Source organism: Youngiibacter multivorans (assembly GCF_017873395.1).
Lineage (GTDB): Bacteria > Bacillota > Clostridia > Clostridiales > Clostridiaceae > Youngiibacter > Youngiibacter multivorans.
Window position 1 is genome coordinate 1 of sequence record NZ_JAGGKC010000015.1, and the last position, 57,671, is coordinate 57,671.

General features: G+C 39.8%; 50 protein-coding genes and 2 pseudogenes (1 of these 52 running past the window's edge). 37 read left to right on the forward strand and 15 right to left on the reverse strand.

The window, feature by feature from the left end; genetic code table 11:
* Window positions 1-158: 158 nt before the first annotated feature.
* From J2Z34_RS09465 to J2Z34_RS09515, 11 genes and pseudogenes are all read left to right on the forward strand, one after another.
* Window positions 159-1,409 carry an L-lactate MFS transporter gene (locus J2Z34_RS09465; RefSeq protein WP_209459625.1) on the forward strand — a complete coding sequence of 417 codons (1,251 nt, stop codon included), beginning with the start codon at window positions 159-161 and terminating at the stop codon, window positions 1,407-1,409.
* 397 nt (window positions 1,410-1,806) lie between these two features.
* A complete protein-coding gene (locus J2Z34_RS09470) occupies window positions 1,807-3,030 on the forward strand; it encodes a thiolase family protein (RefSeq protein WP_245250602.1) in 1,224 nt (407 codons plus the stop codon).
* Between the two features lie 48 nt (window positions 3,031-3,078).
* Window positions 3,079-3,822 carry a 3-oxoacyl-ACP reductase FabG gene (gene fabG / locus J2Z34_RS09475; RefSeq protein WP_209459627.1) on the forward strand — a complete coding sequence of 248 codons (744 nt, stop codon included), beginning with the start codon at window positions 3,079-3,081 and terminating at the stop codon, window positions 3,820-3,822.
* A 346-nt stretch (window positions 3,823-4,168) separates the two neighbouring features.
* Window positions 4,169-4,312, forward strand: a pseudogene (locus J2Z34_RS18035) (DUF6198 family protein); the annotation flags it as partial.
* 107 nt (window positions 4,313-4,419) lie between these two features.
* Window positions 4,420-4,713 carry a DUF6198 family protein gene (locus tag J2Z34_RS09480; RefSeq protein WP_483414661.1) on the forward strand — a complete coding sequence of 98 codons (294 nt, stop codon included), beginning with the start codon at window positions 4,420-4,422 and terminating at the stop codon, window positions 4,711-4,713.
* 183 nt (window positions 4,714-4,896) lie between these two features.
* Window positions 4,897-5,315, forward strand: a pseudogene (locus tag J2Z34_RS17595) (enoyl-CoA hydratase/isomerase family protein).
* Window positions 5,316-5,321: 6 nt separating this feature from the next.
* Entirely contained in the window at window positions 5,322-6,467 is a 1,146-nt protein-coding gene (locus tag J2Z34_RS09495; protein ID WP_209459697.1) for an acyl-CoA dehydrogenase family protein, read from the forward strand.
* Between the two features lie 11 nt (window positions 6,468-6,478).
* On the forward strand, window positions 6,479-7,267 hold the full coding sequence (locus J2Z34_RS09500; RefSeq protein ID WP_209459630.1) for an electron transfer flavoprotein subunit beta/FixA family protein: 789 nt from the start codon (window positions 6,479-6,481) through the stop codon (window positions 7,265-7,267).
* Window positions 7,268-7,288: 21 nt separating this feature from the next.
* Window positions 7,289-8,302, forward strand: a complete 1,014-nt coding sequence (locus J2Z34_RS09505) for an electron transfer flavoprotein subunit alpha/FixB family protein (protein ID WP_209459631.1) — start codon at window positions 7,289-7,291, stop codon at window positions 8,300-8,302.
* Between the two features lie 840 nt (window positions 8,303-9,142).
* The gene (locus J2Z34_RS09510) at window positions 9,143-10,516 is read left to right on the forward strand and encodes a sigma-54 interaction domain-containing protein (protein WP_209459632.1); all 1,374 of its coding nucleotides are present in this window, start codon (window positions 9,143-9,145) and stop codon (window positions 10,514-10,516) included.
* A gap of 600 nt (window positions 10,517-11,116) precedes the next feature.
* Window positions 11,117-11,560 (forward strand): hypothetical protein, encoded by a 444-nt coding sequence (locus J2Z34_RS09515; RefSeq protein WP_209459633.1) that lies wholly within the window; start codon window positions 11,117-11,119, stop codon window positions 11,558-11,560.
* On the opposite strand, the gene J2Z34_RS17950 is transcribed toward J2Z34_RS09515, so the two are convergent.
* From J2Z34_RS17950 to J2Z34_RS09535, 4 genes are all read right to left on the reverse strand, one after another.
* Window positions 11,500-11,991 (reverse strand): recombinase family protein, encoded by a 492-nt coding sequence (locus tag J2Z34_RS17950; RefSeq protein ID WP_209459634.1) that lies wholly within the window; start codon window positions 11,989-11,991, stop codon window positions 11,500-11,502. The genes J2Z34_RS09515 and J2Z34_RS17950 overlap by 61 nt on opposite strands.
* Before the next feature lie 75 nt (window positions 11,992-12,066).
* Window positions 12,067-12,507 (reverse strand): recombinase family protein, encoded by a 441-nt coding sequence (locus J2Z34_RS09525; protein ID WP_209459635.1) that lies wholly within the window; start codon window positions 12,505-12,507, stop codon window positions 12,067-12,069.
* A gap of 77 nt (window positions 12,508-12,584) precedes the next feature.
* Window positions 12,585-12,854, reverse strand: a complete 270-nt coding sequence (locus J2Z34_RS09530) for an MFS transporter (protein WP_209459636.1) — start codon at window positions 12,852-12,854, stop codon at window positions 12,585-12,587.
* A gap of 1 nt (window position 12,855) precedes the next feature.
* Complete coding sequence (locus tag J2Z34_RS09535; protein ID WP_209459637.1) at window positions 12,856-14,094, reverse strand: glycosyltransferase; 1,239 nt, start codon at window positions 14,092-14,094, stop codon at window positions 12,856-12,858.
* A 122-nt stretch (window positions 14,095-14,216) separates the two neighbouring features.
* Between J2Z34_RS09535 and J2Z34_RS09540 the strand changes: the two genes are divergently transcribed.
* The 15 genes from J2Z34_RS09540 to buk all read left to right on the forward strand — a co-directional run bounded on the left by J2Z34_RS09540 (window position 14,217) and on the right by buk (window position 30,554).
* Window positions 14,217-14,780 carry a TetR/AcrR family transcriptional regulator gene (locus J2Z34_RS09540; RefSeq protein ID WP_209459638.1) on the forward strand — a complete coding sequence of 188 codons (564 nt, stop codon included), beginning with the start codon at window positions 14,217-14,219 and terminating at the stop codon, window positions 14,778-14,780.
* Window positions 14,781-16,020: 1,240 nt separating this feature from the next.
* A complete protein-coding gene (locus tag J2Z34_RS17750; RefSeq protein ID WP_280922317.1) occupies window positions 16,021-16,143 on the forward strand; it encodes a hypothetical protein in 123 nt (40 codons plus the stop codon).
* Window positions 16,144-16,206: 63 nt separating this feature from the next.
* A complete protein-coding gene (locus tag J2Z34_RS09545) occupies window positions 16,207-17,166 on the forward strand; it encodes a radical SAM protein (protein WP_209459639.1) in 960 nt (319 codons plus the stop codon).
* A 16-nt stretch (window positions 17,167-17,182) separates the two neighbouring features.
* Entirely contained in the window at window positions 17,183-18,493 is a 1,311-nt protein-coding gene (locus tag J2Z34_RS09550) for a radical SAM/SPASM domain-containing protein (RefSeq protein WP_209459640.1), read from the forward strand.
* A gap of 920 nt (window positions 18,494-19,413) precedes the next feature.
* Window positions 19,414-19,995 carry a Type 1 glutamine amidotransferase-like domain-containing protein gene (locus tag J2Z34_RS09555; protein WP_209459641.1) on the forward strand — a complete coding sequence of 194 codons (582 nt, stop codon included), beginning with the start codon at window positions 19,414-19,416 and terminating at the stop codon, window positions 19,993-19,995.
* Between the two features lie 638 nt (window positions 19,996-20,633).
* Complete coding sequence (locus tag J2Z34_RS09560) at window positions 20,634-21,308, forward strand: MBL fold metallo-hydrolase (RefSeq protein ID WP_209459642.1); 675 nt, start codon at window positions 20,634-20,636, stop codon at window positions 21,306-21,308.
* Between the two features lie 540 nt (window positions 21,309-21,848).
* Window positions 21,849-22,637: an IclR family transcriptional regulator gene (locus J2Z34_RS09570; RefSeq protein ID WP_209459643.1), complete on the forward strand. Its 789-nt coding sequence runs from the start codon at window positions 21,849-21,851 to the stop codon at window positions 22,635-22,637.
* Between the two features lie 175 nt (window positions 22,638-22,812).
* On the forward strand, window positions 22,813-23,364 hold the full coding sequence (locus tag J2Z34_RS09575; protein ID WP_209459644.1) for a 2-oxoacid:acceptor oxidoreductase family protein: 552 nt from the start codon (window positions 22,813-22,815) through the stop codon (window positions 23,362-23,364).
* Window positions 23,318-23,623: a 4Fe-4S binding protein gene (locus tag J2Z34_RS09580; protein ID WP_209459645.1), complete on the forward strand. Its 306-nt coding sequence runs from the start codon at window positions 23,318-23,320 to the stop codon at window positions 23,621-23,623. The genes J2Z34_RS09575 and J2Z34_RS09580 overlap by 47 nt, the downstream gene beginning before the upstream one ends.
* Complete coding sequence (gene porA / locus J2Z34_RS09585) at window positions 23,623-24,828, forward strand: pyruvate ferredoxin oxidoreductase (protein WP_209459646.1); 1,206 nt, start codon at window positions 23,623-23,625, stop codon at window positions 24,826-24,828. The genes J2Z34_RS09580 and porA overlap by 1 nt, the downstream gene beginning before the upstream one ends.
* A gap of 61 nt (window positions 24,829-24,889) precedes the next feature.
* Window positions 24,890-25,702, forward strand: coding sequence for a thiamine pyrophosphate-dependent enzyme (locus J2Z34_RS09590; protein WP_245250604.1), 813 nt, complete (start codon window positions 24,890-24,892; stop codon window positions 25,700-25,702).
* Window positions 25,703-25,947: 245 nt separating this feature from the next.
* On the forward strand, window positions 25,948-26,859 hold the full coding sequence (locus J2Z34_RS09595) for a malate dehydrogenase (protein WP_209459648.1): 912 nt from the start codon (window positions 25,948-25,950) through the stop codon (window positions 26,857-26,859).
* A 19-nt stretch (window positions 26,860-26,878) separates the two neighbouring features.
* Window positions 26,879-28,390, forward strand: a complete 1,512-nt coding sequence (locus J2Z34_RS09600) for an L-lactate permease (protein WP_209459649.1) — start codon at window positions 26,879-26,881, stop codon at window positions 28,388-28,390.
* Window positions 28,391-28,555: 165 nt separating this feature from the next.
* Entirely contained in the window at window positions 28,556-29,452 is an 897-nt protein-coding gene (locus J2Z34_RS09605) for a bifunctional enoyl-CoA hydratase/phosphate acetyltransferase (protein WP_209459650.1), read from the forward strand.
* 25 nt (window positions 29,453-29,477) lie between these two features.
* The gene (gene buk, locus J2Z34_RS09610; protein WP_245250605.1) at window positions 29,478-30,554 is read left to right on the forward strand and encodes a butyrate kinase; all 1,077 of its coding nucleotides are present in this window, start codon (window positions 29,478-29,480) and stop codon (window positions 30,552-30,554) included.
* Window positions 30,555-31,351: 797 nt separating this feature from the next.
* Here buk and J2Z34_RS09615 read toward each other — a convergent pair.
* Complete coding sequence (locus J2Z34_RS09615) at window positions 31,352-31,996, reverse strand: 50S ribosomal protein L25 (RefSeq protein WP_209459652.1); 645 nt, start codon at window positions 31,994-31,996, stop codon at window positions 31,352-31,354.
* A 281-nt stretch (window positions 31,997-32,277) separates the two neighbouring features.
* On the reverse strand, window positions 32,278-32,541 hold the full coding sequence (locus J2Z34_RS09620) for a helix-turn-helix transcriptional regulator (protein ID WP_245250606.1): 264 nt from the start codon (window positions 32,539-32,541) through the stop codon (window positions 32,278-32,280).
* 514 nt (window positions 32,542-33,055) lie between these two features.
* Between J2Z34_RS09620 and J2Z34_RS09625 the strand changes: the two genes are divergently transcribed.
* From J2Z34_RS09625 to J2Z34_RS09635, 3 genes are all read left to right on the forward strand, one after another.
* Window positions 33,056-33,325 carry a hypothetical protein gene (locus J2Z34_RS09625; protein ID WP_209459653.1) on the forward strand — a complete coding sequence of 90 codons (270 nt, stop codon included), beginning with the start codon at window positions 33,056-33,058 and terminating at the stop codon, window positions 33,323-33,325.
* A gap of 532 nt (window positions 33,326-33,857) precedes the next feature.
* Window positions 33,858-34,964, forward strand: a complete 1,107-nt coding sequence (locus J2Z34_RS09630) for a DUF5050 domain-containing protein (RefSeq protein WP_209459654.1) — start codon at window positions 33,858-33,860, stop codon at window positions 34,962-34,964.
* Window positions 34,965-35,190: 226 nt separating this feature from the next.
* Window positions 35,191-35,472 (forward strand): TIGR04076 family protein, encoded by a 282-nt coding sequence (locus J2Z34_RS09635; protein WP_209459655.1) that lies wholly within the window; start codon window positions 35,191-35,193, stop codon window positions 35,470-35,472.
* 112 nt (window positions 35,473-35,584) lie between these two features.
* Here the strand turns inward: J2Z34_RS09635 and J2Z34_RS09640 are convergent, their stop codons facing one another.
* Both J2Z34_RS09640 and J2Z34_RS09645 read right to left on the reverse strand, forming a co-directional pair.
* A complete protein-coding gene (locus J2Z34_RS09640) occupies window positions 35,585-36,880 on the reverse strand; it encodes an Nramp family divalent metal transporter (RefSeq protein ID WP_342453144.1) in 1,296 nt (431 codons plus the stop codon).
* Between the two features lie 102 nt (window positions 36,881-36,982).
* Window positions 36,983-37,951 carry a dihydrodipicolinate synthase family protein gene (locus J2Z34_RS09645; RefSeq protein WP_209459656.1) on the reverse strand — a complete coding sequence of 323 codons (969 nt, stop codon included), beginning with the start codon at window positions 37,949-37,951 and terminating at the stop codon, window positions 36,983-36,985.
* 388 nt (window positions 37,952-38,339) lie between these two features.
* On the opposite strand from J2Z34_RS09645, the gene J2Z34_RS09650 reads away from it, so the two are divergent.
* Complete coding sequence (locus J2Z34_RS09650; protein ID WP_245250609.1) at window positions 38,340-39,326, forward strand: LacI family DNA-binding transcriptional regulator; 987 nt, start codon at window positions 38,340-38,342, stop codon at window positions 39,324-39,326.
* A gap of 318 nt (window positions 39,327-39,644) precedes the next feature.
* On the opposite strand, the gene carB is transcribed toward J2Z34_RS09650, so the two are convergent.
* Window positions 39,645-42,866, reverse strand: a complete 3,222-nt coding sequence (carB, locus tag J2Z34_RS09655) for a carbamoyl-phosphate synthase large subunit (RefSeq protein ID WP_209459658.1) — start codon at window positions 42,864-42,866, stop codon at window positions 39,645-39,647.
* 561 nt (window positions 42,867-43,427) lie between these two features.
* Here carB and J2Z34_RS09660 point away from each other — a divergent pair.
* Complete coding sequence (locus J2Z34_RS09660) at window positions 43,428-43,763, forward strand: nucleotide pyrophosphohydrolase (RefSeq protein WP_209459659.1); 336 nt, start codon at window positions 43,428-43,430, stop codon at window positions 43,761-43,763.
* A 4-nt stretch (window positions 43,764-43,767) separates the two neighbouring features.
* Window positions 43,768-45,660, forward strand: coding sequence for a DUF2075 domain-containing protein (locus J2Z34_RS09665; RefSeq protein WP_209459660.1), 1,893 nt, complete (start codon window positions 43,768-43,770; stop codon window positions 45,658-45,660).
* A 267-nt stretch (window positions 45,661-45,927) separates the two neighbouring features.
* On the opposite strand, the gene J2Z34_RS09670 is transcribed toward J2Z34_RS09665, so the two are convergent.
* Entirely contained in the window at window positions 45,928-46,779 is an 852-nt protein-coding gene (locus J2Z34_RS09670; RefSeq protein WP_209459661.1) for an EFR1 family ferrodoxin, read from the reverse strand.
* Window positions 46,780-47,429: 650 nt separating this feature from the next.
* Between J2Z34_RS09670 and J2Z34_RS09675 the strand changes: the two genes are divergently transcribed.
* The 5 genes from J2Z34_RS09675 (at window position 47,430) to J2Z34_RS09695 (ending at window position 52,546) form a co-directional block, all read left to right on the forward strand.
* Window positions 47,430-48,161, forward strand: a complete 732-nt coding sequence (locus J2Z34_RS09675; protein WP_209459662.1) for a lysoplasmalogenase family protein — start codon at window positions 47,430-47,432, stop codon at window positions 48,159-48,161.
* Between the two features lie 130 nt (window positions 48,162-48,291).
* The gene (locus J2Z34_RS09680) at window positions 48,292-49,386 is read left to right on the forward strand and encodes an Ldh family oxidoreductase (protein WP_209459663.1); all 1,095 of its coding nucleotides are present in this window, start codon (window positions 48,292-48,294) and stop codon (window positions 49,384-49,386) included.
* Window positions 49,387-49,461: 75 nt separating this feature from the next.
* Complete coding sequence (locus J2Z34_RS09685; RefSeq protein ID WP_209459664.1) at window positions 49,462-49,704, forward strand: hypothetical protein; 243 nt, start codon at window positions 49,462-49,464, stop codon at window positions 49,702-49,704.
* Window positions 49,705-49,907: 203 nt separating this feature from the next.
* Window positions 49,908-50,357, forward strand: coding sequence for a hypothetical protein (locus J2Z34_RS09690; RefSeq protein ID WP_209459665.1), 450 nt, complete (start codon window positions 49,908-49,910; stop codon window positions 50,355-50,357).
* 161 nt (window positions 50,358-50,518) lie between these two features.
* Window positions 50,519-52,546 (forward strand): penicillin-binding transpeptidase domain-containing protein, encoded by a 2,028-nt coding sequence (locus J2Z34_RS09695; protein ID WP_209459666.1) that lies wholly within the window; start codon window positions 50,519-50,521, stop codon window positions 52,544-52,546.
* A gap of 62 nt (window positions 52,547-52,608) precedes the next feature.
* Here J2Z34_RS09695 and J2Z34_RS09700 read toward each other — a convergent pair whose 3' ends face one another.
* From J2Z34_RS09700 to J2Z34_RS09720, 5 genes are all read right to left on the reverse strand, one after another.
* Entirely contained in the window at window positions 52,609-53,994 is a 1,386-nt protein-coding gene (locus J2Z34_RS09700) for an FAD-binding oxidoreductase (RefSeq protein ID WP_209459667.1), read from the reverse strand.
* A 24-nt stretch (window positions 53,995-54,018) separates the two neighbouring features.
* On the reverse strand, window positions 54,019-55,179 hold the full coding sequence (locus J2Z34_RS09705; RefSeq protein ID WP_209459668.1) for a YkvI family membrane protein: 1,161 nt from the start codon (window positions 55,177-55,179) through the stop codon (window positions 54,019-54,021).
* Window positions 55,176-56,213, reverse strand: a complete 1,038-nt coding sequence (locus J2Z34_RS09710; RefSeq protein ID WP_209459700.1) for an electron transfer flavoprotein subunit alpha/FixB family protein — start codon at window positions 56,211-56,213, stop codon at window positions 55,176-55,178. Before J2Z34_RS09710 ends, J2Z34_RS09705 begins: the two co-directional genes overlap by 4 nt.
* On the reverse strand, window positions 56,203-57,024 hold the full coding sequence (locus J2Z34_RS09715) for an electron transfer flavoprotein subunit beta/FixA family protein (protein ID WP_342453145.1): 822 nt from the start codon (window positions 57,022-57,024) through the stop codon (window positions 56,203-56,205). Before J2Z34_RS09715 ends, J2Z34_RS09710 begins: the two co-directional genes overlap by 11 nt.
* A gap of 261 nt (window positions 57,025-57,285) precedes the next feature.
* Window positions 57,286-57,671, reverse strand: partial view of a GyrI-like domain-containing protein gene (locus J2Z34_RS09720; protein ID WP_209459669.1) — the 3' portion only. It continues 70 nt past the right edge of the window; 386 of the gene's 456 nt are visible here — the last part of the coding sequence; its start codon lies off the right edge, out of view; the stop codon is at window positions 57,286-57,288.

The following is a 57,671-nucleotide window of genomic DNA, read 5'->3' on the forward strand; positions in this document are numbered from 1 at the left end:
GATGGTAATTCCAAATGCAAGCAAAGATTTGCTAGTTGGTTTGCAGGGAGCAAAACAAAAGTAGATAGTATACTGGGGCACTGCGGCGTCATAAATTGACACCGCAGCACAAACCAGACAGTCAATAATTTCCCCAAATAAAAAAGGAGCAACATAAAATGAGTAATAATAAAACTAATCGTTGGCTTATTCTTTTTACTGGGATATTTGCAAATTTATGTGTAGGAGCTGCTTTAGCCTGGAGTGTTTTTAGAAAACCACTTATGGTATTGTTCGGAGCTTCAGTAAGTCAGGTTACTATACCATACACACTTTCTTTAGCACTAATGCCGATATCGATGATAATCGCTGGTAGAATTCAGGATAAAAGAGGACCAAAATTAGCGATGTTTATTGGTGGACTTATACTTTCTGCTAGCTATTTTCTTTCTGGGTATGCAACGAACATTCAATTCCTATACATAACGTATGGCATTCTTGGAGGAGCATCATTGGGTGCTGTATATTCATGTACAGTGGTAAATACAGTTAAGTGGTTTCCCGATAAACGAGGTCTAGCTGGTGGGCTTATTGCAGCAGGTTTGGGTGCTGGTTCAATAATTTTCGCCCCATTAGGTGTGTCGTTAATGAAGATATATAGTCCGCTAATCACATTCCAAATTTTTGGAGTGATTTTCCTAATTGTAATCTCATTTGCATCAATATTTGCAGTATCTCCCCCAGCTGGGTATAAACCTGAAGGTTGGACTCCTCCAATATCTAACTTAGCTAGTATCAACAGCGCCTCTAGCATAGACAAATCTTGGAAGGATATGTTAAAAGATCCCCTATTCTATATCGCATGGGTTGCACTAGTTTTAGCATGTGTTTCAGGTTTAATGATAATTGGACATGCTGCGACTATTGGACAGGAAGTTGTCGGACTCAGTCCCGCTGTAGCAGCAATAGGTGTAAGTATCCTTGGGATTGCTAATGCGTCAGGAAGGGCAGTATGGGGTATAGTATCTGATAAACTTGGTCGATTCCCAACTGTAAGCTTAATATTCCTAGTTTCAGCATTATCAATGTTTTTATTAAGTTATATGGCAAGTACATTTTTAGTATTTGTAATTTCGATTGTTGGAATCGGCTCTTGTTATGGAGGTTTTTTTGGCATATATCCTGCTATCACCGGAGAGATGTTTGGTTTGAAAAACATGGGTATGAATTGGGGTGTAATGTTTACTGCATTTGCTCCTGCAGCAATATTTGGTCCATTGTTAGCAGCACAAGTTCGTGTTAACTATGGTGATTATAGTTGGGCATTCATTATTGCTGGCGGTCTTAGTATACTAGGCATTATTTTAACTCGATATGCCCAAAGTGTAGTAAAAAAGAATGAAAATAGTAAGAACAATAAGGTAGCCTAATAGAAATGTATAAAATTAAGTAAATAGAAAGAGATAAGAATTATGCATTATGATCCAGTACTCGACAACCATGGACTACCAATGGGACCCTTCAAATCCATATCGGTTCATTGAACCATTGCATAGGTATCCACTATGAGCAAAGATGGAAAATCTACTCTAATATCTCGAAATTACTTAGTCATTTACTCAACTCAATATCATCAATAATTAGCAAGCTATTATGTTTGGGTGGTCTTGATTGTTTGAATTACAAATGACAAACTAATTTTCTGGTGTTTGGATAGACAATATATATTAATATTTTTTTTAAATCTTAAACTATAGATAAAGGGGCAATATATTATAATGCTACCTTTATCTATATAAAATAATGATTTGATTTATGGAGGTAGAAATGGAGAAAAAAGTAGTAATTACAAGTGGAGCAAGAACTGCGGTAGGCGCATTCATGGGAGGACTCAAGACGGTTCCTGTGCAGCAGCTGGCGGCCAAGGCTATAACGGAGGCTCTCAAGAGATCGAATGACCTCAATCCCGAACTGGTGGATGAAGTTGTAATAGGTCATGTCGAGTCATCAGGTGAATCACCAAACATAGGAAGAGATGCAGCGATTTTGGCAGGGCTGATTTCAGCGCCAGGAAGCTCAGTAAACAGGATTTGCGGATCAGGCATGCAGTCGGTAGCCAATGGTCTGATGCTTATTCAGACGGGCAATGCTGACGTAGTTGTTGCAGGTGGTGCAGAAAGCCTTTCAAGGGCTCCATTCTATCTTCCGCTTGAGGCAAGATACGATGGCCTTAAGATGGGAAACTCTGTTCTAAATGACGCTAACAGCACGTACCACTACAATGCACAGCCTTCACCACAGTATCCAAAGATGCACATGGGAAACACCGCTGAGAATGTAGTGAGGCGCTACTCCATCCCAAGGGAGGATGCGGACAAGTTTGCATTCGACAGCCAGATGAAGGCAAAAGCGGCCATGGAAGCAGGCAGATTCGATAGGGAGATAGTACCTGTAGAGATTAAGGGCAGAAAGGGTGACTCGACATTCGTAAGCAAGGACGAGCATCCAAAGCCAGCCACAAACATGGAAGGTCTCGCAAAGCTCAAACCAGCATTTGAGAAGGAAGGGACAGTGACAGCCGGAAATGCATCAGGACTCAATGATGCAGGAGCTGCGGTAGTGATGATGAGCCAGGAGAAAGCTGATGAACTGGGACTTGAGGCGATGGCAGAGGTCGTGGACTTCGCTGTAGTAGCACTTGATCCGAACGTCATGGGACTTGGACCTGTCTATGCAATCAGGAAGCTCCTCGACAAGACAGGACTAGCCAAGGAAGACATCGATGTATATGAGATCAACGAGGCGTTTGCAGGACAGATGCTCGGTTGCATGAAGGAGCTCGACATGTACCTCGACAGCCCTCTTTACGAGAGGATAAACCCCAACGGCGGAGCGATCGCACTCGGACATCCCCTTGGAGCTACAGGCACAAGGCTTGTAATCACAGCAATGTACGAGCTCATCGAGAAGAACAAGAAGTATGCGATAACCAGCGCCTGCATAGGTGGCGGAATGGGCATAGCAGTACTTTTGAAGAACCCAAAGGCATAAAAGCAAGCAATAAAAAATAATAGAAAGCAAATAAGAGGAGGAAATGAAATGAGATTAGAAGGAAAAGTAGCAGTAGTCACTGGTTCAGCAAGAGGATTAGGAAAAGCGATAGTCGAGAGGCTTGCCAAAGAAGGAGCCAAGGTTGTAGTAACAGACGTAAATGAGGAGGGATGCATCAGTACAGCAAACGAAATAATAGCAAACGGAGGAGATGCACTGGCGGTAAAATGCGATGTGACAAGCAGGGAATCGGTTGAGGCACTTGCAGCGACAATAATTGCCAAGTACGGGAAGATCGACATACTTGTCAACAACGCAGGAATCACAAAGGACTCATCACTTAAGAAGCTCACTGACGCAGCATGGGATGCAGTAATCAACGTAAACCTCAAATCTGTTTTCCTTTGCACACAGATCATGAGCAGCTACATGGTAGAGCAGAAGTGGGGAAGGATCATCAGCCTGAGTTCACTTGCGGGAGTTGCTGGTAACTTCGGACAGACCAACTATTCTGCATCAAAGGCAGGAATAATCGGATTGACTAGGACCTGGGCGATAGAGCTTGGCAAAAAGAATGTAACTGCCAATGCAATAGCACCTGGATTCATGAACACTGAAATGACAAAGACCATACCAGAGGACATCAAGAAGACCCTTCTTGCAGCTATTCCGGTCGGAAGAATGGGAGAGCCTGAGGAGATAGCTGCAGCTGTAGTATATCTTGCTACAGAAGAGGCAGGATTCGTAAACGGAGTCACACTCAACATCAATGGCGGAGCATACGTTAACTAAATAAGTCATTAGAATGTAGCTGAAAAGTATTGTCTATTATTTTTAAAGAATTCCATTGTAAGTGAAGCCTAGGGAGATTTCTATTTGAGGTGGTTCTAAGTCAATGTTTTAGTAACCAAATAACATTTAAATCATATCATCTGAAATCTATGTCATAGAATAGACCCTTGATAGAGCTCCCAAAGCAGCACTGCTGTGTTTTTCATAATTCAATAACAAAAGAGTTGAATATAATGTAATTACTCTCGTGTAGTTTTCATATGTTTATAAATACACGGAGAGGATACCGAAACGATTTGATAGCTAAGTTTCGAATTTTCAAGATAAAGGATTACTATTTTTCGGGCTCACATTATCAATCAGGTCAGGATTGGTAGTATCACCTGTTAGCTCGGTTTCATTAGTGCTGAGTCAGATAATTGGCATTTCTGCAGGTAACACGACAAATGCCTTCTACTCATTCTGTGTTACTTCAGCTTGTTATACTTAAGAAGGATTTTAAGCTCGAACATTTACTTCAAGTTGTATTCTAATTCGCAATTAGGAAATTTACTAATTTGAGTCTCTAAATCACAAGTGCTTTGATGACAGAAGTTTATAGTTAGGCTTCTCATGCTTTTTGCAAGCTTAGTTATTATAGCCTTGGGAGTATATACTGTTGTGCTTACGGATATAGTAATGATCACTCCTGATGGTCTTGTAAAGACTATTGCCGACTATTGGAGTTTGGAATTCTCACGTGTTAAATCAACCTTTGATATTATCTGTGTTTCAATTTCGGCTATTCTATCGCTGGTTTTTCTTGGAAATATACGAGGATTTCGAGAAGGTACCTTAATATTAGCACTTTCTACAGGACGATTTATAGGAGTAATATCTAAAAATTATTAAGGTATGATTACTGCATTGTATATCTAATAAAAACAAGTTGATTTCAATATTCATACGAAATTAAGTTGATATAATACTAACACAATAAAACTTTTTAGAAGAATAGAGCTGATTTTGCAGCTATAAATAACAGCAACAAACGGGCTTTGCTTCAGTGGACTGGAATTTGCACTATGTGCTGACATCAGGCTCGCAAGCGACAAAGCCTCACTTGCCTTCCCGGAAGCTTCACTAGGAATAATACCTGGATTTTCAGGGACACAAAGATTCCCAAGGGTAATAGGCAAGTCAAAGGCCAAGGAGATGTTCTTCACGGAAAAAGGGTGAAGGCTCAGGAAGCACTGGAAATGGGACTGGTGAATCATGTATATCCTCTGGATGAGTTGATGGGTAAGGCCATGGAACTCGCTGAGGCTATGACAAGGAATTCACCTAATGCCATAGCAAAAATCAAGATGCTTGTTGAAACGGGTGCAGATATGGATATTGTAGCTGCAATAACCCTGGAAAGCGACTATTCAGCGCCTAATTTCGAACACAGGGACCAGCTCGAAGGTATACAGGCGTTTTATGAGAAAAGAATACCAAATTATAGAAGATAAGGAGAAATAGGTATGAAATTGACTAAAGAGCAAGAGATAATAGTGAAGCTTGCCAAGGATTTTAGCTTGCGAGAGGTAGAACCGCTTGCTGCAGAGATTGATGAGACAGGTGAATATCCTGATGAACTTGTACAGAAGCTCAAGGACACTGGCTTCCTTGGATGCATATTCCCAAAGAAGTACGGCGGATTCGATACTGACTACCTGACATACGCAATGATAGTTGAGGAAGTATCCAAGTACGACGTGGCAACATCGATGATAATCAGCGGTAACTGCTCACTTTCAGCAGGACCTCTGGCGAAGTTCGGAAGCGAACAGCAGAAGGAGAAGTATCTGACAAAGGTCTGCAATGAGGGCATGGTAATGGGCTTCGCCCTGACTGAGCCCGGAGCAGGCTCTGACGCAGCCGGGGTACAGACTACGGCAGTGCTTGAAGGCGATGAGTGGGTAATCAACGGGAACAAGATATTCATCTCAAGCGCAGGGATAGCTGACCTCTACATAGTAATGGCGTCAACTGACAAGTCCAAGGGAACACATGGAATATCTGCGTTCCTTGTTGAATATCCATTGCCTGGCTTCACAATACCAAACTTTGAAAACAAGATGGGTATAAGGGGATCGCACACAGGAGAGCTTGTCTTCCAGGATGTAAGGATTCCTAAGGACAACCTTCTTGGAAAGCTTGGACAGGGCTTCCAGATTTCAATGCAGGCATTGGATGGAGGAAGGATAACTGTCGCTGCAAGCTCAGTAGGACTTGCTCAGAGAGCGCTTGATGAAGCGGTCAAGTATTCCAAGGACAGGGCACAGTTCGGAAAGCCGATATCAAAGAACCAGGGTATTTCCTTCATGCTTGCAGAAATGGAAACCAAGCTTGCTGCAGCAAGGCTTATGACATATGATGCAGCTGCAAAGAAAGCAGCAGGAGAGCCACATTCACACGAAGCTGCAATGGCTAAGTATTTTGCATCAGAAGTCGCTAACTTTGTAGCTGACAAGGCTGTCCAGATACATGGCGGTTACGGATACACGAAGGATTATGTTGTTGAAAGGCTGTACAGGGATGCGAAGATCCTGGAAATCTATGAAGGAACCACAGAAATCCAGAAGATAGTAATCGCAGGACACGTCCTTAAGAGAAAGTAGGAGGGAACACAATGAAGATACTCGTCTGCGTAAAGCAGGTACCAGATACAACAGAAGTTAAGATAGATCCAGTAAAGGGAACACTTATCAGAGAGGGAGTTCCCAGCATAATGAATCCTGATGATGCCAATGCAATCGAAGAGGCGCTAAGGATAAAGGACAAATATCCAGACACGAAGATAACAGTAGTATCAATGGGCCCCCCGGCTGCAGAGCTTGTACTCTATGAGTGCATGGGGATGGGTGCTGATGATGCATACCTTATAACCGACAGGGCGTTCGGAGGATCAGACACCTGGGCTACATCGAATGTCATCGCTGAGGCAATAAAGTACCTTGGGACTTTCGACATAATATTCGCAGGAAGACAGGCCATCGATGGAGATACCGCACAGGTTGGACCACAGATAGCAGAGAAGCTTGGAATACCTCAGATCACATACGTTCAGAAGGTTGAAATCGAAGGTGACAAGCTTGTTGTTGAGAGAAACCTTGAGAACGGCTATGAAGTCCTTGAGGCTACCACCCCGATAATGCTTACTGCCATAAAGGAACTCAACGAGCCAAGGCTCATGAACATGAGGGCAATCCACAAGGGCTTCCATGAAGCTGGAATCAAGCAGATCACAAATGCCGAACTTAAGATTGAACCTGATATGGCAGGACTTAAGGCATCACCGACCAATGTCAAGAAAACCTTCACTCCTGAACTTATCGTCAAGGGAACAAGGATAGAGGGCAATCCCAAGGACGCTGCAAAAGAACTGGTCAGGCAGCTTAAGCTGAACCATATAATTTAGTCTTCGCGAAAGGAGAAACATATGAAACTTATCGGAAATAAAGATGAATTCAAGAATGTTTGGGTATATGCAGAGCAAAGGGAAGGCGAGCTGCAGAAGATAGCCCTTGAACTTATTGGAGAAGGAAAGAGACTTGCTGAGAAGCTTGGAGTGGAGGTATGCGCTGTCCTTGTAGGAAAGAACGTATCAGGACTAACAGGCAAACTATTCGAGTACGGAGCGGACAAGGTTTACCTTGTGGAGGACGATCTCCTTGAGCACTATACCACAGACGGACATACAAAGGTCATCAGTGAAATGATCGATGAGCTGAAGCCTGAGATAATGCTTGTAGGAGCGACAAACATAGGAAGAGACCTTGCACCAAGGATAGCTTCCAGGGTGTCCACAGGACTAACAGCAGACTGCACCCAGCTAGACATAGAGGCTGAAACAAGGACGCTGCTTCAGACGAGACCTGCTTTCGGAGGCAACCTGATGGCTACGATCATCAATACCGAGTTCAGGCCTCAGATGTCTACAGTAAGGCCAGGAGTAATGGATCCTCTTGACCCGGTTGAAGGAAGGACAGGGGAAGTCGTAAGGATAACACCTAAGATTTCAGCAGAGGATGTCAGGGTAAAGGTAAGGGAAATTGTCAAGGCAAAGAAGAAGGGTGTCCTCATTGAAGAGGCTCACGTGATAGTATCAGGCGGACGTGCCATGGGCGGTCCTGAGGGCTTTGAGATACTCAAGCCTCTTGCAGAGAGACTCGGAGGAGAGATCGGTGCATCAAGGGCTGCTGTTGACAGCGGATGGATCGAGAAGAGCCACCAGGTAGGACAGACAGGTAAGACTGTAAAGCCGGTCATATACATAGCCTGCGGAATATCAGGCGCAATCCAGCACCTTGCCGGTATGAAGGATTCAGATGTAATCATAGCAATCAACAAGGATCCTGAGGCACCAATATTCAAGATAGCAAACTACTCAATCGTAGGTGACTACAAGGAAATTGTACCTGCGCTTGTGGAAATGCTTGGAGAAAAGAATTAATAATATCTCTTAATATATATTAAACTATAGTTTTTATCATTTACAGATTAAATTATCATTGTAGTTTAGGTTAGAATTAGAGTAAAGTTTACTAATAAATAATAGATTATATATGTATAGATGGCGCTGTGCTATGTGACAAAAACCTTATCAGTGGAAAGGTAAAGTCTGAAAAATGTAGCTTAGTGATACTATAAATAAGTGAAATTTGGGAGATATGCATCCAAATACAAAGAGGAATCGTATGCAAATATAATATTTTAAATAGCAATGGTTACTTCTAAGTTTTTACTAATTAAGTAAGTTGCACAGATATTGCCAGAGTGGATGCTGGTCTCCCTTATAGTATTATATAATTTCAATACAATATAGTAGTATGTTATAATGGTAACATATAAATATGATTAAAATACAAACAATGAAGTTAGGTTGATAATTTAAACAATTAATATGAATAATTAAATAGTGAAATGATAAAATATACTATGTAAATCTAATAAATAAATTATTAGATTTACAATGAAATTAGAATTATAGAATTTATACCTAAATTAGCTAATTATTATGATGTATATGAAGTCTGCACCCTAAGAGTGTTAAAACAGAAACCAAATTACAAATTATAACTAACGATTATTTAGTATGCATAAAAAATTTTTTTGTGGTACAATATTGCTCTGAAAGACATTTTGTGATTTACTTTGTATTAAATCATGGTTATTATTTTGTGTTTTATATAAATTTATATAAATATTGATTAATTTGGAAAAAGTATTCTTGATGGTCAACTTATTTAATAATGCAAACAAGTAGGACATTTTTAATACTGGGGGATGCGAAATGGTTAGCAAAATGAAATTTGATAAGTTTTTGAGCGAAGAATATTTGAAGGTATTCAACAACTTGCCTGATCCAATATTTGTTACAGACACCAAAGGAAATATATTATTATCAAATAGTACAACAGCAATGGTGCTTGATTTAACTCTAGACCAATTGTTGAATCAAAATGTTATAGAACTTGTCAAAAAAGGGCACTATAATATATCTTATGCAATAAAGGCTGTAGAAGAAAAAAAAACGGTGACTGGATTAGTCGAACTGAAAAATGGTATTGTCTATATTTCTACGAGTACACCAGTATTTGATGATTCTGGAGCGGTTCAGTTAGTAATAACAAGTGCAAGACCTAAAGATCTAATCGAGGGTTTTATTAACACCAATAAAAGAGAAGTAGAATATTTACGTAATCGAGTTTTTGGATCGACTGAAATCATTGCTGAAAGTAAGCAAATGAAATTAGTTCTATTCAATGCACATAATGTAGCACCAACAGATAGCACGGTAATTCTACAAGGAGAATCTGGCACAGGAAAAGAAGTATTAGCGAATTATATTCACTTGAAGAGTAAGAGAGCGAAAGAGGCATTTATTGCAGTAAATTGCGCGGCTTTTCCAGAAAATTTGGTTGAGGCTGAATTGTTTGGTTATGAGAAGGGTTCCTTTACAGGCGCTGTTACGAGCGGTAAAATGGGTTTATTTGAAGCAGCAGAAAATGGCACATTATTCTTAGATGAAATAGCTGAACTGCCACTTACTTTACAGGCTAAATTGTTAAGGGTTTTAGAAACAAATGAAGTAAGGCGAATTGGGAGTAATATTAGTAAAAAGATCAATTTTCGATTAATTGCTGCTAGCCATAAAAATTTAGAACATTTGGTAGATTTGGGGGAATTTCGTGAAGACCTATTTTATAGACTTAACGTTTATCCATTAGTTATACCACCATTAAGGGAGAGACCTGAAGATATACTTGCACTTGCATCAAAATTTCTTGAAATTTTTAATAACAAGTATGAGAAAGAAATTCAGTTGGCTGATGATGAACTTGAGGCATTAAAGAAACGAAGATGGTCTGGGAATGTTAGAGAACTGCGTAACTTTATAGAAAGAAGGGTAATTAGTAGTTTAAATGACTTCACATCAAATACTTATGCAAGCATTATAAGTTCTGAAAAAGTTAACTGTGATATCAAATTGGATAAGTTATTTGAACAAGGGCTGTCGTTAAAAGATTTAGTAAAGAAAGTAGAGAAAGATTACATAGAATACACAATTAAAAAGTTTAACGGTAGTGTGAGAGAAGCGGCTGAAAGTCTTGGAGTATATAGATCCGTTTTGTACAGGAAGATAAATGAACATAATGAAATGTAAGTACCTAATGAACATTATGGATATGTGATCTTGGTATTAATGTTAAATTAAAGTCTACGTTGTTACACTTAGACTGAATAAATCACCTGCGCGGTAAGCATAAGCCTCTCAACTGTTAAAAACAGTGGAGAAGCTTTTTTCATTTCTGATAGGAAAGTCAAGTACTCAAACAAGTGCTTCTGTCTTTTGAAAGGTGATGAGGCCTAAGCAATTAGGCTTGTATTAAAATCTGCGTGATTAGACATATTAGTACCCAAATATTGATACAATGCATAGTCCTTGAATTTCAAGGGCTATCATTGTTTTTACGGGTAAAACCATAAATGCGTTGATATTACTCACTTATTCTCTAATTCATCTGCACCTGAGCAGGTGCTTTTTTATTTCCAATTATTAATAAATATACAAATATTTTGAATAATAGCTAGAATTATTCATCCTTACTTCAAAATATAGATGGTTAGGCTAAATTCATATGGCTATTTATTATTGTTTTGAAAAACTGAATAATATCAGTGGTGATATATATTATGCTTGCTATTAGCAATTGATAGAGCGAATATGACCATACCGGAATAACGTAATGGAGGAGTGGTCGATATGAATCAGTCTAGAGTAACTGTAATACCTGCAATTTTTGAAAGTAAAGGGGAGCAGACTAGGGGAACTCCAGGAAAGATCCATGTGGAGGGTTATATGCTCGCGAATAGGGGAACACGTCCATGGGCCATGGTGCGGAAAGATCTTAGAGGGTTTGCTGCAGCTCACACAAATTGGGAGATAACAGGAATAGCAATTGATTATCGTGAGACTGAAGATAAAGAGGGAACTTACCATGTCTTTCCAGCATTATCAAGAAGAATTAAAAATAGAGAATTAGATATTCTGATAGTGCATTCTGGAGGGAATTTGGACTCGGTTCTTCTTATCACTTATTGTTTACTCGTCTATTGTGAATTTTATTCAGTCCAGCTTTATGTTGCTCATAATGGATTGCTGCTATCAGAAGATGACCTGGTGTTTCCTGAGAGCATCATGCTGTAATGAGTTGACTTGCGGGTAGTTTTATCAACATCTATTCGATGGATGTTGCTTCGATGCTCTTTCTCTTGTTGAGCTTTTTCGAATAGATCATTGGAAATAATTTGGGGATGTGTATTAGCAAGCTGAAATCTCGGGTGCTTGCCATTGTTGACATAACGTATTTTTTCTTTATAGTCATGAGTATATGTTTTCCCGACCAATGAGTTTCCAATATACTTCTCATTCGTAAGGATCGTTTCAATTGACCTTTTTGGCCATGTCTCTTTACCAGTAGGGGATTTTATTCCTTGTAATTTAAGTTCTCTGGTTATTGCTAAAATACTATTACCCTTCAAATACAAATCAAATATGTGCCTGACGACATCAGCTTCTTCATCATTAATCGCAATTGATCCATCTGGGCAAATCGAATAACCAAAGCATCTGCGCAAATAAAGCTTTGAGGATCCATCTTCAAAGCCTCGTTTTATACCCCAAGTAATATTTTCACTTCTAGCTTTGCTTTCTTATTCTGCGATGGCTTCAATGATAGTAAGTAAGAACATCTTATTTGATTCGGATATCCAGATATTTTCAACATCAAATAACACATCAACTCCAAGAGAACGAAGCTCAGTTATAACGTCCATTACCTTTTCTGTCTGGCGGCCAAAACGACTAACTGACTTTGTAAGGATGATATCAATTTTATGGTTTCTGCAATCGTCCAGCATTTTGCGAAACCCTGCTCGCCCGGTGGTGCTATTTCCTGACTTGATATCGGTGTAGATACCTACAAGATCCCAGTCCAAACGTCTATCTACCATAGCTTTAAAATATTCTATCTGATTCTTAAGACTTTCCAATTGACTCTCATGTGCAGTACTTACTCTGGAATAAATCGCGACATTAAATTTAAATTTTGCGATATGCTGATTAATCTTTATTACTTTTCTTTCAGGACACATGCAGCATCATCCCCAATAAATTTCTCAGATTGTATATGCCTCAATCGTACAATATGGCTATGATCAGCACAATGATTTTAGCAGGTTAGTATCAAGATTTTACCGTCAGCAAGGATTATAATTTTTTTGCGGTTAAATCTATCAATCCAAACTCCAGCGAATAGACCGATTATGGCTTGAGGTAAAAGCCCAACAACACTGGCAATTGATAGAGCAAGTGCAGACCCTATTTCAACCGTAATCCACCAAATAATTGAGAACTGAACAGCATTAGAGTCTAAGAGTGAACATGATTGGCCCCAATATATTGCAAAGAATGACTTCCTCCAGTTTGCTAATTGATTCATATCATTTCCCCTTAAGACTTTCAATGATGATCTTAGCGCAATCCTTTGCACCATTTTCTGTCGCAATATTTATGCCAAGAGTTTTTGCATTTTTGATTACATCATCTTTCAAGGCAAATTGAATTGCAGAAGCTAGTATGTCAGAGGTTAGTTTTTTTCTGTAAATTGGCTTTGAGCCAACGCCTAAGTCATATGCCCTGTGCGCCCATGCAAATTGGTCATTGGAAAATGGAATAATAATACTCGGAACACCTGCCTTAAATCCAGCTGCGGTTGTACCAGCACCACCATGATGACAAACGAGTGAAACACGCGGAAAAAGCCAACTATGGGGAATGCTGTTAATCGCCAGAAGATTGATAGGAAGGTTCTGTACATCGCCCATTCCACATATGATCCCTCTCTTGCCAACCATATTAAGTGCATCTATTATGATCTTGACGGTTTCGTCCTTATGTTTGCTATCAAAAACACTCCCGAATCCAATATAAACAGGCTTTTCACCATTCTTCAAAAAATCAAAAAGCTCTTCGGAGGGTCTATAGGCATTGTTTTCTTCCACAAACCAATAGCCATTTTGATGGATGCCTGCGTTCCAATCTTTAGGCCTTGGAAATACAAAGTTACTACAAGAGATAATGGCAGGGTGATTTTTGTCTACTCTTTCAAATGGATTGCCAAAATTTTCCGGAAGTTTGCCGTGGTTCTCTTTGAAAAATGCTATAATCCCAGTCTTCCCAGCCATCCATAGCATGCCTTGTAAAAGTATATAGCTTAATGATTTAGGCATTTTTGTTTTACCATAAGCTATCAGTGAAGCAATTTCTTTCGTCTTATGCATAGGAAATGGCGCGGCTAATATTGACGGAATCCCGAGCTTTTCTCCTGCAAAATAACCAATTGTGCAGCCAGGATGGTAAATAATCAGTTCACTCCCTTGACATGCGCTGAACATTTCAGCAGTTAATCCAAACACGTATTTTTTCATTTTGTTGAAGGTCAAGAGCATTTTAATAGGATTGTCAGACGATTGTGCATCCTGTAGTAATTTAGGGTCAATGTCGATGGATTGATAATCAGCTGATAGTGAGTAAAAATCAATACCATAATTTTGGATAAAGTTTTCAAAACTTTTACCACCGGCTATTCGCACCGATTTTCCGAGTTTTTGCAGTTCTTGTGCCAGCGCAATATAGGGTTGAAAGTCACCTCTTGAACCTGAGCAAAGAATAGTAATCATGAATTTGCCTCCTGGAATAATCCAACATCATGTTGTATGATTTAATTGTAAAGTTACAGCTGATAATCATCAACCAACAATATTGTGGCTTGTGTTGGATTTAGCAAAGAGGTGACTTGCTCATGAATAAAAGGACTGAAATTACGACGCAAACAAAACAGAATATTATTGATGCATTTTGGGAACTATATTGTGAAAAAAGAATTGAGAAGTTCACAGTAAAAGAAATCACAAGTAAAGCGGGATATAATCGGGGAACTTTCTATGAGTATTTTACCGATGTCTATGATGTACTGGATGTAATTGAAAACTCTCTGATCCCATCTCTTCATGAGTTGCCTCCTATTTCCACACCAACAGAAACAATAGGGATGCCGTTAGATGTCTTTCTTAACATCTGGGAACAAAATGCAAAATACTATTCAGTCTTGCTCGGAGATAACGGTGATCCGGCTTTTGCGAGCAAGTTAAAGGATTCGATAAAACCGGCAGTTATGAAAACCTTTGAGGACAAGCCTAACATTGACAAGAGAGAATTGGATTTTATTTTGGAATATATACTATCTGCCATGGTTGGTGTTATGAGTTATTGGTTTGGGCAGGAAGATGCTCCTTCTCGAGATGAGCTTTTTAGACTAATGCATAAGTTGATGGAAGATGGAGTAATGAAGCATCTTCCACGATAATCACTTGGAAGAATTCTACCAATACTGTTCGAGTAAATGATGCCAGTAAGTATACCTCCAATGAACAAAGCATTGTGTCAATTTATTATACTTTAGCCATAATATCAATATTGATACAGCAAAAGCTCTTAAAGTCTCATATAGATACTCTTTAGTAATCGAGTAAAATCACATCTGTATAGTTTATACATTAGCACCAAGATTTTAGCCTAACCATCTCATATTAGTACTCAAATATTGATACAATGCATAGTCCTTGAATTTCAAGGGCTATCATTGTTTTTACGGGTAAAACCATAAATGCGTTGATATTCCTCACTTATTCTCTAATTCATCTGCACCTGAGCAGGTGCTCTTTTATTTCCAATTATTAATAAATATGCAAGTAATTTGTATAATAACTAAGAATATGCACGTTTATTTTAAAATATAGATGGTTAGGCTAAATTAATAAGGCGATTTATTGTGCTTTGAAAAACTGAATAATATCAGTGGTGATATATAAGTGCTTGCGATTAACAGCTGATAGAGCGAATATGACCATACCGGAATAACGTAATGGGGGGTGGTCGATATGAATCAGTCTAGAGTAACTGTAATACCTGCAATTTTTTGAAAGTAAAGAAGAGCAAACAAAAAAATGTTGCATATGATCATCTCGGAGATCACGGTCAATGAGAAAAGAGAAGTAGACAGCATCAATATTAAGCTGACAGATCAGTTCATCAACTACCGTTAGACTTAAAAGGGAGTACCGAAAAGTAATATTACAGATATATTATACAAAATAGTTACATCATAACTAATCAAGAAATCAAGTTTTCTATCTAGAGCTTTCTCACAATGCACTCTATGTAAAAAAATTTCTGACTCAGGACTTCACTTTTAGTTCTTGTGTTTTGTGGACATAATACATTTCGCTACCGCACTATTCCAAATAACTTACTAGGAATAGGGTTGAAGGGTGGGAGAATTCTGTAGAATCTCATCCTATGCATACCTTAAGTATTGTTGCCATTGTCAATCCGAAATAACCTATCATTCTTCCTTAACATGAGAATGGCAGGTCCGACGGTCTATTAAATTTTCTCATCGGATGCTCATCAGTCTCTATCTGTATTTCAGCAACAAAAATTTCATTAAACAGAATTATTGGTTCATTATATATATTCGATTCAATTTGACATTGAAAGTAGAAAATTGTAATATAAATATATACACTAATTCTGGAGGTGCCTGTATGAAAGAGGAAAAGATAGTTTTTACTGCCAAAGATTTTTCCGGAATGTACATTGACGAAAAGAATGAAAAGGCATTTGCTGTGCAGGAGTGCAATTGTTGCCAGACTTGTAAGGAAAATTAGACCGTATTTTCCAAAAGGGATGCTTCTTTAGAAGTACCCCTTTTTTGCTTTGGAGGGATTGTTATGAGTAAGTTTAATGCTGTAACTCTAGAGATAACAAAAAAATGCAATCATAATTGCTTGTTCTGCTATAATATTTCGTCTCCAAATACAGAGAATGTATCATTTGAACAAATTAATTTTATTGTAAACAAATTGGTTAAATATGGAATTGAGAGAGTTACGGTTACTGGTGGCGAGCCATACTTGGTTCGAAATCAAACAGAATACTTGATCAAGGAGTTACTTGATCGAAATATTGATGTATGTGTCAATTCAAACTTGACTTTGTTAGATGAAAAGTCAGTCGTTTTTTTAGAAAATACAATAGGACATAACAACATAGTTTACTCTTCTATTCCGTCAGTTTCTCCGAATAAATGTGATTATATTACACAAAGCAATGGTAGTTTTCAACGAATTGTCGAAGGTTTAAAATTGTGTCGAGACCATAATATTATGATTGGCCTTAATATGTCGGTGTCACACATTAATATTAACGATTTAGACTATGTAGAATCCTTTTTGGAAAACAATCCGGTTAGCAGTTTTACCTTATTTCCTGTTATTCCGCCTGTATATGATCGCACTAATTTGATACATAAAACAGATAATTTGAGCTTAATAAAGGTAGCGGACACACTTGTAAGAATACACGATCGGTTCGAAATAACGGTAGGATCAATACGGCCATTACCACGATGCATTATCGGAGATAGTAAAAAGTATGATGTAATCCGAGGGAGCAGATGTACTACAGGTCAGAATCGATTTTCAATTGACATGGTTACAGGAAAGATTGAAGCTTGTTCACAACAGAAGATTACATATGGTAATATTTATGATGATGAGCTAGAAACCTGCTATAGTAGAATGCAGGAATGGCGTGACGGTTTATTTCTAGCAAATGTATGTAGAGATTGCCAAGATTTAAAGTATTGCGGTGGTATGTGTCATTGGTCTGAGCCTTGCGGTAGATGTTAATTGGGAGGAACTGATTATGAATAACTTTGCAATTGAACTTACGGCCCCCACATCTGTCGATATTACTATCACGAAAAAATGTAATCATAGATGTATTCATTGCTATAATGTCTGGCGTAATGATAATGAGAACTCTGAGATAATCAAAAGACTTAGTGATGAGCAAATAGAGAAACTTAAGAATGAGCTAATTCTTAACAATATTTGGAGAGCTACATTAACAGGTGGGGAGCCTTTAGCAGAAATTGATATTCTCTACAAATTGATTAGAGTTTTGAACGAAAGCGGTATTGCTTTAAGCATGAATACAAATCTTAGCCTGATGACAGATACAATTGCTTCTAAATTAGTCCATGAACTTAAGTGGACAAATATTGTATTGACATCTCTCCCTGGTTTAGTTCCAGAAACATGTGATGATATCACCCAAATACGAGGAAGTTACAAGAATATTATTCGCGGAATTGACATTTGTCAAAAGCACGGGATTCCAGTAGGAATTAATGTTGTTATCTCAAAAAAGAACATAAAGGATTTAGAACTGATATTTGATTTCATAACCCAACATAAAGTAGATTTTGTTTCAATCACCAGGGCGATTGCTCCATTGTATGACAGGGACAACCCCGATTTCTTTCTTTCTGAAGATGAAATAATTTATATTGCTGATGTTCTAGAACACTTAAACGCTCAATTTGGTATAAGTGTTGGATCGATAACGCCATTTCCATTGTGTATATTAAAGGATATCAGTAAATACAAGAATATCTTATCGGCATCATGTGCCGCAGGAATAAGCAGGTGTTCTATTGATGCAATTACAGGAGATATTTCAGCTTGTACTCATGAAGAAAAAAGTTATGGTAACATTTATTCGGATGGGTTACAGTCAGCATGGAGCAACATGTATGAGTGGCGAAATGGTCTATTGATCAATGAAGAGTGTCGGAATTGTGATAAGGTTGCATATTGCGGCGGAGAATGCCGTATGATAGCTGGAACAGAAGTGAATGTTAAATATAATTTAAATAAGTCAGTAGAAATAAATTATCAGCCATATATGTCAATCCCCCAGATTACAAAGGACACTGTCTTTTTAATTGCTAAAAATGTTCGTTATCGTCGCGAGCCATTTGGAGGAATTCTACGTTGCAAAGAAAATGAGTGCTATGTTAAAGAAAATATAATAGTGCTATATGAGAAAATTAAAAATAGAACTCAAATCAGCTTAAATGAATTTCTGGAATTTTGCGAAGAGAGCGAATACCTTTATAATGCAATTCTTGAACTTGAAAAGATGAAAATATTAGTTAGACAACCTGTTTAGACTGATAGCAATTGGGGATAGCATGAAATTTGATTTGTCTGATAAACCGCTTATGACCTCGTTATTTACTATAGTACCTGACAGAAAGTGTTATGACGGTAAAGGTAAGTTCAGACAATCACTCGAAAATATAGTCACTGCCATAAGTACGCTAATTCAAATTAGACTGTCAACTGTATTCTTTGAGCTCCCACAGCTGCTCGCAACACGTGCATTGCTGTACTCCAAGCTTTTCAACCATATGATTTCTCGATAATTCACCATGATTATTGGGAGGTGCTCTATGTATCGGATATACCTGCTCCCAATTATCGGAATGGATGCTCTGCTTCAACGGAAAGCATGCACTTTTTAATTGGAATACTAGAAGATAATGAGAAGGGTCACAATCAGATTGATTATCATTACAATACAGATGGACATATCTCAGGAATCGGGTACCATAAAACAAGTACATGATTCTACAGAGGGGGTACATTCTATTGTCATAGAATGTACCCGGTTTCTTCGTTAATACTGCATAATCATGAAGATATGCCTGCCAATTTCCAAGGACTTTTCCTAAAAGACTAAAATCAAGTTTACTAACAACCATGAATAAAAATATATATAGTTGCGCACAAAATTACAATCCAATTCAAACTGCTATTCGTGAATATGATATGATAGAAATTCCGGTTAGTCCATAATTTGAGCAATGAATAGTCAAGTTAATGAGTAATTATTGTAGATGTAGCCGTAGTAGAAATCTCAACTGATAATAATTTGCGAAAGTAGAATTGTATATTTTTGTGCATCATTGAGTGCCCTAGAAATGTACAATTAGGAATTTACTGAGAATATAATGATTGAGTGATATGATTGGTATATTTTTAATCGAGCATCCTTCAAATAGTCGTAATATTGATATGGAGGGTTTAATGGGAAAATTGATTTTTCTGTCTGACGGTTTGACGTCTAAGATTGGTTTTAAATTGCTCAAAGATTCATTGTCTGATTATAATCTGAGTAGGAAAAGAATCCTTATTGTTGTCCCTCCTGAATATTATCTTGAAGAAGCACTTTATATTTCGTGTGAATTATTAGGCTTTGTGAAGGAGAATATTATTTTCTTCTCAGAAAAACTTAATTTCGAAGAACATTATGATTATATTTATGTGACAGAAGGTAATGCGTTTGAAATTCTTGATTATATGAAACGTAACGGAATAGTTGAGCTTATCACAAAATGTTTTAAGTCTGGGAATTGCGTATATATTGGTTCGAGTGCAGGTGCAATGATTGCAGGTACAGACATAAAACTGGCATCTGATTTCGATAAAAACCACAATAACAGTACTGATTTAGGAGCACTATGTCTATTCAATGGGACAATAATACCTCATTATTCGCATACTGATCTAAAAAGGTATATTAACTTAACAGACAAGAAAGACCTTTTGCATTATAACGAGATTTACTCAGTTAATAATGGGAAAGTTTTAGTACTAAATACGATGTAATGCGATACTTGTATCATAATAATATAAAGAATTTCCTTGCAATAAAAATATTTATTTGTAGAATATTTTATTGGAATCTATGATATTAGACTTTCAGTACTCAAATATAGATACAATGAAAAATCCTGATTTTCAGGTATTTCATTCTGTAAGAAATAGTGTTGTCAGTATTTGTTGCGATGGGGTAGTTCTTCCAAATTCAACACATGTTGAGATGGTTGTCTTGATGTCACGCAAAGATAAATAAGAGGCTCCAAAATGCCTGAAATCAGAGGTTTCCAGACTTTCGGTAATAATATCCGATAGCTGGAAACCTTTCATTTTGTCTTTCATAAATAGTGTAGGCCCTAACAGAATCGTTAGGTTGGGGCTAGAAAACTGCTTTTTATCCTACGAGACAGAGGAACTACTGTTTTTTGGATAGGTTGAGACTAGAGAACTGTTGTAAATAAATTAAGGTCTGGAATTATCCTTGATCAGGGGATGCGCTAGGGGGTGATAGTTCATATAAGTTGATCGTTGGTTGTGCTACGGTCGAAGTTAACACCAAATGTTTGTTTTGGGTTCTATAATATTTTGTGGTAATTCGTGATATATTGAACTAGAAGGATTTACTGTAAGTAGAAGGAGAAAAATCCATGTCAAAAGGTATAGAAATAATCGATGTAGGTGGGGTGAACTGTTATTTGCTCGAAGCAGATGATGGTTTTGTGCTTATAGATACCGGATTTTCTGCAAAACGTATGTTTCTTGATGAAGTGTTGAAAAAAGCACTCAATAAGCCCGGAGAAGTACCTAAAAAGCTAAAACTTGTTATTTTAACTCATGGCGATTCAGATCATGCTGGAAATTGTAAGTTCCTTAGAGAAAATTACGATGTGAAAATCGCAATGCACTTTGAGGATTCTAAGATGGTTGAAAATGGGGATATGTCGTGGAATCGGAAGTTAAAACCTGATAAAATCGCTTTTACTTTCAGATTAGTCACTCTTGCTTTCGGTAAGAATAGTATTTTTGACACCTTTAAGCCTGACATTTACATACAGGACGGACAAAATCTCGCTGAGTTTGGTTTATCTGCAAAGGTAATTCATCTTCCGGGGCACTCAAAAGGATCTATTGGTGTACTGACAAGCGAAGGTGATTTATTTTGCGGTGACTTAATTTACAATTTCGCAGGTTTCAGTTATATTGATAATCTTGAAGACTTTAACGAAAGCATAAATAAACTGAAAAAGTTGGATATTAATATCCTTTACCCTGGTCATGGGAAGCCATTTTCTATAAATTATTTTAATAAAAAATTTGTGTAAAATATATAATAACGTAAATGACTTATATCCGTCGGTTATCGTGTGAAATCTCAAAGAGGCGTTCAGTTCAGGATTAGGGCAACAAGTATTCTGAAGGACTGTCCATGGTCATACAGCTGCAAAAGTAATCTATAAGCGTGCAGATGCGCAGCAGCCATTTATGGGGTTGACGAAAAGCAACGCAGGTACTGGTGATTTATTTATCGAAAAGCTTACATAAATATTCAAAGCCAGTTGATATGTTTCCACAAACCTCGAAAACGCTGAAAAACGGTTGATATGTTTCCAAGAACGCAGACATCAATAATGGCAACTCGGGCCATATTAGTACTCAAATATTGATACAATGCATAGTCCTTGAATTTCAAGGGCTATCATTGTTTTTACGGAACCAAAACTTGCGCGGGTTATAATTTTATGAGATACTATAATCAAATGATATTATTAGTATACTTCTCTTAATGAATTGGTTTGAGAAAGTTGAATAGGTATAAAATTATTATTATTTCCCTTAAAGATTTGAATGAATTGGAGGAATTTATGTCAGTAGATGAACTTAAGGATAAATACTTGATGAGCTCGGTTTTCAATACGTTAGAAATAATTGACTTGCTTAGTGAACATCAGGAGCTTGGCGTTGCAGATATAAGTAAAATTACAGGTCTAGGCAAAGCGAGTGTATTTAGAATGCTCTATACCCTTGAAAAAAAAGATTTTGTTTTTAAAACTACCGGAGCTAAATATAGATTAGGAATCAAATTTGCTCATTATGGATCAATAGTACTTGATAATATAAATCTAATATCCTTATTGAAACCATATCTTGAGGCTTTGAGGGATAACAATAATGAAACTGTACATCTGGGAATTCTTGATGAAGATCTGAATGTAATATTTATTGCAAAAGAATCCAGTACCTCTACAATACAAATGACGTCAAGAGTTGGAAGCAGAATGCCCTTTTATGCAACTGCCACCGGAAAATTATTGTCCGCATTTAGCCTTGATGATGAAATGGAAAAAAAGATTCGATCATATACCCTAGTAAAATTGACCAATAATACTATAACTACTCACGATGAATTTTTTAAAACTTTGAAGATAATCAAGGAATTAGGGTATGCACAGGATTTAGAAGAGAGCGAAGATGGACTAACATGCTATGCAGCTCCTGTAAGGGATATAAGTGGTAAGGTAATTGCAGGTATAAGCATTTCAGGGCCTACACTAAGGATGGAGAGGAATAAGGAAAGCTTGCTAAAAGCTCTTAAGGGAACCACCGAAAGTATCTCAAAAGCCTTGGGATTTAAAATTAGCCAGCACAAATAAGAAAAAATAATAAAAAAGAAAATGTTTCGCTATGTTAAACAATGTTTAACATAGCGAATTTTTATGTAGACAAATAGTCTGTTATTTACTATAATGTATACGAGGTGTAAACGATATTTCGTATAGAGGAACAACTAAGCTGTATTTCTAATGTTGTATGAAAGGTGGAATCAAAATGTTAAAATTCAAATTCTATGGCTTAGGAGGCCAGGGGATTGTAACAGCCGGAAAGGTATTTTCGGAAGCTACAGCGTTGCTGGAAAACAAATATGCAATAACAGTTCCTGCTTATGGTCATGAAAGAAGAGGAGCTCCCGTAAATACAAGTATAATTACAGATGATAAACCCGTTCTTATAAACTCATTTGTTTATAATCCAGACATAGTTTTAGTAATGGACCATACTGTATCCGATAAAGGAATAAATATTGCCGAAGGTATTAGTAAAGATAGTATTCTTGTACTGAATACTGATGATGAGAATGTATTAAAAGATTATAAGAAATACAATTTCAAAGAAATTTACTATGTAGATGGAACTAAAATTGCCATTGAAAAAATTGGAGTTGGTATACCAAACGGATCTATGCTTGGCGCTTTAGCTGCAACAGGCGTTGTAAAAATCGAGTCCATTGAAAAAGCAATAATTAATTCATTTGGTGAAAAGGCAGGTGTTAAGAATGCAGAAGCAGCAAGAGTTGCATTTATCAGAATCCAAAAAGTATAGAGTTGTTGGACCTTGTGCCACAAAGTTTGGAGCTGACAATACGGGAAGTTGGAGACTTGAAAGACCTTCTGTTGATTATGAAAAATGCATCAAATGCGGAACATGTGAAAGGTTTTGTCCTACTAATGTTATTGAAGTCAAAAATGATCAGATGGAATGTATTGTAATTGACTTCAATTATTGTAAGGGATGCGGTATTTGTGTTAACGAGTGTCCTACAAAATGTATGACGCTGATTCCGGAAAGAGGTGAAATATAATGGCATTTAAAATGCTAGATGGCAACGGTGCAGCGGTAGAGGCTATGAAATTAGCCAAAGTACAGGTAATTTCTGCATATCCTATAACTCCACAAAGTTCTATATCAGAGAAGCTTTCCGAGCTAGTTGACTCAGGAGCGCTTCAAGCCCAATATGTTCGCGTTGAATCAGAGCACAGTGCTTTATCAATTGCAACTACAGCTGCACTGACAGGAGCAAGATCAGCTACAGCAACTGCTTCAAACGGGCTAGCTCTAATGCATGAGATATTGAGCATGACATCAGGTAACAGAATTCCTATTGTAATGCCAGTTGTAAATAGAGGAGTTGCTGCACCATGGACTCTATGGTGCGAACACGGTGATACAATGGCAGCAAGAGATTTGGGTTGGATGCAGTTTTTTTGCCAAAATGTACAGGAAGTTCTTGATATTACGCTTATATCATACAGAGTTGCAGAAGATGTAAGGGTACAAATGCCTGCAATGGTTTGTCTAGATGGTTTCTTCTTATCTCATTCCATGCAGAAGTTAGATGTACCCGCACAGGAAATGGTTGATGAATTCATTGGACCGTATACAAGAAAAAATACGTATTTGGATCCAACTGATCCAATGTTTTGTTGTGATCTTACAGGCAGCGGTGAGTATACAGAAATGAGATATCAACAAAAGTATGCTATGGATCATGCAATAGAAGTATTTGAGGAAATTGCTGATGAATTTGCGGGAAAATTTGGAAGAAAGATTGAAATAGTTGAACAGTATAAAACTGAAGATGCAGATGTTGTTTTGGTAGCTCTTGGTTCAATGTGTGGTACAGCAAAATATGTTGTTGACAAAATGAGAGAAGAAAGTAAAAAAGTAGGTCTTGCTATGGTTACAGTATTTAGACCCTTCCCAATTATACAGATTAAGAAAGCCTTATCAGGTAAAAAGGTAATTGGAGTATTTGACAGAAGTGCAGGATTAGGGAGTCAGGGCGGTCCTGTTTGGAATGAGGTATGCGCTGCTTTAAAGGATGAAATGTGTGATATCAGACATTTTATAGGAGGACTTGGGGGAAGAGACGTTACAATTGACAATATTGAGAAAATATACAATGAATTGTTGGAAATTAAAGATGGTATCAGACTTGAGCAAACAGAATGGATAGACCTAAAGGAGAATTCAATGGAGATTAGGCAGGTGATGAAGAATGTATGATTTGCAGCATAACTCAAAAGGTTTAGTAGCGCATGGCATAAGTGCTTGCGCAGGGTGTGGCATGGAGCTTGTTATGAGGAATGTATTAGATGTACTTGGAGAAGATACAATAGTACTAATTCCACCGGGATGTGCAGCACTATTCTCTGGATTTGGTGATGTAACGGGATTAAAAATCGCAGGTTTCCAAGGAAATCTCGAAAATACTGCAGCATGTGCAGCTGGTGTAAGAGCAGCACTAACAGCTCAAGGTAATACACATACAACTGTTTTGGCCTTTGCTGGAGATGGAGGTACTCTTGATATAGGGCTTCAGGCATTGTCAGGAGTATTGGAAAGAAGAGATAGAATTTTATACATTTGTTATGATAATGAAGCCTATATGAATACAGGTACTCAGGGCAGCAGTGCAACTCCTGTATATGCAAGCACCACCACAACTCCTACCGGCAAACTTACATCAAAGAAAAACTTAATTCAAATCGCAATAGCTCATGATGTACCTTATGCTGCTACAGCTTCGATTCATAACTTAAATGACCTTAGGAAAAAGATCCAAAAGGCAAAGAATACGGATGGCCCTGCAGTTCTTCATATTCAATCACCATGTCCGTCGGGATGGAAATATTCGCCTGCTAAAACAATAGAGGTAGCAAGAGCAGCTGTACAGACAGGAAGCTGGCTACTATATGAATATGAAGGCGGAAAGGTAACAATAAATAGCAAACTTAAGGAATTAAAACCAATCGAAGATTATATTAATCTTCAGGGAAGATTTAAACATATGTCTAAGGAAGATCGTGATGAGATGCAGAAGACTACTATTCAAAGCTATGAAAAATATATTAAACTGCTTGAATTTATGCATGGTTAGCACGATAAATGTAGCAAAAAAGAATGTATTAATTTTTATAAACTGATAGTCATAGATATTGAATATTGCACAAACTTACAGATATTGTAGAGATGACCATATTGTGTATTGATTCAAATATTAAATCTATCGAAGCTAATTGAAAATATAGTTATATATAAAAATAAAATTGTATAGATATAAGTAATGATAGTAATAATTCAGAAGATATAATATAGTAATATAATTATAACGGAGGTAGATCTATGAAACTTGGAATTATTGGTGGCGCGGGCTTATTAGGTTCAACTACAGCATTTGTTGTGGGGATGAAGGATATTTTAGATGAAATAAAATTAGTTGATCTGAACAAAAGTGTCTTAGGGAGTCATGTAATGGATATGGGGCAGGCGTTATTGCCAATTTCTAAGACAAAGATTACCATGGCAGATTATTCGGATCTGAGTGATTGTGACATTATTGTAATTACAGCCAGTCTTCCAGAAAGAAAAGTTGACAATAGGAATGAGTATTTACAAGGTAATTTAGGTATTATGAAACCTATTTGTGAAAGCCTAAGGGAATTCACCAAAGAAGCTATAGTACTGACATGTACTAATCCTATTGATGTTTTCAATTATGTTACTTGGAAATTGCTAGGGTGGAATAAAAATAAAATTTTAGGTTTTGATTTAAACGATACTTTAAGACTTAAGTGGTCTGTAGCTAGTGTAACTGGATTGGAGTATGGGAAACTAAATGGTTATTGCATCGGAGAACACGGTGATGGTCAAGTTCGTCTATTTGACCAAATGACTTATGAAGGTAGACCTATAAATTTGACTGATGAACAAGCAATTAGCTCAACAAAGCTAACCGCAGATTGGTTTAGAACTTACCAAGAACTAGAAAGTAAACGTACAACTGGCTGGACGTCAGCTGTAAATTTGGCGGAAATAATTGAAGCAATTGCTACAGATTCTGGTAAAGTTATTCCATGTTCTATAATTTTAACTGGTGAGAATGGCTATGAAGGCGTATCCATGGGAATGCCTGTTTCATTAGGAAAAGATGGAGTTAAAGAAATTGCGTTACCAGAATTGACTACAACACAAAAAGAACAACTAAATAATACTGCTGAAAAGATCAAAGGTTTAATTAATTCAGTAATTCAATAAAATATAAGGAGAGAGTAAGTTGAGTGTATTATTAGCAATTTCACCAATTGTTTTTGTTATGGTAGGTATCGTTGGACTCAAAATAAAAGCAACTAAGGTATCGCTAGCTGCTATGTTATATACAATAATAATATCATATATAGCGTTTAATGGTACAGCAGATCTTATTAAGACACAAGGATTTAATGGAGTATATTCTGCAGCACAAACAATGTGTGTTATTTTCGGAGCATTTACAATGCTAAGTGTAATGCGCTTATCTGGAGCAATGGATAAAATTAATGTTACCCTCTCTCATGTATCGAATGATAAACGAGTTCTGCTTATTCTAATAGCCTTTGCATTTGGAGCTTTTATTGAAGGAGCAGCTGGAGCAGGAACTCCTGCAGCTATAGCAGCACCTTTCCTTGTAGGTTTAGGATTTCATCCAATGTCAGCAGTAATGGCTTCGCTTATTTCAAATGGACTTCCTTCGTCATATGGTGGAGCTGGATTATCAACAATAGTTGGTACTGGAGGGGTTGTTGATGTTGTACCAACAATGAATGCTTCTTCTACAGCTGGTTGGCTACATTTGTTTGGAGCATTAATAGTGCCTACAATGATAATATTATTGCTTTATGGTAAGAAAGGTCTACAGGGAAAGGGAATTAAAGGATTCTTATTATCTATAGGTGCTACATACGGAGCAACATTATTCGTGATTTCGAATTTTGTTGGACCAGAATTGGTATCCATGACAACAGGAGTTGTAACAATTATTGCAGTAATAATCTATGTGAGGTTAGTCAAGATAGAAACACCAATTGATTTCTATGTAACTAAAGAGAAAAAGGCTGCTTCTGATCAAACCTCTGTTACCATAAAAGAAGATAAATTTTCTGCATTGCAGGCACTGAGTCCTTACTTGATACTGCTAATTGCCCTTCCGGTAATCAGATTCAATGTTCCACTAAAAATATTAACAGTGTATGGATATCCAACATGGGTAGGATTAGTAATATTTATTGTTGCTTTAATTGGAGCTATAATACTAAAATCAGCAAAATTGATTCCAGAATCGATCAAAATTGCATTTAAGTCAATAATACCAGCATTTATTGCAATGGGTTCACTACTAGTTCTAGCGAATATTATGAATAAAACAGGTATGATGGCATTGATCGCAAAAACATTATCAGCTGCAGGAGGATTTTACCCAGCTCTGTCAGTTTTTATCGGCTCATTAGGAGCATTCATGACAGGTTCAACATTAGGTTCTAATATAATGTTTGCTCCTCTTCATGTACAAGCAGCCTCTTTATTGAATCTGAATCCAAGTATTCTGGTTGGTTCATCAAGTGCAGGTGGCGCATTGGGTAACATAATCTGTCCAAATAATGTTATAGCGGTAGCAACGACAGTTAATTTACTTGGATCTGAAGGAGAAATAATTAAGAAAGTACTAAAACCATGGTTTATTCTCGCACTTATGTATGGTGGTCTTTCTCTATTGTATTCACATATCTTATTCCCAACATACGGAATGTAATAACGTGTAGATGAATTAATCAATAAATATGTGGTATTAATTAGATACGGATTAGCAATTTAGGTTTCTTACAAGGTTGTTGTGAAGTAATAATGGCTGGCACAAAATAAACTCCTTTGTGTCTGTTGTTTAGTTAAGGAAAATAATAGAGATAAGGAGAAATTTATGTTTGTAAAAAGTTTTAGTCATTTAATAGAACTTACTAAGGAAAAGAAAGCAAATAAAATTGCAGTAGCAGCTGCTGATGATGCAGAAATCATAGAGGTAATATATCAAGCTGAGAGTATAAATCTTGCCGAATTTATTTTACTTGGTGACATAGATAAGATGAGAACAATCATTTCAGAACATAATTGGAACATAAGGGCTGAGTTGATTGATGAAAAAGACCATAAAAAAGCTGCTGATTTAGCAGTTGACTTGGTTGTGCAAGGAAAGGCCGGGACACTAATGAAGGGAATGTTGCATTCATCAGTATTTTTGAAAGCAATATTAAATAAAGATAAGGGACTTAATATAGGAAAGCATATAACACAGATCTCAGTTCTAGAAAAAGACAATGGAGAGGGTCTCAGATTTATTACTGATTGTGCAATTACAGTAAATCCTGATTTGTTAGGGAAAAAAGAAGTGTTGGAAAATGCAGTGGGTTTAGCACATAAGTTAGGAATCAAAATACCAAAGGTTGCAGTACTCGCTTCACTTGAGGTTATAAATCCTACAATGCAGGACACGATTGATGCAGCAGTATTGAGCAAAATGTCTGAAAGAGGACAAATTCAAGGTTGTATAGTTGACGGACCATTTGCTTTTGATAATGCAGTATCTTTTGAAGCTGCAAAAGCAAAAGGAATATCCGGTCAAGTTGCTGGCAATGCAGACATCATTGTAGTTCCAAATCTTACTGTAGGCAACACATTAACCAAATCCATAACTTATATTGCAAAGAAAACTGTTGTTGCAGCAACAGTAGGAGCATCTGTACCAATAGTTTTTACATCAAGAACTGAATCCATTGAAGGTAAACTTCTTTCAATTGCATTAGCCTCTTATGTATCGTAAAACTAATAATAAGCGAGGTGATAAATTGTACAAAATATTAGCAATTAATCTAGGATCAACATCCACGAAAATAGCATATTACGAAGATGATGATTGCAAAGTTCGCACAAATGTTGAACATCCTGTTGAAGAAACTTCGAAGTTTTCACATTTCATGGAACAAAATGAATATAGAGAAAAAATAATCGCGAAATTTATGGAAGAAAACAGAATTGATAAAACTTCACTATCTGCTATTGTAAGCAGAGGCGGTCATACAGAATCATTAGAAGGTGGAGTCTACAGAGTAAATGAGGAAATGCTTAAGCAACAGGCCAGCGGAATGTATGGTCAACATCCATGTGATCTTGGGAGTAAAATTGCATTTGAAATGTGTAAAACCACTAAAGCAATTCCACTAATAGTAGACCCACCTATTACAGATGAATTTGATTTAGTTGCGAGAATATCAGGCCATCCTCTCATAGAACGAAGAAGCAGTTTTCATGCTTTAAGTCATAAGGCTACGGCGAAAAGATACGCAAGAGAAAACGGGCTGAAATATGACGAATTAAGTTTAGTTGTTGTTCATTTGGGAGGGGGAATATCAGTCTCTCCACATAAAAATGGACGGATGATAGATGGAGAAAATGCTTTAGAAGGGGATGGATCTTTTTCAACAAACCGAACAGGAGCATTGCCTGTAGGTGATTTGATTAGATTGTGCTTTTCAGGTAAATATACTTATAATGATGTACATAAGATGCTTAATGGCGAAGGTGGATTAGTAGCTTACCTTGGAACTTCAGATGTAAAGACCGTAGAAGAAAATGCTAAATCAGATGAAAAGTCGGCTCTATACCTTGATGCAATGATATATCAAGTGTGCAAACAAATTGGAGCTATGGCTACAGTCCTTTCGGGAAAAGTTGATGCAATTTTGCTAACAGGCGGCATAGCATATTCTCAATCAATAGTAGGAAAAATAGAAGACAGATGTGGATTTATTGCTCCTATTGTAGTTTACCCTGGTGAAAATGAAATGGAATCTCTTGCTAGAGGTACTCTTGAAGGACTTCGTGGTTATGAGATTATTAAGGAATTTGAACCTAAGTGCCGGTAATTATTTAATCACTTGATATAAAGAATGACTCAATCTACTGGTTAAGAATGACAGTATATTCAATCTATGGACCTATTAATATCTTTGATGAGTTTATATAATTTAATACTATCATTTAGTTGAGTTTGATAAGCTTAAAATCTAAAAAACTTATAAATTAGTCAGTTCGAGTTGTTTTATGCAAGGGGGATACTTTTACGCGAAAGTCAATTATGCGTATTAGTATCTTCTTGTTGCCTAAACACATGTTGAGACAGTCGTCTTGATAGAGAAGTAAAGCCTTGAGCGCTTGCATTTTGAATTATCGAACAGATAGAAATTGATCAAAAAAATAAAGTCATGCCCACTTGATGATTTTGATGAACCGCTCTTTCTAGAAGCAGTCGATAGGGTGGTGGTGCGGATAAATAGAGTTTTGAACTTTCATTCTAATAATTGGCGAAATAAACACTAGAAAGAGATGCAGGAAAACTACCAGCCATAACGTAGGGGCCTGGAAGCTTTCCTTATCTGTGATTAGTCCGTAAACCTTCTTGAAAGATGAAACGCATGCCGAAAATAAAGACTACTGTTAAACGTTCGTCTGGTTCGATATCGCTTCCAGCTTCTGAAACTGTATCTCATAGATTTTTTACAGTTTGTTCAACTTATCTGATAAGATTCTGACCACGTGCGGATAACCAAGGGACGTCCCTAATCCAAATTAAAATCCCCTCTCCGATTTCTCGGAAAGGGGATTATTCTACATTTGCTTACAAGTAAGATTCGATTCCTGACCGGAATCCTCTGCGTCATGGTTATTTTGATTTTTCTTCTTCCTTACCATTTTCAGGAACAGACTCTGCAGCTTCCTCAGCCACTTCTTCTGTGGTTTCTGGTTCACCCACTCTCTGCTCATGTACGCTTACAACCATGGTTTCCGGGTCTGTCTCGAGTTTGACGCCTTCTGGTAGCTTCACATCAGCAAGCAAGATATGTTCTCCGGGCTCGAGCTCTGAAGCATCGATCTCGATATGATCAGGGATATCCTGTGGCAGTGCCTTGATGAGGATGGATGGCAGGTTCTGTACGAGCAGGTATCTCTTGGCCTCGATCTGCTCCTTGCCCAGGATCCTCAAGGTGACTTCCTGCTTGATCTCATCTGTTAGGGAGATCTTCATGAAGTCGATGTTGATATAGGCGTCACCAAGGGCATTCTTCTTCAATTCCTTGACGATGACATCGTAATTTCCTGAACCTTCCACGTTAAGTTTGTAAACTGCGTTTTTTCCCGCTACCTTGAGTGTCTTTCTCAGTTCTTCCTGTTTGATTACTATGGACAGCGTCTCCATTCCTTTTCCATAAACTGTAGCAGGAAGGTAGCCTTCTTTTCTTAGTCTCTTATTGGCTGCAGTGGCTGCACCCTCTCTTTTTGTCGCTTTGATGGTTTCAATCTTGTTCATGTCTCATGTCCTCCTTAGAATATATGCATCTTCATCATGGCTGTTCCGACAAAAGTTCTGGTTCAGTTTCGTTCCGGGTAGAATGGGTATACGATTCCTTTTCCTTACGGGATCGTGAATTTCTATTCTTACCTGCTCAAACGAAATGCTCCTGTCCTTCTTTCAGCCATAAAACCCGCAGTGACAATCTTAACCCGATTCGACGACAACGGATTGGCAACTAGAACACGTTTCAACCTCTAAAAGTCTATCAATCTATCTTCATGTCCTATTCTGATATCCTAAGTATGGCTGTCCAAGGTTTTTGAATTATCTATTTGTCCACCACTCGGCTTCCCTAAGAGCTCTTCTTTGAGAATGAATAACTCTTCAATCGGAAGGCCGAAGTAGCTCGTGATTTTCAACGCGAGTTCAAGACTAGGGTTATACTTGTTGTGTTCGATGGCTGTGATGGTCTGTCTGGTTATTTTAAGGTCTTCAGCCATCTTCTTCTGCGTGATTCCCGCATTTTTGCGGATTTCCCTTACTCTGTTTTCCACTCCCATGTCTTAACCTCCTGTCAAAATGTAAATAAACCTTTACATGATTATAACATAAATCAGACGCATTAATGTAAAGATTTATTTACATTTGTGTTCGAGGTCTATGACGAGCTACAAAATGAGCACGCTTTCCCCAGGGAATCGTTGTCAGCTTTTCGACAAGATTTCTTTCCTCCAGAAAAAAAGCCAGTCTTACTGTCTATCAAACTCCTTATCGTTCAACGAGTTTTCCTTCATGCTCGGATCGAACTCAGGGCTTCCTCCTGCAAGTCTGTCCTCCTCAAGGATTTCCATGCCCTACGAAAGTTCGGCCATTTCGCATCCTTTCCCCTCAAATATTTATTTTCTGAATTTTAATAAGCGTCCGCAAAAATCAGCTTATCAGGGACTTTTGTTGTATGTATGTAGGACTTTTGCAGCGCAAGACAGCCATCTGGAATTATTGAAGTAATCTGTGGGAAGTGGCTTAGCTTGAAAAGGATGAAGAAACTCATTTGCAGAAAAGCTTGGTAAGCTAATGCAAATCAAACCTGATACGTTGGTGGTTGGAGTTGATGTAGGGAAAAATGTACATTACGCCAGAGCCTTTGATTATAGGGGAATCGAACTTGCAAAGCTGATCAAGTTCAGCAATAACCGAAAGGAATTTGAAATCTTTGACAGTTGGATGAAGTCCTTGATGGTACTTAAGGGAAATACCGATACCATAGTAGGCTTGAGCCCAAAGGGCACTACTGGTTTGCACTCGGAGATTTTCTTAAGATCCGTGGTTATGAATTGGGCATAGTCAATCCATTTCACTTAAAATGCACAAGGGAACTTGATGACAATAGCCTCTTATGAACAATCCGGTTAATTTCTCTTAAGTAAATACCGAGACTCATAGACATTTACAGAATATCGAAACCTGATAATTATGGAGGTGTAATTTTGAGAAAATCAAAAATGAGATATCTACTTATTTCAGCTATTCTGATTTCATATATCATTTCAGGTTGCAGCACTTCCAGCCCCAATGCTCCAACTCAACCACCCCAACTGCTGCATTCCAACGTCTTCCACACCAAACGCAACGACTCCAACAACAAAACATCAGTTATGCAATGTTGTTACTGATGTTTTGTTTGAGTGTCCGAGCTGGGTTCAAGTAGAATCAATTCTCATGAGAGAACATTATTAATTTGTTTAAAGTACAGATATATTTAGTTAGATTAATGATGATATGATTTTGTTAAGGACAAAAGGCTGTCATAAATATCACAAAACAGGATACATTCCATAATAAAATGAGAAGAGGGATTAGCATGGTCAGAAGATCAATGGGATATGTTCTGGTTTCATTTATCCTTACAATCTTCATTTTTTCAGGTTGCAGTTCTTCCGTCGGAAATGAGCCGAGGACAGAAACTACTAGTACAACTATCGAAACTACTAAAGATACTGATGTAATACCAAGTGACAAAGATGTTGATGCAGATAGCGATACTGGAATAGCGAGTGATGAAGACAATGATACAGAGGACGATGTTAATACTGTTGATGATGAGGTCTTAAATTTCATAGATCCAGATGTGAATCCCAATGTTTCAGGCTTAGGACTTTCTGTGATGAGAGGCAACTCAATATACTACAGCGACAATGGTCTCTATAAGATAAGAACTGATGGAACTGGTAAGTTCAAGATAAGCGATGATTTTGCAATGCATCTCTATACTTATGGTGAGTGGATATACTATGTCGGCCAAAACAGCGGAATATACAAAATAAAGCCAGATGGAACTGAACTGTCACTGGTAATTGAAAATAATGCGGGCAGTCTGGTAGTAACAGATGAATGGATTTACTTTATCGATATTTCTGAAGTAGTTAATAAAGCGGCAAAATCTCCTCAGATATCAAGGATTAAGAAAGACGGGACAGGAAGACAGAAGATAATTGATAATACTCCAAACTATTTCAACCTTTCGGGTGACTGGATATACTACCTAAAGTATCCTGAATACAGACTTTACAAGGTTAAGACAGATGGTTCCGGCAATGCGAAAGTCAGTAATGCTGTGGTAGTCAAGTTTAAAATTCTAGGAGACTACATTTATTATACTGAAAATGCAGAATCAGATGTACGTGCGGGAATATGGAAAATGAAGCTTGATGGTACTAAAGCAGTAAGACTTACTAAAAACTACGTTGCATCATTTAACGTAAGCGGAGACTGGATATACTACAGTGAAGGACAGGAAGGAGGGATTAAGAAAATAAGAACTGATGGAACTCAGGAGACTAAAATAAACGAAGATACGGCTAGCTGGATCAATGTACATGGAGACTGGCTCCTATACCAATGGGAGGATAAAACCATTATGACAGGGCCTTGGGAGAAGCTGACAATGGTGAGGACAGACGGAACAGGAAGAATGGATTTTTGATTTGTATTGATATCAAATATCAACAGTTTATTTGAGCTGAATTGCCGCGCTTAATGACTGTCAGGGCAGATATGTCTAGGAGTATTACTCGAAGATTCTATAGCGTGTAGCCTTTAATAATATCCAAGATATTTTAGTCAGGAAAAATGGAGAATTGTTTTTGTGACTATAATATTTGATAGCATTACTGTTATTTCATCAATAATTATTAGGGGGTATTTCATCAATGGCAGAAGATCCAGGAATAGGATTCAAAATCCAAGGTGTTGTGACAGACGTAAAAGGTGAATGTAGTGCAGGCCATAAGGTAGGGGACAGGTTCAATATCAGTTGCTATGATTGCGGTGGATTGTGCGGATTTTTCTATCATGATATGTTTCCGAATTTGCTGACCTTTCAGTTTGGAGGGAAATTACCATGGTGGGAAGGTGATACAATAACTGTACAATGCCCTGACATGGACAACCAGGTAACAGTAAAATTGGAGCGAATGGAGCGTACCTCGTAATCATTTAGGATTCAGCAAAGCCTTTGAGGTTTGCCTTAAGTCAGCTTTATTCAGGGGACAAAAAAGGATGTAAATTTAGATTACATCCTTTTTTGATGAAGTATATTTGGATTTATAATCCTAATGCTGTCAAAAGCTTTGGGATTTGGCTGCTGAGTGCTGAGAATGTCATGAAGAGAACAAAGATATAACTGACAGTCATGCTTATTCTCAAGAGTGTAGGCTTTTTGAAACCTGCATTTATGTCGCTTCTCCATATCAATAATACGATGAACAGCCCTGCGACCGGTGTTGAGATTGAAGTAGCCACATTCGCGAAAAGTATCAGTTGTGTTGGAGAACCTCCAAAACTGTAAGCGACTGCCATACCGAAAATCAGTGAAGCCAAGCTGCCGTATTTGACCCATTTTGACTCAAGAGCAACTTCCTTTTCAAAACCAGCTCCAAGAAGCACCATTCCTCTTTGTGTATTGCCAAGAAGTGATGAGAATCCAGCACCAAGAAGTGCGATACCCATAACGTATTTTGCTGCATTACCCATGATTGGGAACAGCATCTCAGCTAACTGTGCAGGAGCCTTTATGGTTGATCCTGTTGGATGCAGTACTATTGCACCTACAAGTATTATTGCACCTGAGATCATTACGACACTTAATATATGTATTGCAGCATCAGTCAGCATGACACCGTTGAACAGGTCTTCTTTCTTCCACTTCTTCTCCTTGCCGAGGTATGTGTTGTAAACACCCGTTGTTACTGCGGCATTTGTGGATATGAAAGCAAGTGCTGTGGCAAGACTGCCTGCAGGAACGGCAAAACCTGTGAATCCACCGGCCATTTCACCCCAGTTAGGGCCTCCGACTCCAATAATGGTTGCATAGAAAGATACAATCATAGCCAATATACATAGGGTGATAATCTTTTCAACCTTTGAGTAGACGTTTTTGCCGAAATAACAGTATACTACAACAGCCACCATCAATGCCGATCCGATTTTCCAGTTGATTCCTGAAATCAGGGTGACACCTGCACCTGTGCCAGTTACGTTGCCGATAGTGAAGAACAGGCAGGCTAAGAACGTTGCAATTCCCACCACATTTGCAGCAACCGGACCGTAATACTTTCTGATTGAATGGATGGTAGGAAGTCCGGTCAATATGGCCAGTCTGTTTGTTACCATCATGAATGTTATGCCCATAAGTACAATCGGTATGAGAAGCCAAATAAGTGCATATCCATAGTTAGCGCCAATCATTGAAGCTGTAGTTATTGCTCCCGGTCCTATTACAATGCCGGTTGCTATTAGTCCTGGTCCTATACGCTTTAGCAGTTCTTTTACTGGAAGTACCTTAACATCGGTTCCGAAGTTGGTATTGGTGTTGTTATTGGTAATTTCATTTACACTCACAGAAATCCCCCCAGACTCTATTAATTGAAGTGTAATCTTGGTCAAATAAACAGGGGATCTTCTGATTTTATCCTGTTTATTTGACCAGATTTTCAGCAGCTGCTAAAACTGATTCATGTCTACGGCAGGAAGTTCACTATTCTTAAGTCCAAGTGCTACCCAGTCCTTTTCTTCCTGATTGAGTGGAAGAACTGGCTTTCTCATAATTCCGTTGGAGAATATTCCTCTCTGTACAAGCGCTTCCTTAAGCTTTGCATGAGCCTCACCTGATGGCTGTCCACCACCGTATATTGCCTGTGAGATGTGGAATATTCTATCTGACCAGTTCTGAGCTTCTTTGAGAGTGTGCTTGTCCGGATTCGAGAAGACTTCCCATGCAGGGCAGATCAGTTCAGGAACACAACCTGCGAATCCTATCAAAGCTCCGTCCATTCCTGGGAACCAGCTTACACATAAAGTCTCATCATGGCAAGTGATCAGGGAAACATCAGGACACTCTTTCCTTAACAATCTTACATCATGTTCGTATATAGATGTTACTCTTGTTCCCATCTTTATGGACTTCACATGGTCTATTTCCTTGCACATCTTTATAAGGGTCTCAACAGGGTAGTTCGCCTTTGATGTAGCCGGATACAGATGGATTATGATATCAATGTCAGCGCCTTCTGCAACATCCTTAACATAATGGAAAGGTGCATCATGGTGCATTCCGAATCTTAACCACATGTGTGGAGGCATAAGGAGTATGCCGTCAGCACCTGCTGCCTTTGCTTCCTTGGCCATTTCAATTGATTCGATCGTATTTTCACAGTTGATTCCGGAGATTATGGTCATTATATCTCCACATTCTTCTGCACATATTTCGATTACCCTATTACGCTCACTTCTTGAAAGTCCTGTAATTTCGCCAGTATGTCCGTTGCAGACCAGCCCCTGGATTCCCTTGTCATAGAAGCTCTTGAGCCATCTGAGATATTTCCTGAACTCTTCCTCATTGATTGAATAGTCATCATTGAGTGGAACCGATACTGCAGGGAATATGGTCTTGAAATTCTTAGTCTTTGTCATTTTATAATCTCCTTTTTTTTTGGTAGCGTTGTTCTCTGATAAGCTGCAGATAAGCAATTAACTTGCGCGCTAGATAATTTTTATCTGCAAACGATTGTATGTTGTGATACAATTTAATCACAGCATGAATCAGTCGTCAATGGATTATGCGCAACCTACAATTTTTTGCATATTATTGCCTGTGAAATCGATGTGAAACCGTGTTTTGAGGTGAAATCACCTGTTTTATGCATTTATTCAGAGATATTTTGGTTCCATGCACGTACTCGAAATCAGACTGAACATGCAAAATATCAATCAGTTTATTGGTCAATATAAACATGTATCTGTCAATTATAAGCAATCGATTGTATAATGCTGTCATAAAGGAGATGATATTGTGGCTACAATGAAAGATGTGGCAAAACTGGCCTGTGTAGACATCAGCACTGTTTCCAGGGCACTTAACGATACTGCATATGTTCATCCTGAAACAAGAGAGCGAATCTTTGCTGCAGTGAAAGAGCTCAGTTATCAGCCTAATGTCCTTGCTCAGGGGCTTAAGAAAGGTAAAAGACATACTATAGGTGTTGTGCTTCCAAGGCTGCACATGGCGATTTTCTCGGAAATCATGCAGGGAATTGAAAAGGAAGCCAGGAAGTACAATTACGCTACATTGATCTGCAACACAGAGGATGATCCTGAGATTGAAAAGGAAAGTCTGAGCAGACTAAGGAACGGTTTTGTAGATGGGATAATAATTGCAGGTACTGGACGAAACATAAGATTGCTTCATGATATTAAAGCGAGCGGTATATCAGTAGCACAAATCGTCAGAGACCAGGACACTTCAGTCAGCAGCGTAATTGCAAACTATGAGGCTTGCGGATATGAGGGCACCAAGTTTTTGGCACGCAAAGGATGCAAAGAAATCGGGCTGATAAACGGGAATACACACCTGGCTCCCTACAGAGACAGGTATAAGGGTTACAAGGCAGCACTCAAGGAACTGAACCTGAAAGAGAATTACAATACTTCATTGGAGCCATCCAATACATTCGAATATGGTTATAATTGTGCCAAGAAGCTGCTGGAGAACAATGAGAAGCTTGATGCAATCATGGTTTCAGTTGATATCCAGGGAATTGGAGCAATGAGAGCAATAAAGGAAAAGAAGCTGAGAGTTCCTGATGACATACGTCTCATGAGCCTTACCGGGCATACAGTTGGAAGTATGCTGGAAACCACCATGACGGCACTGGAAATACCTGCACATGAAATGGGGGAGAAGGTTGCCAAGATGATTATTGAGGACATAGAGGCTCCATCAGACAAGAAACCAAGTGCGCAGCATCTGACCTTCAATGCATCCTTAGTTGAAAGAGAGAGCACATAGGAGCCATGAAATGATGAGAATCAATTTCCCGCAAGAAGCATAAAAAGCTAGCTGCATCAGTCTTGAGTTAGAAAATGAAGTCAAACTATTCCATATCAAACAACAGTAGATTAATGACAGGGGATCCATCACGGATTATTAATAGCAGCCGTATTGGTCTTTCGTATTCACGTCACTGAATTTCAATGTGATAAAAGTGTGGATGTGCAATTTCCGGTTATTCTATAGTTTATTTTCCCATGAATAATGCTCCCCATATGATAAACAGTTTTTTACTGTGTACCATATGGGGAGCATTTTAGTAGAAACACTATTGAGCTATTTTATGTTCGCGTGGTATTCCTGCAGGGACCGTATCATCGACAATGGCATATTGTTCTCAATGTATGCCTTTATTCCTTTAGCGCTGGCAAAAGCAGCTGTCATAGTTGTAATATAGGGGACCTTGTGTCTGACGGCCAGCATGCAGATGGAAATGTCGTCGAATTCACTAATTCTGGAGCTTGGAGTGTTTATTATCAGCTTGATTTCATTGTTGTAGATGCTATCAGAAATATTAGGACGACCCTCATGCAATTTTTTGATTTCTTCGCAGTTCACCCCGTTATTCTGCAGGAAAGCGCAGGTGCCTTTTGTAGCTCTGATCTTGAAGCCGATTTCCATGAACACCTTGGCAGCCTTCAAGACTTCCTGCTTATCGTTGTCATTTACACTGATCAGAACAGTTCCAGATGTTGGAAGCGGAAAGGAAGTTGATTCCTGTGCCTTGACATAGGCAAGTTCAAAAGAATCTGCCATACCCAGCACTTCTCCTGTAGACCGCATTTCTGGCCCCAGAACCGGATGTACCTCCGGGAACATGTTAAAGGGCAATACAGCTTCCTTCACACCATAATGAGGGATATTCTTGTTTACCAATAGGCTCATGTCACAATTTTCACCGGAATATACAGCCATGATGATCTCCGTGGCAATGCTGGCCATGGGGATGTTGCAGACCTTAGAAACCAATGGCACGGTCCTTGAGCCTCTTGGGTTTGCTTCCAGAACGTAAACCGTGTCGCCTTCGATGGCATACTGCATGTTCATCAGACCTACGACCTTCATCTCCTTCGCAATCTTCTTGGTATATTCAACGATTGTCTTCAAGTGCTCTTCCCGAATGCTTATGGGCGGGATGACACAAGCTGAGTCGCCGGAATGTATCCCTGCATATTCTATGTGTTCCATGACTGTCGGTACGAATGCGTCCTTACCATCTGCGATTGCATCAGCTTCAGCTTCTGTAGCATCCTTAAGGAAACGGTCAACCAGAATCGGACGATCCTTCGTGACACCAACTGCAGACACCATGTATTGTCTGAGCATCTCATCGTCATGGACAACCTTCATTCCGCGGCCTCCAAGAACATAGGACGGTCTGACCATCAATGGATAACCAATACGATGTGCGATTTCGATTGCTTCCTCCACATTTACTGCCATACCTGATTCAGGCATCGGTATATCCAGCTTTTCCATGATGTTCCTGAACAGGTCCCTGTCTTCCGCAAGGTCTATGGTCTCTTGGGAGGTACCGAGGATTTTAACCCCAGCCTTCTCCAGTTCACCTGCTATATTGAGAGGAGTCTGACCACCGAAGGAAACAATTATCCCTTCAGGTTTTTCCTTTTCATATATGCTAAGGACATCCTCGACCGTAAGTGGTTCGAAGTACAGCTTGTCAGAGGTATCATAGTCTGTTGAGACTGTTTCCGGGTTACAGTTGACCATGACTGTTTCGTAACCCAAGTCCTTCAGGGTATAGGCAGCATGAACACAGCAATAGTCAAATTCTATGCCCTGTCCTATCCTGTTAGGGCCTCCTCCAAGTATCATGACCTTCTTCTGGGTGCTTACAGGAGTGGTGTCAGGAGCGTTATAGGTAGAGAAGTAGTATGACGCGTTTTCAACACCGCTTACAGGAACCGCTTCCCATCCTTCAACAGCACCAATCTTTGTCCTCTTTTCACGGATTTCGTATTCACTTATTCCCAGAAGCTTTGAAAGATATCGGTCTGCAAAGCCGTCCTTCTTGGCTTTGATAAGCAGCTCATCAGGAAGGTCCGCTCCACGGTGCTTGAGCAGCTCTTCTTCAAACTGAACAAGCTCTTTCATCTGCTCAAGGAAATATGGCTTAATATAGGTCAGGGAATAAAGACTGTCTACGTCCGCACCTTTCCTAAGCGCCTCATATAGGATAAATTGGCGTTCGCTGCTAGGTTCTGCCAGCAAAACGAGCAGCTCATCAAGTGTTTTCTCGTTAAAGTCCTTTGCAAAGCCAAGCCCATATCTACCAATCTCAAGAGACCTGATAGCTTTTTGCATCGCTTCCTTATAGTTTTTACCGATACTCATGACTTCACCGACAGCACGCATCTGGGTTCCGAGCTTGTCAATGGAACCAGGGAACTTCTCAAAAGCCCATCTGGGGAACTTGATTACCACATAGTCGCCTGAAGGGGTGTATTTTTCAAGAGTCCCGTCCCGCCAGTAGGGTATTTCATCAAGGGTGAGTCCGGCTGCGAGCAAACAGGATACATAGGCTATTGGAAATCCAGTCGCCTTGGATGCCAGAGCTGAGGAGCGTGAGGTACGGGGATTGATTTCAATGATTACTACCCGTCCGGTTTTAGGGTCATGTGCAAACTGGACATTGGTTCCGCCTATGACATCAATAGCTTCAACCACATCGTAGGAATATTTCTGAAGACGCTTCTGAAGCTCATCGCTTATTGTAAGCATCGGGGCAGAGCATATGGAATCTCCTGTGTGTACGCCGACTGCATCGATATTTTCGATGAAACATACAGTAATCATCTGATTCTTGCTGTCCCTTACGACCTCCAGCTCAAGTTCTTCCCAGCCGAGAACTGATTCTTCTACCAGAATCTGACCCACCATGCTGGCAGCTATGCCACGTGCCGCTATTACCCTCAGTTCGTCGATGTTATACACAAGACCGCCGCCTGTACCACCCATGGTGTAAGCCGGACGGATCACTACAGGATATCCAAGTTCATCAGCGATCCTTTCTGCCTCCTCCACACTGTAGGAAGCCATGCTTCTTGGCATGTCTATACCCAGCTTTGCCATGGTATTTTTGAATTCGATGCGATCTTCGCCTCTTTCGATGGCATCGATCTGAACTCCAATCACCTTGACACCGTATTTCTCCAGTACCCCGAGCTTTGAAAGCTCAGAACAAAGATTAAGGGCCATCTGGCCTCCGAGATTTGGAAGAACAGCATCAGGCATTTCTTTTGCAATGATTTTTTTAAGACTTTTGACATTCAGCGGCTCAATATAAGTAGAGTCAGCGATGCCGGGATCGGTCATTATGGTAGCAGGATTTGAATTTACCAATACTATCTTGTAACCTAATCTACGCAGTGCTTTACAGGCCTGGGTGCCTGAATAGTCAAACTCACAGCCCTGACCTATGACGATAGGTCCGGACCCAATGATCAGAATCTTGTTGATGTCAGTTCTCTTTGGCATAATAACTCCTCGCTTTGCATAATTATCCTAAGTTCGTTAATGTGATAAGATAATCATGATTAGAATAAGTGCAGTATACACTTAAAAACATTGTAGACTAGAAAGCGGATTCATGTAAATATTTTTTATAAATATGCATTATCTTTCTGGGTTCATCACAAATTTCGTGCAGGCAGATTATAAACTTGTCTCATAGAATTAGATTTTCATTCAAAGGATGGTTTGTAGATGGAGTGATAGATAAGAATATATATTTTAATTTACACAGGCAGAAATGTTTATTTATCCATAATAGTGTAAGTGGTTGAGACCTCTTGAAGTGACTTAAAATCAATTTGATTACCTGGCATTAATTTTTCGGCATGATTTCAATAATTTGGGAAATGAAAACCCAAGGAACGTATCGATCCGAATTATCCTGGAGTACGCACAATGCAAGCGATTAACAGCGGAATTCTAGAATTGATTATATAAATGGCCAGTGTGATATAATTAAGGTAACTAAATTGGATGATAAATAGATATTCTAATATAAAATTGCATTTAGGCATGGGGGTTATGATGGATAGCGAAACTTTGAAAGCCGTTGTTAAATTCCGTGATGAAAGGAACTGGAGACAATTCCATAATCCGAAGGATCTTGCAATTTCAATCTCAATAGAAGCTGCTGAGCTCCTGGAAGTATTCCAATGGTCAGGACAGGATACTGACGTAGAGGACAAACTGGACAAAGTGAAGGAAGAGCTTGCGGATGTCATAATATACAGCATACTAATGTCCGATAGACTGGGTCTTGATATTGATAAGATTGTCATGGATAAGCTAAGAAAGAATTCGGAAAAGTACGAAGTGGAAAAGGCTTACGGCAATAGTAAAAAATACACGGAGTTAAGGTGATCTGATGATAATATACAAGAACGATGTTGAGGGATTCAGGAATGCTGTTGACAACAATCGGATAGTTCCTGACATAGTGAAGGAATACACTGAGAAGTATGGCCGAAAGGTAAATGACAACGAGAGGAAATCGTGGAACAACTCTCTTAAATTCATGGAGACAGCACTAAGGAAATCAAATGTTCCCGGAGACTGCGGTGTTCTGATTGAATATAACATACCCTCAACCAGTAAAAGGATAGATTTCATTGTTTCTGGACATGATGGAGAGGGGAATGCAAATTTTGTAATTGTCGAGCTTAAACAATGGGAAAAGGCTGCAGCTACTAAGAAGGAAGACCTGGTCTCAGCATATGTCGGTGGAGGTGTTCGTGAGGTTTCACATCCGTCATACCAGGCTTATTCATATAAAAAATTCCTGACAGACATGAATGAAGCGGTATACACGAAGAATATTCAACCTTACTCTTGCGCGTATCTGCATAACTATATCTCAAATCATCCCGAACCACTGACACTTCCACAGTATTCTGAAATCATTATGGATTCTCCAGTATTCTTCTCACAGGATATCAATAGGCTTGAAGCCTTTATTAAGAAATACGTGGGGATGGGGAATGGAAAGCACATACTTTATCAGATTGAAAATGGCAAGATCAGGCCATCCAGAAAATTTGTTGAATACATTGCAGAAATGTTTGATGGAAATGAAGTCTATACTCTGCTTGATGAACAAAAGGTAGCTTTCTCAAATATTATGGAATATGCTCTGGACTCACAGTGTAAAACAACCATAATCGTCAATGGTGGACCTGGTACAGGGAAATCTGTGGTTGCAATGAATGCATTGGTTGAACTTCTGAAACATGGATTGAATCCTAAATTCATAGCACCGAACGCATCTTTCAAGGAGACTATAATCAGCATGCTTTCAGGAAGCAGAAAATACTCCAAGAAGAGGATTGCAGCATTGTTCTCAGGTTCTGGCTCCTTTTGGAATGCACTTGATGACGAATTCGATGCGATGATTGTCGATGAGGCTCACAGGTTAAAGAAAAAAGGAACTTACATGTATAAAGGCATTAGCCAGGTTGATGATGTTATCAAAGCTTCAAGGGTAAATGTATTCTTCATTGACGATCATCAGAGGATACGCCCAGATGACGAAGGTACAGTTGAAAGGATACGAGAGGTTGCGCTGGCTAGGGATTCTGAAGTTGTATATGTTGAGCTTGAAGCTCAATTCAGATGTGCAGGTGCGGATGGCTTCATGAACTGGATTGATCACACACTTGGAATCAGAGAAACAGGTAATTTTGATGGTTGGGACGAAGGTACATTTGAATTTGAGCTTGTAGACAATCCACATGACCTCGTGAGTAAAATCAAGCAAAAGAACTCTTTAGGATTCAAATCGAGAATCCTGGCAGGGTATGCATGGGAATGGACAAGTGCAAAGGATGGCAATCCAAACTCAGAGATTGAAGATGTAACCATCGAGGAACACGGATTCAGAATGCCATGGAATAGCAGGAGCAGTCAGTATACATGGGCATCTGATGACGATAAGCAGGACCAGATAGGATGCATCCACACATCCCAGGGACTAGAGTTCGATTACGTTGGAATAATTATCGGAAATGACTTGAGATTCAATCCGATGACAAATGAGATTTATGGAAGCTACAACGACTATAAGGATTCCACTGGAAAGAAGGGGTTGAAAGAAAATCCTGCTGAACTGACAAGACTGATCAAGAACATATATCGAGTCTTACTGTCACGTGGAATGAAAGGCTGCTATGTATATTGTCGTGACAGCTACCTGAATGACTATCTGGCCTCAAGGCTAAGCAAGGAAACTAAATCCTTCTCATACCCATTTGGAACAGAGTAATGAATTGAATTAATGTATCTAAATAAGGGTTGTATTCGCACATATCAATGAGGTCGTTCTACACAAATTAAAAGCTAGTCAAGGATTATTCCGAAAAGTGCAGTTCCGAAGTTTAATATTTCAAAATGCACACTCCCTCATGTAAAATTCTACAAGGGGCAGTGTGCATTTTAAATAGTCTTGTTATTAATCTAATGTTAATTTGAACACTATATTAGTTATATCTGAATGTGCATGTGAGATTGGGGCAGAAGGGAAATTACCAAGTCAATAGATTTCAATTTTCCCATTATGGAGCCTTACCTTAGATTTCTCAATTTTAGGGTCTCTCATGATTTTCTTTACGTTATAATTCATGATAGGATTCATCATTGCGGTACTCATTGGAGATTTAATTGCCTCCCTAGGACAATGCATTTCACAAGAGAGACACATTATGCATTTACTATCCCAGCTGGGATAGCCTTCATTATCATGATTTAGGTTATGTACAGGGCAACCCTTGACGCAGATATCACACCTTATGCATTTCTCCTTGTCGAGCTTGAATTGCTTTTGATGATATCTTTGGACAAGGCTTCGACTTAGCATCATTTGCTCAAACCGATAAATCAATGGGGGAGAAATATGTGACTCCGGCCAAAGTCTGTCAGCATTCCCAGAACCCATATCGTATCCGAATTTCTGAGCCTTTGCCAGGTCATCAGCATTCGGATGGCCAGGTGATGCAAAACATCCTCGACTGATATAGCCTAGAAAATAATCTGCACCATGGCAGTAAAACCAGCCCTGAATGTCAAAGCCACTCTTCAGCATTGTATTTTTCAGGAATTCGCCTGCGTTCCAGGCATATGTACCATATGTTAGAAATGCAAACGACCTGATCTTTTTTACTTTGGATAGACTTTCAATGCATTCCAGTACATTGATTGGTATTTGGTATACATAAACAGGAGTGCCGATACCTAACAGGTCATAACTATCCAAATTCGGAGGAGAATCATCCTTGATATTACACAGGGTGGTTTCGACACCAGCCTGGTTCAATCCTATTGAAATGCTTTTTGCAACTTGAGATGTTGAATTCGTAAGGGAGTAGTAAATGATCAGACATTTCATACTGGATCATCTCCTTAGAAAGTGCTTTTTCGAATTAACTACAGACTGAAGCGACCAAAGGGGCTTAATATAAAGTTTCGGATAGATCAGACGCTTCTATAACGAAACTACATTAAGCAACAATTGAGGAACTTCAGGAAGATAGAGTTTCCTGATAGAAAAATAATTCAATATGAATCATTGGAGCATCAGATAGTAGCTTAAAGCTACTATCTGAGTATATTAGAACACACCGTTATTGAAAAATGGTGCCAATAATGTTGCGCTTCCATAAACTAACTGTCAACTATCTGTAAATTCAAATTAATTGTTTATACGTATCGAAATGACGTGTCGAAAAATAAACCAGGAGAATTGGATAATAGTAGGGAATGTTGTGAGAAAAGATGCATTATCTGCTAATATAGCAATGTGATTCTGTGAAATTTCAAAGTGATGCATGTTTGAATTTCTGAAAGCACCTGACTAGGAGGACTCGCTATACCGGAAGTAACAATAAACAGAAAATTGATACAATTGGTAAAGATGGTGTGTAAGCGTAGTATAATATAAGTAATATTGAAGAATATGTTCAATTCTGAACTCATGATGTTACATTCCTATATCTGTTTTTTCTAGTCATTCAATATATATTAAAGGGGATGTCTGTAATGAGAAATACCCAAAGAATTATTCTTGCTGTCTATCTATTTCTGACACTCGTCATAATTTTCATGGATACCATTTATCGGGATGATAATCCCGCATTATATGTCACATTTGCTGTCAGAGTCAGTATGTTCATTACTGTAGTTGCCATAAAGAAGAGATACATGGAACAGAAGCTTATTGCACTGGCTTTTGCATTCACTGTAATTTCTGACTACTTTTTCGTCTTTGTGTATACTTTTGATAAGGCAGTTTCTAATAGCCAATTATTTGGAATGATTGGATTCATTGGAGCATACCTGTGTCTGATTATAACTTTCAGAAAGAACTTCAAAATCGGTAAAGCTGAACTGATAACCATAGCACCCTTTGCAGTAATATTCACAGTCTTGTTCTTGTCACTTCAGCAGTATGCAGAAGGTGTCATGTATCCCGCAGGTATTGTATTGGGGATAATACTCTGCATCTTCGGCATGACAATGGTATCCACATTGTTCAGAGGCTATTTCTCAAAACGTGTGGCATGGCTGCTCGCAATTGCTGGGTGCATGATGTTCTTCAGCGACCTGTTTGTAGCTCTTGCGCTTTACCACCCAGACTTCAAGGTGTTTCTGCTATGGAGGGAAATCGTGGTTGTAGCCACATACGTTCCAGCATGGACACTACTCATGTTGGTTGCCTCTGAGGAACATCTCTATGCCGGAATCAAGGCTATAAATACAATTTCGGACTGATTCTAACAACTGAGTGCGACTGAATTCCAATCATCCAAAAACACTTCGAAATTAGAAATCAGCTACAATCAACGGTCAAAGCTGATAGAATAAGAATATGGATTATTAAGAAACGAGAATGGAGAACTATATGAGCACTCACTTTTTTACTTATGATGAACTTAAGGTATTTTGCGAAGCTGCATTTCACAGGTTCGGATTTTCAGAACAGGACAGTGCGGTAATCACTGATGTACTGCTGCTTGCTGATTTGTATGGAATTGATTCCCACGGTACAAACAGGATTGTCATGTATCATGATCAGATTAGGGCGGGATATATCGATATTAATGCGAAGCCGCGGATAGTGTCTGAAACACCGGTATCAGCAGTCGTAGACGGGATGAGCGGCATGGGCCAGCTGGTTTCGGAATTTGCCATGAAGAAGGCAATTTCTCTGGCAAAATCATCAGGTATCGGACTTGTAACGGTACGGAATTCCAATCATTACGGCATTGCCGGATACTACTCGCTTATGGCATGCAATGAAGGGTTTTTGGGGATATCAATGACGAATTCATTGGCTGCTGTCGTACCGACCTTTGGCAGGGCTCCCATGCTCGGGACAAATCCATTCGCATTCAGCTTCCCGGCTGCTCCACAGCCATTCCATTTTGATGCATCAACTTCAGTAGTCACGGTAGGAAAGGCTGAGGTAGCCAGCAAGCTCGGGAAAGCACTTCCTGTGGGCTGGGGAATAAATTCTGAGGGTCATGATGAGCTAAACCCGGCAGAGCTTCTTAAAGGGATCTACGCTGGAGTGGCGGGACTGCATCCATTGGGCGGAGGTACCGAGGAACATGGAGGGCACAAGGGGTATGGCTTCTCCATGGTTGTAGAGATACTATGTTCCATAATGTCAGGAGGCAACACATCAAACCATGTGGAATCTGAGGAAGGCAAATCAGGAGTATGCCACTTTTTCGCAGCTATAGATCCTAAGATTTTTGGAGACCCTTCAGCAATACAGAAGAATCTTGAGACCTTCCTGGATGAATTAAGGCATTCACCGAAAGCTGATGGCAAAAACAGGATTTATACCCATGGTGAGAAGGAAGCTGAAGCCTACACGAGACGCTTAGCAGATGGTATCCCTGTAAATGAGAGGACAATCGTGGAAATGAAGGATTTGGCTGGTTACCTGAAAATGGATTTTCATAGTTACTTTCCGGACCTGAAGAAATAAGAAACTGGCAACTGAATGCTGCAAACTGCTAGGACAGCTTTGCAGCACAAATTCATAATATGAGGAGCTGATTTTGTGATTAGGAAAATACTTTATGGCATAGTCGGGAGTGTCTTTTTTCTTATAGTCGGACTTATCGTTGGGCTTATAGTAGGATCGTTCATTGGAGGAAACTTCATGATGGACTTTGAGTTCGCAGGAAACAGAGGCTATGAGGCTACTGGTATCATTGGTGCAATGGTCGGCGGCCCAATGGGCGCAATTGCGGGAATAATCATAGGGGTAAGCTTCGCGTCACGGAATGTGCGTAACCAATAAAGTAAATTCATACATCAGTTAGATTTCAGTAGAATCCAGACACTAACACCTATGAAATTATCAGATTATTGCGACAAAATATTGGATATGGGTCATCTAATGGATTACTATATGATATACTTTAGTTAATAAGTGAAGAGTCGCAGATTGGCAGCTGGCAGTGCAGCTGCTTAACAGACTATGATGCATGGAGGATTGGAGAAATGAAGAAGGAGAATGTCCTTTCAATCTTGCTCAAGATGGCAGCAATAGGAGCTGGCGGGATATTTGTGCTTGCAGCAACCTATATGGGGTATTTTGCAATCTACATGTTCGTTGAAACGGTATTTTTTTCTGATAACATTGGGAACACGCCTGCTGAAGCCATTCGTATCTCATATTCCTTATTTCTTCTTTTTATGTACTTTGCTCTACTTCGGACTGATGCTCCGCAGCTTCTTAAGGCAATACTTATTGTAGCTCCTTTAACCATGCTGATGGTTGCAGCTATACTTGGTCTTTATCTGAAGCCGCTTCTGTCCATACTTGCTGCCAGTGCAATAGTTGGCATATTCATCTTCCTTATGCGAAGGTCGAGGAAGCCATGGATTTATTACTTCGCAATCGCAATATCAGTATTATTTTCAATGGCCTATGCATGGCCAAGGGAGTGAGAAAATCCGCTGTTTTAGGTAAAGCCAATGAAATATGGCTTATACCTCTTCTTAAGATATGACAAGAAGGCCAGAATTGAAAAGAGCAGCCAAAGTACATTTCAATTGAAGTGCTTCATCTTTTTTGGTCATTGTCCGTTCTTGAAAGGAAGTGAAAACCAATGAAGAAGCTATTATTCTTTTTATTCATCATATTATTTTTGATCGCAGCTACTTCATGCGACGAAGAAAAGCATGATCCTCTCGGAACCTATAACTCATACAAGGCAGCTTTTGCTGCAATGGATTATAGTGCCATGTATGACAATCTTGACTCATCGAGCAAATCGAAGATGACAAAGGAAGCATATGTAGAGCTTTATAAAGACTTCTATGGTGCGATTTCAGTTACGGAGGCTTCTGTTACTGACAGGATGGAGGACATTGACCTGCAGAGGAAAGCTGAAGGTGAAGAAACAATTAGGGTTCCTGTTGATATCAACCTCGTTACAGGAATCGGCGCAAAAAAATTCAGCACAGACATCAAGCTGGTCAGGGAGTCCGACCAGGATGAGAATCAGAACTTCATGGTCAGCTTCTCATTGGACCTGGTGTATGAGGGTTTCAAGAGTACGGATAAAATCGTGGAGCAGGAGGTAGGACCTGAGAGGGGACGGATACTTGACAGGAACATGAAGGTGCTGGCAGAGGATAGAGAGGTCATCTGGATTGGAATGGTGCCTGGGCAGTTTGGCAACGTCAGAGAGAAGTCCATAGATGCATTGGCTTCAGCCTTCGGAGTATCAAGGGGCTACATAACCGGCAGGCTGGGGCTCTCTTGGGTCAAGCCAGAGACTTTTGTCGATATGATCAAGGTTTCAATGGATGACAAGGCAGCCGTAGAGGCTCTCATTGTCTCGAATTCAGGAATAACCTACAGGATAACCAGGGACAGGATATATCCATATGGTGAGGCTGCAGCACATCTGACAGGATTTGTAGGACTTGCAACCCGTGAAGAATATGCAGTTCTCAAGACACTTGGATACTCAATAACCGCGAAAGCCGGAAGGTCAGGCCTGGAGATCATCTATGAGGAAGAGCTCAGAGGAAGGACCGGGACACAGAAGGTTCTGGTGGACAAGGATGGCAATCTCAAGGAGGTCCTTTCAAACGACCACAATAACAGAGGCAAGGACATTGTGCTTACAATTGACATCGACCAGCAGCTTAAGCTGTATGGTGCCATGTCAGGAGATAAAGGCACAGCCTCTCTCGTTAATTATAAGGATGGAGAGATCCTTGCTCTCGTAAGCCTTCCATCCTATGACCCGAACAGGATGATTCTGGGGCATACCGAGGCTTACTATGACAGCCTGTTGAAGGATGCAGGGAAACCACTCCTTAACCGGTTCACCAAGCTATACCCTCCAGGCGCGACGCTTGTACCACTTGTATCAGCTTCAGCCATAGAGACAGGAAGTCAGGCTGTAAGCCTTATTTCTGAGGTGCAGGGTACATCCTGGCAGAAGGAACCCTCGTGGGGAAGCTACTTTATAAAAAGAGCCACTGACCCGGGTACACCAGTAGACCTGGAAAAGGCGTTCATAAATTCCGACAATATATTCTTCGCCCAGATGGCTCTTAAGCTCGGAGAGAAGGAATTCATAGAAGCCCTGCAAAGGTTTGGAATAAGCGAAGACCATGATGCCACCTTCGATTTCCAGAAGTCTCAGGCAGCAAATTTAGGAGCCATGAACAGTGAGATCCTTCTTGCAGACAGCGGTTATGGACAGGGACAGGTTCTTTTCAATAGTCTCACGCTCCCAAGAGCGTTGACAGCCATAGCTGACAGCGGGAATCTGAAGGGCATTAAGCTGGTAAAGGATGCACCCCAGGCGGAGACTAGGAATGTGCTTTCTGCTGAGACTGCAAACCGGGTTCTGGAACTTATGAGAAAGAGTGTTGATGATCCCACTGGCACAGGCAATGCCGCATTCATAGAAGGGCGTGCCATAGCAGGAAAGACAGGTATTTCAGAGGTAGGATCCGGAACCGCCAGGACAAGGTACGGTTGGTTTACTGCCATTGAGCTTGACGAAGGGAGTCCATATATTACGACAGTAATGGTTGAAGGACTGGGGGACAGAGGTCCTGGATATGCTGCAGGGAAGGTCAGGGCATTCCTGACAGGGCAGCTTCCTGATTAGAAATTTGAATTAATTGAAAAACGAGATACATGTCTAATGACGTGCATCTCGTTTTTTGGTTGTTATAAATCTACTATTGTTCCCGGATTGAGTATTCCATTTGGATCGAATGCTCTTTTTACACCCTTCATTATTTCGATTTCCCTGTCAGTATACTGAAGTGGCATATAGGATTTACGGGTTTTGCCTGTGCCGTGCTCGGCTGTTATTGCTCCGCCGTACTTCATGGCAGCTTTGTAGATATCGAGCCTTATATCCTCGAACCAGGATGGCTTTTCACCGTTTTCCTTCATGACAAAGTTGTGTATATTGCCGTCTCCGATATGCCCAACGCATGGAAGAGTAGTGTTGTATTTTGCTGCGATCTCATCAAGGTCCCTGACAAAATAAGGTACCGATGCAGGAGGAACAGATATGTCCATTCCGTCTATCGCATGCTCGATGAATGCAGTATATACATTGCTCCTTATCTGGAGTATGTTTCTCTGGTCCTTTGCGGTCTCAGCAATGATGCTGTCTACTGCATTGAATTTCTCAGCTATCTCAACGATGGCCTCACTCTTTGCAAACAGGTCATCCTCGGTGCCTTCCTCAAGGATTATCATGAGGTCCACGATTCCTTCCTTAGCTGGCCATACGAGTCCCATATGCCTTGCTGCCTCTTCAATCACATTCTTCTCCACATATTCTATGGCAAGTGGAGTTATTCCTGACTGGAGGATTGCCGGAACCGTATCTGAGGCATCCTGCCTGCTGTCAAAGGATACAAGGAGGGTCCCGGTGTGGTTCTGCTTTGCATACAGCTTCAGGATTACCTTGGTTATTATACCAAGGGTACCTTCGCTTCCCACCATCATGTGGAGGAGATCGTAGCCTGTATTGTTCTTGATGAGCTTTCCGCCTAAGGTGACTATCTCGCCTGTAGGCAGGACAACTTCAAGTCCCTTGACATGGTTTCTCATGATCCCATGCTTTACAGCACTGACCCCGCCGGCGTTTTCCGCAACCATTCCGCCAAGCTGAGCTCCCTCATCTCCTGGATGGATAGGGAAGAACAAGCCCTTGGTTTTTTTGAGTTCTTCGTTCAGCTGTGCCAGAGTTACTCCGCTGTCAGCAATGACCATGAGGTTCTTGTCATCTACCTCTATGTTCTTTGAGAGTCTTTCCATGGAGAGTATAATGCCAGGTCTGTCAGGGATGACAGCGCCGTTGAGTCCCGTGCCGCCGCCTCTTGGTATTATAGGAATAAGCGCCTTGTTGGCATATTTCACGATTTCAGAGATTTCCTTCGTATCCTTTGGCTTGGCTACAACAACATCTGTGCATGCCTCAGGCTTGAGATATTCCTCAGTCTCGTCATAAAGGTAGTTCCCGATTTTTGAGAGGTCGCTGACAACATAGTCATCACCGCATATTTCCTTAAGTCTTCCAATTATTTCAATATCCATTTGTTCCTCCTGACTATGAGTCTACTAAGCGTTCTCAGTTGTGTTCTGAGATTTGGTGAAGAGTCGTCCAAGGTAAAACTTGAGTACGATCGGCAGGATTATGACGAATACCGAGATATATCCAAGGGTACCGTATCCCTTGGCGATAAGCGGTATCAGACCGAACTGCGCGATGGACCAGGTTATCATGACATATACTGCAGAAACTATGATGCTCCTGTTTCTTTCCTTTGCCTTGAAGGCAGCTTCGTTGTCATTTTTGCCCATCAGTATGACAACCCTCTGGGTAATTCCATATATGAGGTTGACGCCGGTTGATACTGCTCCAAGAAGTATGAGAACTGAAACGAGAGGAACCATCCATCCTGCTCCGACACCGTTTCTGATAACTGTAAGTGCAGGTACTGATTCGGTGAGTATTCCGTCGTTCAAGAAAATAAGAAGTCCGAGGACTGTCATTAAGAGCATGGAAGCATTGAGCACGAAGCCGAGTACTGAGGCTTTCAGTATGTCCTTCTTGTCCTCAAGTGCGCTTGAATGTGCGATATACGCTCCGATAACCACCGACTGGAAGCCAGCATACTTCAGGGTTGTCCAAAGGGCATCAAACAGTCCGAGACCGGAAGCCTGAGGAGCAGCTGACAGAGCTGACAGGTTCTCCGAGATTTTCGGGAAGCCTGCAATGATGTTCGGTATGTATATTATGAACATGCCGGCTATTATTGCAATTGCTATTACACTTGCAGCTCTTCTTACGAACTTCGCCCCGAAGACTGTCAAAAGCAGGAGAGCAGCTGCGATAAGCGCTGTGTTGAACAGGTAGCTTGTTCCGAATACCGACTTCATTGTAGCGCCACCTGTTGCGAAAGCAACTGCAGTTGCCGTTATGAGTGTCAGGTTATAGAGAAGCTCATAGACATTCGACATTACCTTTTCGACTGGCTTATAGAACTTGTCGGTCCAGACCCTGTAATAGAAGGCTTTGTTTTCGAATGCATACATCCAGGCCGCGTAGAGTACAATTGCTATTACTGCCTGAGAAATAACGGGCATTATTATTGCGTATTTTCCATATCTTACGAAATACTCGACAACCTGTCTTCCGGAAGCGAAGCCGCCTCCGAAGTGTGTGGTGAACCATAGGAATGCCAGTGAAAGGTAGATCTTTTCAGTTGATTTCTTCATTTGTTATTCCCCCCGTTGGATAATATTGAAGCAACAGCGTCTGAAGATGAGGAAGCAGCTTTTTCTTTTTTTATCCTCTCGATTAGCTGAGGTATGATCTCATATATATCCCCGACTATCCCGTAGTCAGCCACATTGAATATCGGGGCTGACGGATCTGAATTTATTGCTATTATTACCTCAGAATCCATCATGCCGGCGAGATGCTGGGGCGCTCCTGATATTCCGCAGGCGATATAGACCTTGGGTTTGACCCTGTTGCCGCTATATCCCACCTGATGCTCCCTTGGTATAAAGCCTGCCTCCACCATAGGCCTTGAGGATCCCACAGAGCCACCTAAAAGGACAGCCAGCTCCTCAAGCATCCTAAAGTCCTCGGGGCTCCTTAATCCTGAACCGCCTGATACAACCACTTCAGCACTTGAGATGTCAAACCCGCTTGATTCAAGCTCTTTTATGAACTCCAGAGAAGGATTCTTTGAACCGCACTCCTTAAGTCGAATTATCTCTCCTGTTCTTCCAGGTACCCTTTCAGCCTCATCGAACTCCTTGTACCTGACCGTAGCCATCTGAGGCATTGAATCAGAAAGAATCTGAGCCAAAATGTTCTCTGAGAAGGCAGGACGTATCTGTACCAGGTGTCCGTCCTCATCTACATCAAGGTCTGTGCAGTCTGCTGTAAGGCCTGTCCTTAAGCCTGCTGCGACCCTAGGGGCCACTGACCTTCCGAGGGATGTGGCTCCTATAAGGAATACCTCAGGTCTTATCTCCTCGGTAAGCCTTATCAGATTCTCAGCAAACACATATTCATCTGGAAGAGAAAAGGCAGACTCATCCTCAACTACAAAAACCTTGTCCGCACCTCTTTCAATCAGTTCGGCACATGACATGCCAAAAGGACCCAGCACTGCAGCATACAGTTCTGAGCCTAATTTTTCTGCTATTTTTCTTCCTACACCAAGCAACTCGAAGCTTACCTTGTGCAGCTTTCCATTTTTTTGCTCCGCAAAAACGAGCACTCCCTTAGATTCCATCACCCTGCATAACCTCCAAAACCTTCGTATCCTTCAAAACTTCGATCAGGGTATCTATTGCCATTGGTATGTCTTCCCTGTAGACTGAGCCTGCTCTCTCTGCAGATTCAGGAATCACAATCTTCCTTACCCTTGTAGCAGAACCTTTAAGTCCGGTTTCCTCTTCTTTCAGGTAACCTTCAAGGCCATCCAGTCCAAGTACCGGTATTTCTGCCTTCCTGGCCTTCATCTTGCTCTTCAGCGATGGAAGCCTTGGTGAAGAGATATCCTTTGTGACTGTAACGAGTACTGGGAACTTTAGCTTCTTCTGGTATCTTCCGTCCCATATCCTGGTTGTGACAGTAACAGAAGACTCATCGACATCATCGATGCTTTCCGCATAGCCTGCATGCGGGATTCCAAGCAGCTCAGCTATCTCAGGTCCTACCTGGCCTGTATCGCCGTCTACAGTCTGCATTCCAGCCAGTACGAGGCTGTAGGGTCCGGTGCTCCTGATACCTGCGGCGAGAGTCATTGCCGTGGCCTTGACATCAGCACCACCGAATTTCCTGTCACTTAGCAGCACTCCGTTTGAGGCGCCTCTTGCTATGGCCTCCCTTATGGCTTCCTTTGCGCTTGGCGGTCCCATGCTGATGACGAATACTTCAGCACCAGTCTTCTCTGAGATCTGCACTGCAGCCTCCAATGCATTCAGGTCAAATGGGTTAATTTCAGTCCCGGCTGAATTCCTGTCAATTACTCCTCGTTCTCTATCGAACTTGACCTCTTCCATATCGGGAACCTGCTTGATCAGAACTACTATCCTATCCACTACGTATCCTCCTATTCGATTTCTGCAGGTCTTTATTCAATTGTCATATTGTCATCAGAAGTCTGGCTGGAATTATCAAAATTCCATAATATGCATATTTCGTATGACAATATGTTTAAATTTAACTTTATCAAACTTTTGACACCATAACAAGCATATGTGACAAAATTGTTAATAATCCGTAAAGTCAGAAATGAAAATAGAAAAAAAGAAGCCTCATAGTGTGCTGATTTTCATCATATCACGCTATGCGGCTTTGGATCACTTTACTGCTATTCTGATCATTGTAAGAAGCTCAGCCTCAGGTGCATCGCCGGGACTGTTAAGGTAGGTCTCATAGTACGCGCCGACAGGAGACAGGTCATGGATTTCCATCCACCTCATCATTTCGCCATAGACCTCGGGAAACTTGGAATACGGGCCTTTGTGAAGGCACTCCACAGCAGTGTGTGCTCTTATGAAGGAAGCATGTATGGCTCCTTGCCCTGGCAGAGGAGAAACTACCGGGAATCCGATCTCTATGTCCAGGTCATCCATTTCATTGTTGTAGTAGGCAACATAAGGAGGGCCTCCAGGAGATTCGCCGAGATATTCGAGATATGTCGCAATCTTCATGAATCCGTCGCCAATTGCGTCCTTCAGTCCTT

Coding starts and splice junctions, on each gene's coding strand:
- J2Z34_RS09470 (WP_245250602.1), top strand. CDS start 1,807: ATGGAGAAAAAAGTAGTAATTACAAGTGGAGCAAGAACTGCGGTAGGC.
- J2Z34_RS09650 (WP_245250609.1), top strand. CDS start 38,340: ATGAAAGATGTGGCAAAACTGGCCTGTGTAGACATCAGCACTGTTTCC.
- J2Z34_RS09695 (WP_209459666.1), top strand. CDS start 50,519: ATGAAGAAGCTATTATTCTTTTTATTCATCATATTATTTTTGATCGCA.
- J2Z34_RS09620 (WP_245250606.1), bottom strand. CDS start 32,541: ATGGGAGTGGAAAACAGAGTAAGGGAAATCCGCAAAAATGCGGGAATC.
- J2Z34_RS09590 (WP_245250604.1), top strand. CDS start 24,890: ATGGAGCTTGTTATGAGGAATGTATTAGATGTACTTGGAGAAGATACA.
- J2Z34_RS09705 (WP_209459668.1), bottom strand. CDS start 55,179: ATGAAGAAATCAACTGAAAAGATCTACCTTTCACTGGCATTCCTATGG.
- J2Z34_RS09515 (WP_209459633.1), top strand. CDS start 11,117: ATGAATCAGTCTAGAGTAACTGTAATACCTGCAATTTTTGAAAGTAAA.
- fabG (WP_209459627.1), top strand. CDS start 3,079: ATGAGATTAGAAGGAAAAGTAGCAGTAGTCACTGGTTCAGCAAGAGGA.
- J2Z34_RS09510 (WP_209459632.1), top strand. CDS start 9,143: ATGGTTAGCAAAATGAAATTTGATAAGTTTTTGAGCGAAGAATATTTG.
- J2Z34_RS09660 (WP_209459659.1), top strand. CDS start 43,428: ATGGATAGCGAAACTTTGAAAGCCGTTGTTAAATTCCGTGATGAAAGG.
- J2Z34_RS09690 (WP_209459665.1), top strand. CDS start 49,908: ATGAAGAAGGAGAATGTCCTTTCAATCTTGCTCAAGATGGCAGCAATA.
- J2Z34_RS09525 (WP_209459635.1), bottom strand. CDS start 12,507: ATGTGTCCTGAAAGAAAAGTAATAAAGATTAATCAGCATATCGCAAAA.
- J2Z34_RS09700 (WP_209459667.1), bottom strand. CDS start 53,994: ATGGATATTGAAATAATTGGAAGACTTAAGGAAATATGCGGTGATGAC.
- J2Z34_RS09670 (WP_209459661.1), bottom strand. CDS start 46,779: ATGAAATGTCTGATCATTTACTACTCCCTTACGAATTCAACATCTCAA.
- J2Z34_RS09540 (WP_209459638.1), top strand. CDS start 14,217: ATGAATAAAAGGACTGAAATTACGACGCAAACAAAACAGAATATTATT.
- J2Z34_RS09675 (WP_209459662.1), top strand. CDS start 47,430: ATGAGAAATACCCAAAGAATTATTCTTGCTGTCTATCTATTTCTGACA.
- carB (WP_209459658.1), bottom strand. CDS start 42,866: ATGCCAAAGAGAACTGACATCAACAAGATTCTGATCATTGGGTCCGGA.
- J2Z34_RS09545 (WP_209459639.1), top strand. CDS start 16,207: ATGAGTAAGTTTAATGCTGTAACTCTAGAGATAACAAAAAAATGCAAT.
- J2Z34_RS09680 (WP_209459663.1), top strand. CDS start 48,292: ATGAGCACTCACTTTTTTACTTATGATGAACTTAAGGTATTTTGCGAA.
- J2Z34_RS09535 (WP_209459637.1), bottom strand. CDS start 14,094: ATGATTACTATTCTTTGCTCAGGTTCAAGAGGTGACTTTCAACCCTAT.
- J2Z34_RS17750 (WP_280922317.1), top strand. CDS start 16,021: ATGAAAGAGGAAAAGATAGTTTTTACTGCCAAAGATTTTTCCGGAATG.
- J2Z34_RS09635 (WP_209459655.1), top strand. CDS start 35,191: ATGGCAGAAGATCCAGGAATAGGATTCAAAATCCAAGGTGTTGTGACA.
- J2Z34_RS09615 (WP_209459652.1), bottom strand. CDS start 31,996: ATGAACAAGATTGAAACCATCAAAGCGACAAAAAGAGAGGGTGCAGCC.
- J2Z34_RS09570 (WP_209459643.1), top strand. CDS start 21,849: ATGTCAGTAGATGAACTTAAGGATAAATACTTGATGAGCTCGGTTTTC.
- J2Z34_RS09530 (WP_209459636.1), bottom strand. CDS start 12,854: ATGAATCAATTAGCAAACTGGAGGAAGTCATTCTTTGCAATATATTGG.
- J2Z34_RS09550 (WP_209459640.1), top strand. CDS start 17,183: ATGAATAACTTTGCAATTGAACTTACGGCCCCCACATCTGTCGATATT.
- J2Z34_RS09645 (WP_209459656.1), bottom strand. CDS start 37,951: ATGACAAAGACTAAGAATTTCAAGACCATATTCCCTGCAGTATCGGTT.
- J2Z34_RS09710 (WP_209459700.1), bottom strand. CDS start 56,213: ATGGAATCTAAGGGAGTGCTCGTTTTTGCGGAGCAAAAAAATGGAAAG.
- J2Z34_RS09580 (WP_209459645.1), top strand. CDS start 23,318: ATGCAGAAGCAGCAAGAGTTGCATTTATCAGAATCCAAAAAGTATAGA.
- J2Z34_RS09560 (WP_209459642.1), top strand. CDS start 20,634: ATGTCAAAAGGTATAGAAATAATCGATGTAGGTGGGGTGAACTGTTAT.
- J2Z34_RS09555 (WP_209459641.1), top strand. CDS start 19,414: ATGGGAAAATTGATTTTTCTGTCTGACGGTTTGACGTCTAAGATTGGT.
- J2Z34_RS09575 (WP_209459644.1), top strand. CDS start 22,813: ATGTTAAAATTCAAATTCTATGGCTTAGGAGGCCAGGGGATTGTAACA.
- J2Z34_RS09505 (WP_209459631.1), top strand. CDS start 7,289: ATGAAACTTATCGGAAATAAAGATGAATTCAAGAATGTTTGGGTATAT.
- J2Z34_RS09605 (WP_209459650.1), top strand. CDS start 28,556: ATGTTTGTAAAAAGTTTTAGTCATTTAATAGAACTTACTAAGGAAAAG.
- J2Z34_RS09625 (WP_209459653.1), top strand. CDS start 33,056: ATGCAAATCAAACCTGATACGTTGGTGGTTGGAGTTGATGTAGGGAAA.
- porA (WP_209459646.1), top strand. CDS start 23,623: ATGGCATTTAAAATGCTAGATGGCAACGGTGCAGCGGTAGAGGCTATG.
- J2Z34_RS09500 (WP_209459630.1), top strand. CDS start 6,479: ATGAAGATACTCGTCTGCGTAAAGCAGGTACCAGATACAACAGAAGTT.
- J2Z34_RS09665 (WP_209459660.1), top strand. CDS start 43,768: ATGATAATATACAAGAACGATGTTGAGGGATTCAGGAATGCTGTTGAC.
- J2Z34_RS09595 (WP_209459648.1), top strand. CDS start 25,948: ATGAAACTTGGAATTATTGGTGGCGCGGGCTTATTAGGTTCAACTACA.
- J2Z34_RS09465 (WP_209459625.1), top strand. CDS start 159: ATGAGTAATAATAAAACTAATCGTTGGCTTATTCTTTTTACTGGGATA.
- J2Z34_RS09630 (WP_209459654.1), top strand. CDS start 33,858: ATGGGATATGTTCTGGTTTCATTTATCCTTACAATCTTCATTTTTTCA.